The following is a 57,671-nucleotide window of genomic DNA, read 5'->3' as shown; positions in this document are numbered from 1 at the left end:
GCTCTCCTACCATATCTATTGCTAGATATCCGCAGCTTCGGTGACTGGCTTAGCCCCGTTACATCTTCCGCGCAGGACGACTCGATCAGTGAGCTATTACGCTTTCTTTAAATGGTGGCTGCTTCTAAGCCAACATCCTGACTGTTTTAGCCTTCCCACTTCGTTTTCCACTTAGCCAATCTTTGGGACCTTAGCTGGCGGTCTGGGTTGTTTCCCTCTTGACGCCGGACGTTAGCACCCGACGTCTGTCTCCCAAGCTCGCACTCATCGGTATTCGGAGTTTGCAATGGTTTGGTAAGTCGCAATGACCCCCTAGCCATAACAGTGCTCTACCCCCGATGGTGATACTTGAGGCACTACCTAAATAGTTTTCGGAGAGAACCAGCTATTTCCAAGTTTGTTTAGCCTTTCACCCCTACCCACAGCTCATCCCCTAATTTTTCAACATTAGTGGGTTCGGACCTCCAGGGCGTGTTACCGCACCTTCATCCTGGCCATGGGTAGATCACTTGGTTTCGGGTCTACACCCAGCGACTGTCGCCCTGTTCGGACTCGATTTCTCTACGGCTCCCCTATTCGGTTAACCTCGCCACTGAATGTAAGTCGCTGACCCATTATACAAAAGGTACGCCGTCACCCCATAAAGAGGCTCCGACTGTTTGTATGCACACGGTTTCAGGATCTATTTCACTCCCCTCCCGGGGTTCTTTTCGCCTTTCCCTCACGGTACTGGTTCACTATCGGTCGATTACGAGTATTTAGCCTTGGAGGATGGTCCCCCCATGTTCAGACAGGATTTCTCGTGTCCCGCCCTACTTGTCGTACGCTTAGTATCACCGTTTGGATTTCGTGTACGGGGCTATCACCCGCTATGGCCAACATTTCCAGGTTGTTCCACTATCCAATCGACTATCACGTACAGGCTCATCCCATTTCGCTCGCCACTACTTTGGGAATCTCGGTTGATTTCTTTTCCTGCAGCTACTTAGATGTTTCAGTTCGCCGCGTTCGCTTTGCATACCTATGTATTCAGCATGCAATGACCTAAAAGGCCGGGTTTCCCCATTCGGAAATCTGCGGATCAAAGTGTGTTTGCTCACTCCCCGCAGCTTATCGCAAGCTACTACGTCCTTCATCGCCTGTAATCGCCAAGGCATCCACCATGTGCACTTATTCGCTTGTCCCTATAACGTTGGCCCCTGCTGACAACAGGGATCGTCATAGAAATCAAGAGTACAGCTCGTTGCATGTTTGTTGATACTTGATTACTACCCTAAGTGTGCATTTTTACATGCACGCTTAAAAAAACTTTACTTCTTCCAGATTGTTAAAGAACGAAAAAACAGTGATCTCGAAAAGACCAAACCTAAGCATCTATGCTTACGTTTGTGCTTTCAGAACCAGGTAATGGTGGAGGATGACGGGATCGAACCGACGACCCCCTGCTTGCAAAGCAGGTGCTCTCCCAGCTGAGCTAATCCCCCGTTTTCTTGCGATAACTTGGTAGGGCTGGTTGGACTCGAACCAACGACCCCCGCGTTATCAACACGGTGCTCTAACCAGCTGAGCTACAGCCCCGACATACACTGTTGTTCTCTTTACTAACAGCCGATAAGCGTGGACGCTTGATGTGGAGACTAGCTCCGGTGCTACTCTAGAAAGGAGGTGATCCAGCCGCACCTTCCGATACGGCTACCTTGTTACGACTTCACCCCAGTCACGAATCCTACCGTGGTAAGCGCCCTCCTTGCGGTTAAGCTACCTACTTCTGGTAAAACCCGCTCCCATGGTGTGACGGGCGGTGTGTACAAGACCCGGGAACGTATTCACCGCGACATGCTGATCCGCGATTACTAGCGATTCCAACTTCATGTAGTCGAGTTGCAGACTACAATCCGGACTACGATACACTTTCTGGGATTAGCTCCCCCTCGCGGGTTGGCGGCCCTCTGTATGTACCATTGTATGACGTGTGAAGCCCTACCCATAAGGGCCATGAGGACTTGACGTCATCCCCACCTTCCTCCGGTTTGTCACCGGCAGTCTCATTAGAGTGCTCTTGCGTAGCAACTAATGACAAGGGTTGCGCTCGTTGCGGGACTTAACCCAACATCTCACGACACGAGCTGACGACAGCCATGCAGCACCTGTGTGAAGGTTCCCTTTCGGGCACTCCCGGATCTCTCCAGGATTCCTTCCATGTCAAGGGTAGGTAAGGTTTTTCGCGTTGCATCGAATTAATCCACATCATCCACCGCTTGTGCGGGTCCCCGTCAATTCCTTTGAGTTTTAATCTTGCGACCGTACTCCCCAGGCGGTCTACTTCACGCGTTAGCTGCGTTACCAAGTTAATTAAAACCCGACAACTAGTAGACATCGTTTAGGGCGTGGACTACCAGGGTATCTAATCCTGTTTGCTCCCCACGCTTTCGTGCATGAGCGTCAATCTTGACCCAGGGGGCTGCCTTCGCCATCGGTGTTCCTCCACATCTCTACGCATTTCACTGCTACACGTGGAATTCTACCCCCCTCTGCCAGATTCAAGCCTTGCAGTCTCCATCGCAATTCCCAGGTTGAGCCCGGGGCTTTCACGACAGACTTACAAAACCGCCTGCGCACGCTTTACGCCCAGTAATTCCGATTAACGCTTGCACCCTACGTATTACCGCGGCTGCTGGCACGTAGTTAGCCGGTGCTTATTCTTCAGGTACCGTCATTAGCCGAGGATATTAGCCCCAGCCGTTTCTTCCCTGACAAAAGAGCTTTACAACCCGAAGGCCTTCTTCACTCACGCGGCATTGCTGGATCAGGCTTGCGCCCATTGTCCAAAATTCCCCACTGCTGCCTCCCGTAGGAGTCTGGACCGTGTCTCAGTTCCAGTGTGGCTGGTCGTCCTCTCAGACCAGCTACTGATCGTCGCCTTGGTAGGCCTTTACCCTACCAACTAGCTAATCAGATATCGGCCGCTCCAAAAGCATGAGGCCCGAAGGTCCCCCACTTTCATCCGTAGATCGTATGCGGTATTAGCGTAACTTTCGCTACGTTATCCCCCACTTCTGGGTACGTTCCGATATATTACTCACCCGTTCGCCACTCGCCGCCAGGTTGCCCCGCGCTGCCGTTCGACTTGCATGTGTAAAGCATGCCGCCAGCGTTCAATCTGAGCCAGGATCAAACTCTTCAGTTCAATCTCTGTTTGTTGACACTTTCGTGTCACCCTGATTTCTCAGGGGTCGCTCACTCAAGATACTGACCGCCGCTCATTGCTGAGCAACGTTAATACTTTTGTGAACATTTGATAATTTAAGTAATCACTGACCGAAGTCAGCGGCACCTTCATCAAACGCCCACACTTATCGACTGTTAATTGTTAAAGAACGGGGACGCCTAGTCCGTTTTCTGTACTACCTTGCTGCACCGTGCGAAGCGTTGTGTTCGTCAGCAGCAGAGAAGTGAGATTATGCAGTGTTTCGCTTAACTCGTCAACCCCTCGTCTCTTTCGCTGTCGCTGCCTTGCAGGCTGCTTTCGCGTCAGAGGAACGAGACTATATCAAATGCCTGCCACCCTGCGCAAGTGGCGAGTTATTGAACATGCGACGGCTTCAGTTCAGCCTAAGCTTTTCACGCCCATAGAACAAATCTATCGATTCATTCATTTTAATTCACTTCAAACTATGAATGAGAATCGATATCATTTGCCTACAGTAGGGTTAACAAAGCATAGGAAGAACAAGCATGGTCATCGCCGCCAAGAAAACCAGCCAGGTCGTCGCCCACATGGCAATCGCATTCGCGATCGCCTATGCCATCACCGGATCCGTGCTCTTCGGCGGCCTGGCGGTCCTGATCGAGCCGGTGATCAATGTCCTGCTGCTTCCACTGCACGAAAAGGCATGGTCGGCGATCCGCGCCCGGGCGGTCGGCAATCGCGATCGTTACCTGCGCATTGCTGCGGAAAAGCTGAGCCAAACTAGCTTTCACATGGCTATTGCATTCGTAGTGATGTATTTCGCCACAGGCTCGCTGGCCTTCGGCGGCATGGCCGCAATTCTTGAGCCCGTCTGCAACGTGCTACTCCTCCCGATTCACGACCGCTTCTGGGACAAGCTTGAACTGCGCCTCAACGGCAAGCTTGGCCTCGCCTGAAACCTCAGCACTGTACAGATAAGGACGCGGGGGCGGAGGACGACGATATCCCCGAGCGTACCCACCTGCTGTACAAGCCTGGCAGCTCGAGGAGATGTCGCGGGTGGTGCAGCAGTTGCTGGCGGAAGACTGAGCGAACGCTGTCCGGAAACCGATACGAAAAAGCCCGCTGGATCAGGAGCGGGCTTGTTGGGATCAGCGGCTGCGCTGGAGCTTTGTCAGCGACCACTGTTCGACGCGACGAGTGGAGCGCTCTGGCCCGCGTAACCGACGCCTGGATAATAATCGTCATATCCGCCATAGGACTGACCAGTCATTGCGCACCCGCCGAGTCCGGCAGAGAGCACTACTGCTGCGACCGCATGCACGGCCGTCAATGTGTGTCGATTTTTCACGATATCCCCTTGTATGATTTTGCTTGTTTCAGTGTAGGTCGGGGCAAGGTATTTACAACGGGAGTTACTATTAACACGCGCTGCAGAACGCTTATCGATGAAAGAACGAAACTCCAGCGTGCAGACGCAAAAAAGCCCGCAGAGATCACTCTGCGGGCTTTTTCTTATAACTAGCCTGACGATAACCTACTTTCACACTGGTTGCAGCACTATCATCGGCGCAAAGTCGTTTCACGGTCCTGTTCGGGATGGGAAGGGGTGGGACCGACTTGCTATGGTCATCAGGCTTTGACTTGTCTGGACGTCTCTTGCGAGCCATCCACAATCCGGGAAGAAGTAAGTTTCTTTTTATTCTTGGGGTAGCAGTATCAACAAACTGCAGCTGTATTCTTGACTTGATCTATAGCCTACCAAGGTTATAGGGACAAGCCGTACGGGCAATTAGTACTGGTTAGCTTAATGCATTACTGCACTTCCACACCCAGCCTATCAACGTCCTGGTCTCGAACGACCCTTCAAGGAGCTCAAGGCTCCGGGAAATCTCATCTCAAGGCAAGTTTCCCGCTTAGATGCTTTCAGCGGTTATCTCTTCCGAACTTAGCTACCCGGCAATGCCACTGGCGTGACAACCGGTACACCAGAGGTTCGTCCACTCCGGTCCTCTCGTACTAGGAGCAGCCCCCTTCAAATTTCCAACGCCCACGGCAGATAGGGACCAAACTGTCTCACGACGTTTTAAACCCAGCTCACGTACCACTTTAAATGGCGAACAGCCATACCCTTGGGACCGGCTACAGCCCCAGGATGTGATGAGCCGACATCGAGGTGCCAAACTCCCCCGTCGATATGAACTCTTGGGAGGAATCAGCCTGTTATCCCCAGAGTACCTTTTATCCGTTGAGCGATGGCCCTTCCATACAGAACCACCGGATCACTATGTCCTACTTTCGTACCTGCTCGACTTGTCGGTCTCGCAGTTAAGCACGCTTATGCCATTGCACTATTAGCACGATGTCCGACCGTACCTAGCGTACCTTCGAACTCCTCCGTTACACTTTAGGAGGAGACCGCCCCAGTCAAACTGCCTACCATGCACTGTCCCCGATCCGGATAACGGACCAAGGTTAGAACCTCAAACAAACCAGGGTGGTATTTCAAGGATGGCTCCACGAGAACTGGCGTCCCCGCTTCAAAGCCTCCCACCTATCCTACACAGATTGGTTCAAAGTCCAATGCAAAGCTACAGTAAAGGTTCATGGGGTCTTTCCGTCTAGCCGCGGGTAGATTGCATCATCACAAACATTTCAACTTCGCTGAGTCTCGGGAGGAGACAGTGTGGCCATCGTTACGCCATTCGTGCAGGTCGGAACTTACCCGACAAGGAATTTCGCTACCTTAGGACCGTTATAGTTACGGCCGCCGTTTACTGGGACTTCAATCAAGAGCTTGCACCCCATCATTTAATCTTCCAGCACCGGGCAGGCGTCACACCCTATACGTCCACTTTCGTGTTTGCAGAGTGCTGTGTTTTTATTAAACAGTCGCAGCCACCAGTTTATTGCAACCCTTTCACCCTTCCACAGTAAAGTGGTCAAGCTACCGGGGCGTACCTTATCCCGAAGTTACGGTACCAATTTGCCGAGTTCCTTCTCCCGAGTTCTCTCAAGCGCCTTAGAATACTCATCTCGCCCACCTGTGTCGGTTTGCGGTACGGTCTCGTATGACTGAAGCTTAGAGGCTTTTCTTGGAACCACTTCCGATTGCTTCGCAGCACAAGGCCGCTCGTCCCACCCCCTTGAATTACGCGCCCGGATTTGCCTAAGCGCCTTCTATGAGGCAGAAACTAACTATTCCAACAGTTAGACAACCTTCCGCGATCCGTCCCCCCATCGCATCATACGACGGTGCAGGAATATTAACCTGCTTCCCATCAGCTACGCATCTCTGCCTCGCCTTAGGGGCCGACTCACCCTGCTCCGATGAACGTTGAACAGGAAACCTTGGGCTTACGGCGTGCGGGCTTTTCACCCGCATTATCGCTACTCATGTCAGCATTCGCACTTCTGATACCTCCAGCATCCTTCACAAGACACCTTCGCAGGCTTACAGAACGCTCTCCTACCATATCTATTGCTAGATATCCGCAGCTTCGGTGACTGGCTTAGCCCCGTTACATCTTCCGCGCAGGACGACTCGATCAGTGAGCTATTACGCTTTCTTTAAATGGTGGCTGCTTCTAAGCCAACATCCTGACTGTTTTAGCCTTCCCACTTCGTTTTCCACTTAGCCAATCTTTGGGACCTTAGCTGGCGGTCTGGGTTGTTTCCCTCTTGACGCCGGACGTTAGCACCCGACGTCTGTCTCCCAAGCTCGCACTCATCGGTATTCGGAGTTTGCAATGGTTTGGTAAGTCGCAATGACCCCCTAGCCATAACAGTGCTCTACCCCCGATGGTGATACTTGAGGCACTACCTAAATAGTTTTCGGAGAGAACCAGCTATTTCCAAGTTTGTTTAGCCTTTCACCCCTACCCACAGCTCATCCCCTAATTTTTCAACATTAGTGGGTTCGGACCTCCAGGGCGTGTTACCGCACCTTCATCCTGGCCATGGGTAGATCACTTGGTTTCGGGTCTACACCCAGCGACTGTCGCCCTGTTCGGACTCGATTTCTCTACGGCTCCCCTATTCGGTTAACCTCGCCACTGAATGTAAGTCGCTGACCCATTATACAAAAGGTACGCCGTCACCCCATAAAGAGGCTCCGACTGTTTGTATGCACACGGTTTCAGGATCTATTTCACTCCCCTCCCGGGGTTCTTTTCGCCTTTCCCTCACGGTACTGGTTCACTATCGGTCGATTACGAGTATTTAGCCTTGGAGGATGGTCCCCCCATGTTCAGACAGGATTTCTCGTGTCCCGCCCTACTTGTCGTACGCTTAGTACCACCGTTTGGATTTCGTGTACGGGGCTATCACCCGCTATGGCCAACATTTCCAGGTTGTTCCACTATCCAATCGACTATCACGTACAGGCTCATCCCATTTCGCTCGCCACTACTTTGGGAATCTCGGTTGATTTCTTTTCCTGCAGCTACTTAGATGTTTCAGTTCGCCGCGTTCGCTTTGCATACCTATGTATTCAGCATGCAATGACCTAAAAGGCCGGGTTTCCCCATTCGGAAATCTGCGGATCAAAGTGTGTTTGCTCACTCCCCGCAGCTTATCGCAAGCTACTACGTCCTTCATCGCCTGTAATCGCCAAGGCATCCACCATGTGCACTTATTCGCTTGTCCCTATAACGTTGGCCTCTGCATGAGTTACAGAGATCGTCATAGAAATCAAGAGTACAGCTCGTTGCATGTTTGTTGATACTTGATTACTACCCTAAGTGTGCATTTTTACATGCACGCTTAAAAAAACTTTACTTCTTCCAGATTGTTAAAGAACGAGAACTACACTTATCTAAAGCACAGGCTTTACATAAATATAGTCAGAACAGATGAATGGTGGAGGATGACGGGATCGAACCGACGACCCCCTGCTTGCAAAGCAGGTGCTCTCCCAGCTGAGCTAATCCCCCAGACTAATCCCGACGACGATAACTTGGTAGGGCTGGTTGGACTCGAACCAACGACCCCCGCGTTATCAACACGGTGCTCTAACCAGCTGAGCTACAGCCCCGACATACACTGTTGTTCTCTTTACTAACAGCCGATAAGCGTGGACGCTTGATGATGAGTACTAGACTCTGGTGCTACTCTAGAAAGGAGGTGATCCAGCCGCACCTTCCGATACGGCTACCTTGTTACGACTTCACCCCAGTCACGAATCCTACCGTGGTAAGCGCCCTCCTTGCGGTTAAGCTACCTACTTCTGGTAAAACCCGCTCCCATGGTGTGACGGGCGGTGTGTACAAGACCCGGGAACGTATTCACCGCGACATGCTGATCCGCGATTACTAGCGATTCCAACTTCATGTAGTCGAGTTGCAGACTACAATCCGGACTACGATACACTTTCTGGGATTAGCTCCCCCTCGCGGGTTGGCGGCCCTCTGTATGTACCATTGTATGACGTGTGAAGCCCTACCCATAAGGGCCATGAGGACTTGACGTCATCCCCACCTTCCTCCGGTTTGTCACCGGCAGTCTCATTAGAGTGCTCTTGCGTAGCAACTAATGACAAGGGTTGCGCTCGTTGCGGGACTTAACCCAACATCTCACGACACGAGCTGACGACAGCCATGCAGCACCTGTGTGAAGGTTCCCTTTCGGGCACTCCCAGATCTCTCCAGGATTCCTTCCATGTCAAGGGTAGGTAAGGTTTTTCGCGTTGCATCGAATTAATCCACATCATCCACCGCTTGTGCGGGTCCCCGTCAATTCCTTTGAGTTTTAATCTTGCGACCGTACTCCCCAGGCGGTCTACTTCACGCGTTAGCTGCGTTACCAAGTTAATTAAAACCCGACAACTAGTAGACATCGTTTAGGGCGTGGACTACCAGGGTATCTAATCCTGTTTGCTCCCCACGCTTTCGTGCATGAGCGTCAATCTTGACCCAGGGGGCTGCCTTCGCCATCGGTGTTCCTCCACATCTCTACGCATTTCACTGCTACACGTGGAATTCTACCCCCCTCTGCCAGATTCAAGCCTTGCAGTCTCCATCGCAATTCCCAGGTTGAGCCCGGGGCTTTCACGACAGACTTACAAAACCGCCTGCGCACGCTTTACGCCCAGTAATTCCGATTAACGCTTGCACCCTACGTATTACCGCGGCTGCTGGCACGTAGTTAGCCGGTGCTTATTCTTCAGGTACCGTCATTAGCCGAGGATATTAGCCCCAACCGTTTCTTCCCTGACAAAAGAGCTTTACAACCCGAAGGCCTTCTTCACTCACGCGGCATTGCTGGATCAGGCTTGCGCCCATTGTCCAAAATTCCCCACTGCTGCCTCCCGTAGGAGTCTGGACCGTGTCTCAGTTCCAGTGTGGCTGGTCGTCCTCTCAGACCAGCTACTGATCGTCGCCTTGGTGAGCCTTTACCTCACCAACTAGCTAATCAGATATCGGCCGCTCCAAAAGCATGAGGCCCGAAGGTCCCCCACTTTCATCCGTAGATCGTATGCGGTATTAGCGTAACTTTCGCTACGTTATCCCCCACTTCTGGGTACGTTCCGATATATTACTCACCCGTTCGCCACTCGCCGCCAGGTTGCCCCGCGCTGCCGTTCGACTTGCATGTGTAAAGCATGCCGCCAGCGTTCAATCTGAGCCAGGATCAAACTCTTCAGTTCAATCTCTGTTTGTTGACACTTTCGTGTCACCCTGATTTCTCAGGGGTCGCTCACTCAAGATACTGACCGTCGCTCATTGCTGAGCAACGTTAATACTTTTGTGAACATTTGATAATTTAAGTATTCACTGACCGAAGTCAGCGGCACCTTCATCAAACGCCCACACTTATCGACTGTTAATTGTTAAAGAACCGTTGTTCTGTCTCTTGCTATCGCTGCGAAGCGTTGTGTTCGTCAGCAGCAGAGGAATGAGATTATGCGCGATCTGATGAGTGTCGTCAACACCCATTTTTTGAAGTGTGCGTCGGATTCGCCAAAAAAATACGGCGCCTGCGGCGCCGCATTCCTGCAGCTTCCCCGCGGCCTAGTCCCGCAGCGTCATGCTCGTGTAGTGAGGGTCAGCCTGGATCCTGTCGGGCGTGAACGGCAGCACCGGCCATCCCTTGCGTGAGTACACCTTGGTCTGATCGGCATACCAGGGCGACTTGGGATCGGTCGACTGGCCGTAGGTCAGCATCGCCTGGGCCACCGGGCCCCGCTCGTCGAAACCGACGGTCTGGATATAGCTCTGGCCCCAGTACACACCCAGATAGCCGGCCGGGGTCAGCGGCGTGGCCATGGTCAGCGAACTATAGCTGCCTTCCTCATCGCCATTCCCGCCATGCAGAGGAATACGCACACCATTGCGCGGCTCCACCTGGTAGTCGCCGAGCCGGCCGTCGAGCGGCACGCCGAGCGAGTCCAGCTTCGCAGCCGCAGTACGTAAGGCTACCAGCATGGCCGGCATCGCCGCCGGCGCCACGCCGTGCGGGGTATGCACCGGGTCGGCCGGATCGAAAGGCGTGGCCCACTTGTTCGGAATCCGGGAGGCGATGCTCCAGAATTCACGGAACAGGACTGCACCACGGCTGTCGACGTCGGCGCGGCGGTCCCAGGCCTGCAAGGTGTTGCAGGCGCGGTGAGACAGCTCATTGCTGAGGGCGGCGCAGGCAGTCAGCAGTTCAGGCAGCACCAGTTCGGCCGCATGGACGCGGTTCGAGAAGGCCAGCGCCTGCATGTCCGCCAGGCCCAGCCTGCGCTTTTGCGCCAGCATCTCCTCGAGCTGGCGGAAGCCGAGGCGGGTACGCAGGCTCTGTTCGATACCGGCGCTGCCATACAGCGGCGAGTAGCCGAAGGGCGCGGGGCCGGTCAAGCGCTCTTTCGGATTGGTCAGCCAATAGCTGTCGTTGGAATTGCCGACATAATCGGTGCGCATCATCCAGGGCGCGTTCTTCGGCGAGTAGATGCCGCTTGGCGCACCCGCATCCTGGCCCCAGGCGCAGCTGCTGCGCGAACCGTCGAACATCAGGGCGGCTTCCAGCAGCAGGCAGCCGTTGATGAACTTGTCCGTATTCATATGCGGCACCACGCTGGCGTCCGCATACAAGGTATTGCCGTCGCGGTCGGCCGCGATCGTGTTCACCCAGGGCAGGCCCACCACCTTGTCGAGCGAAGCCTTCAGTTCGCGCACGCTGCCGGCCGTGCCGATGCCCAGCCATTGTTCCAGCATGCGGGTATTGTTGCGGTTCGGGTCCGCCAGCACGAAGGCGGCGGCCGAGCTCCAGCTCATGCCGGCTTCGGGACGGACGATGACGGCGCCCTGGTGGCTGAAATAGAAGGCCTTGCTGCGCCGGCTTACCGAACCGTCAGGCTGCAGGGCTTCAACGGTGACGGTCTTGGAGCGCATCTTGCGCCGCTCGCCATCGAACAGGTAGGTGGTGCCGGTCGGGTCACCGGCGTCCAGCGCCAGGCGGAAGGTGGTGAAATGGTAGGCGGTGGTCACAGTGTGGCTCCAGGCCACGTCGCGGTTGAAGCCGATGACGACCGCCGGCACGCCGCCGATGATCACCCCCATCGCGTCGTAGCGGCCCGGGACCGTCAGGTGCGCCTGGTAGAAGCGGTCGGTGGTGGTCCATGGGAAGTGCGGGTTGCCGAACAGGAGACCACGGCCGTTGCTGGACGCGTCCTTGCCGACCGCCAGCGCATTGCTGCCGATGCCCTGGCGCTTGAGCTGTTCGAGCTGGGCCACCAGGCTGCGGGTATCGAGCTTGCGCGGTGATGCCTTGGCCAGACTCACGGTCGCGCCGGGGATGCGGCCCGCAGCGACGAAATCGGCGGCGAAGACCTGGCCGGAAGCATGCAGCGCCTTTTCGGCCACCACCAGGGCCATGTCGTCGAAGCTCATCGGCTTGACCCACTTGGCGCCGGCGCAGGCGGCGGGCAGCTTGCCGGCATAGTCTTTCAGGTAGCGGTTATAGCCATCGACAAAACCTTCGAGCAGCTGGCGCGGCTCAGACGGGCCGGCGGCATAGTCGGCGCGCAGGCGGTCGAGGTCGAGATAGCCCTTGAAGAAGAAATCGCTGTCTTCATTCTTCAAATCCATGAAGCCGCTGCCGCCCCCGTATTCGTCGCCGGTGCGCTGGCGCGGACGCGCCTCGGCGCCGAAGTACAGCGAGCGCTCGCCGCGCACGGTCAGCAGCGAATCGGCAAACATGCAGACGTTATCCTGGGCATAGGCATAGGCCAAGCCGTAGCCGAGGCTGCGGAAGTCCGTGGCCCGCACATGCGGCACACCGTGGGTCGTGCGGGCGACATCGACCTTGATACGGGCGACGGCCTCTTTATTGGAGGCAGTCTTCGACATCGCCGCCGACTGCCCGGCCTCCTGGCCGCGGCCGCAGGCGCCCAGCGCCAGAGCGATCGTCGTTGTGAACAGAAGCCTGAGGGGAAGCTGGAATGCGCTGGTCCGGGCTTGCATGAGAACCTTTCTGCGGCGATGGCAAGAGTTAACAGTTGAATAACGCGTCACTTTAACTCTGAAGCATCGCGCGCACGATATGCGAAAGGCATGAATTGATGAGCATAAGAGGGAGGAAGTTGCTGTTGTTATTTTGAGAATATTTCTCTTTATGCGAGATAACGAACAGAAAGGAAGATGCCGAAAGGTAATACTTCACTCAGCAATTCACCCAAGTCTTTAACCCTGTCATCGCATATCGAACCTAAAAAAATGAAAACTTCCAGCAAACTCGCCGCACTGATCGCCCTCGCCTGCGCAACCATGATGAGCGCCCACGCAGCGCCGCAGGACACCGTCGCCCAACAGCCAACCGACACCAGCAGCAGCTTCGTGAACCCTGACTGGGCCAACAGCGCCTGGTACATGGGCGCGGGCATCGGCCGTACGCGCGCCAAGATCTATGACAACGACCTGGCGCGCCGCATGTCCCAGGCCGGCCTGCCCCTGACTTCCTATACCGCGGACAACCGCGACAAGGGCTACAAGTTCTTCGTCGGCAAACAGTTCAACCGCTACTTCGCAGTCGAAGGCGGCTACTTCAACCTGGGCGAATTCACCTTCGAAGCCGGCACCACCGCCAACCGCGTGCTGCGCGGCGAACGCGAGTTCCGCGGCTGGAACCTGGACCTGGTCGGCCAGCTGCCGCTGACCGAGCGCTTCTCGCTGCTGGGCCGCGCCGGCTGGCAATACGCGAAGTCGCATAACCATTACACCGGCAACGTGCTGAATGCCGTCATCACGCCGAATCCGGAAGGCGGCCGCCGCGCTGCGAAATTCGGCCTGGGCGCCGAGTTCAAGTTCACCGAAGCGCTGGCACTGCGCGCCGAAGTCGAACGCTACCGCGTGAAAGATGCCGTGCAAAACCGCGGCGACGTCGACATGGCGTCCCTGAGCCTGGTCTACAAGTTCGGCCGTCCGGCCAAGGCCGCCTACGTCGCACCGGCACCGGTCGAAGTGGCCCCGGCACCTGCACCGGCGCCAGTCGCCGCCCCGGTCCAGCCGGCACCGGAACCGGTTCCGACCTCGGAAAAAGTCTCGATCGCGGCGGAAGCCCTGTTCGACTTCGACAAGGCGATCGTCAAGCCGGAAGGCAAGGCGGCACTGGATGAGTTCATGTCGAAACTGGAAGGCCTGAACACCGAAGTCATGATCGCCGTCGGCCACACCGACTCGGTCGGCACCAACGCCTACAACGACAAGCTGTCGCTGCGCCGCGCCGAAGCCGTCAAGGCCTACATGGTGTCGAAAGGCCTGGATCCGGCCCGCCTGTACACCGAAGGCAAGGGCGAGACCCAGCCGGTCGCCGACAACGCTACCGCCGAAGGCCGCGCCAAGAACCGCCGCGTGACCATCGAAGTGGTCGGTACCCGTACCGTCAAGCAATAAGCTGAAGTATCGCCCAGGGAAGCATTCGCTTCCCTGTATTCGGCGCCCGCGCATTCGGTACAATGCGCGGGATGACCATCCTGCTTTCCACGCTCAACGCGCGCTACACCCACGCTTCCCTCGGACTCCGTTATCTGCTGGCCAACATGGGCCCGCTGCAGTCGGAGACGCGCATCCACGAATTCGTCATCGGCGCCAAGACCAGCGACCTGGTCGAGCGCATCCTGGCCCACGCACCGCGCATCGTCGGCCTGGGCGTCTATATCTGGAACGTCGAGGAGACCACCCGCCTGGTGGCCATGCTCAAGCGCGTGGCGCCGCAGGTGACCGTGATCCTGGGCGGCCCCGAGGTCTCGCACGAGACCGGCGAGCAGGAGATCGTGCGCCTGGCAGACTACGTGGTGACCGGTTGGGGCGACGTGACGTTCCCCAAGCTGTGCGGCGAGATCCTGAACGGCCCCAAGCCGCTGATGAAGGTGCATGCCGGCGTGCAGCCGCCGATGGCGGAGATCGCCCTTCCCTACTCTTTATATAGTGACGAGGACATCGCCCACCGCACCCTGTACGTGGAAGCCTCGCGCGGCTGCCCGTTCAAGTGCGAGTTCTGCCTGTCCTCGCTCGACAAGACCGCCTGGCCCTTCCCGCTCGACGCCTTCCTGGCCGAGATGGAGTCGCTGTATGCACGCGGCGCGCGCCTGTTCAAGTTCGTCGACCGCACCTTCAACCTGAACGTCAAGACCAGCCTGCGCATCATGCAGTTCTTCCTCGACAAGCTGGAAGCGAACCCGGATGACCCGGTCTACGCCCACTTCGAGCTGGTTCCCGACCACCTGCCGGATGCCCTGAAGGACAGCATCGCCAAATTCCCGCCGGGCGCCCTGCAGTTCGAGATCGGCATCCAGAGCTTCAACCCCGAGGTGCAGGCCCTGGTGAGCCGGCGCCAGGACAATGCCAAGGCCGCCGACAACATCCGCTGGCTGACCGAACACTCGACCACTCACCTTCACGTGGACCTGATCGCCGGCCTGCCGGGCGAGGACGTGGCCAGCTTCGCGCGCGGCTTCGACCAGCTGGTCGGGCTGGGCGCCCAGGAAATCCAGTTCGGCATCCTCAAGCGCCTGCGCGGCACCCCGATCATCCGCCACACCGAGCCCTTCGGCATGGTCTACGATCCCTATCCGCCCTATACCGTGCTGGCGACCAGCCTGATCGACTTCCCGGCCATGCAGCGCCTGGTGCGTTTCGCCCGATACTGGGACCTGGTCGCCAATTCGGGCCGCTTCGCCAATACCACGCGCGCGCTGCTGGCGGACGCCCCCTTCGACAACTTCATGGCTTTTTCAAGCTGGATCTACACCAAGACCGATGCCACCCACCGCATCGCGCTCGAGAAGCTGGCGAAGTTGGTGCAGGAATGGCTGCAGCTGCGCGGCATGGGACGCGCGGAGGCCGCGGCGCTGCTGGCCAGCGACTATGCGGGCAAGGTCGACACCGCCACGGTGCATACGCCGGTGGCCGCAGCGCCGCAGCGCCAGGTGCGTCATCTTGCTGCCTGACACGGTAACCGTGTAGCAGCGATAACGATTCTCTTTTACACTGGCGCAATGCAGATTGAAAACGCGCCAATATTAAGCATCCAGCATCCAGACAAGGCTTCGGGCAGCGGCGCGACCCAATCTATCGTGGCCAGCGGCGTCTGGCAGGTGCATACGCTGGGCCGGCGCGGCGTCCTCAAGGCGATCACCCGCACCCTGGCGGCGCTCAAGCACAAGCAGACGCTCGAATGGGACCTGTCGAACATCGAGCGTCTCGACCACGTCGGCGCCCAGATGTTCTGGAACGCCTGGGGCAAGCAGCGCCCCGAGCGCCTCACGCTCGACCCGCAGCACGAAGAACTGTTCGGCCGCATCGAGAAGGCCAGCGCCATCAAGCTGCCGCGCCACCGGGTCAGCCCGCTGAACTGGCTGATCGTCCTGGGCGGCGGCGTCCTGTCCTTTTTTGAACACCTGCGCGGCTTCGTCGGCCTGATCGGCCAGCTGGTACTGGACTTCGGGCGCTTCATCCGCCGCCCGCAGGCCGGTCCCTGGCGCGAAATCTCGGCCAACATCTACCACTCCGGCTTCCAGGCGCTCGGCATCACGGCCATGGTCGGTTTCCTGATCGGGGTCGTGCTGTCCTTCCTGTCCTCGCAGCAGCTGCGCATGTTCGGCGGCGACATCTACATCGTCAATATCCTGGGCATGTCCGTGATCCGCGAACTCGGCCCGCTGCTGGCGGCGATCCTGGTGGCCGGCCGCTCCGGTTCGTCCATCACCGCGCAGCTGGGCGTGATGCGGGTGACCGAGGAGCTCGACGCCATGCTGGTGATGGGCATCTCGCACGGCCAGCGCCTGATCATGCCCAAGGTGATCGCCCTGGCGATCTCGATGCCGCTGCTGGTGGTCTGGACCGATGCGATGGCCCTGATCGGCGGCATGGTCTCGGCCAAGATCGAGCTGGGCCTGTCGTTCCGCTACTTCATCCAGAAGCTGCCGGACGCGGTACCGGTGGTGAACTACACGATCGGCCTGCTCAAGGGCTGCGTGTTCGGCATGCTGATCGCGCTGGTGTCCTGCCACTTCGGCCTGCGCATCCAGCCGAACACCGAAAGCCTGGGCCGCGGCACCACCACCGCGGTGGTCACCGCGATCACCGTGGTCATCCTGGCGGACGCGGTGTTCGCCATCATCTTCAACGACGTGGGGTTCTGATGGCCGACATAAAAGACCGCCAGCCGCAGCGCCTGAACAAGCGCCCCGAGGAAGACGTCGGGCCACCGGTGGTCGAGATCCGCAACCTGTGGACGCGCTTCGGCCGCACCGTGGTGCACCAGGACCTGAACCTCGACATCTACGCCGGCGAGATCCTCACCATCGTCGGCGGCTCGGGCACCGGCAAGACCGTGCTGCTGCGCCAGATGCTGGGCCTGGAACATCCCTCGCAAGGCTGCGTCAAGGTGTTCGGCGAGGACATCACCCAGGCCGATCCGGAGCAGCTGCAGCACATGCGCAACCACTGGGGCATGCTGTTCCAGCAGGGCGCGCTGTACTCGGCCCTGAGCGTGTTCGACAACATCGCCTTCCCCATGCGCGAACTGCGCGCGCTGCCCGAGGACGTGATCCGCGACGCCGTGCTGCTCAAGATGGACATGGTCGGCCTCGGTCCCGAGCATGCCAACAAGATGCCGTCCGACCTGTCGGGCGGGATGGTCAAGCGCGCGGCGCTGGCGCGCGCCCTGGCGCTCGAACCCCAACTATTGTTCCTGGACGAACCGACCGCGGGGCTCGACCCCGACCTCTCGGATGCCTTCGTGGCGCTGATCCAGACCCTGCACAGTGAGCTGAAGCTCACCGTGGTGATGGTCACCCACGACCTCGACACGCTGTTCGCGCTGTCCTCGCGCATCGCCGTGCTGGCGGAAAAGCACGTGCTGGCGGTCGGGCCGGCCTGCGACGTGCTGCGGGTCGAGCATCCCTTCATCAAACACTTTTTCCTGGGCCCGCGCGGCCAGCGGGCACTCGAAGTGCTCGAAGAGCGCCAGGCCCAGAACGATTCGGAGGACTGAGTATGGAAAACAGGTCGTATGCCCTGATGACGGGCGTGTTCACGATCGCCCTGGTGGTTGCGGCGGTGCTGGCCGGGCTGTGGTTCAACCGCGACCGCACCGAGCTGCTGCCCTATGAGATCGTCACCACGCAGTCGATCCCGGGCCTCAACCCGCAAGCGACCGTGCGCTACCGCGGCCTGGAAGTGGGCCGCGTGGACGAGATCGTGTTCGACCCGCGCGTCACCGGCCAGATCCTGATCCGCCTGTCGGTCGAGAAGGATTCGCCGATCACCACCACCACCTTCGCCTCGCTCGGCTACCAGGGCGTGACCGGCATCGCCTTCATCCAGCTCGACGACGACCGTACCGGCTCGCCGCGCCTGGCGGCCAGCGAAGACCGGCCGGCGCGTATCCCGCTGCGTCCGGGCCTGCTCGACCAGCTGGAAAAGCGCGGCCTGGCCATCCTCGACAAGACCGAGCAGATCACCGAGAGCCTGGACAAGATGCTCGGCCCGGAAAACCAGAAGACCATCATCGGCGCCTTCGACAGCATCGGCAAGGCGGCCGACGCCTATGCCGCCATTCCGCAAAAGCTGGAGCCGACCATCGAGCGCATGCCGGCGCTCACCGCGAAACTCGAACGCAGCCTGAGCTCCTTCGACGCGGCGGCCGGCAACATCAGCGCCACCGCCAATAACTACAGCCAGCTCGCCACCCGCCTGCAGGCCCCGGACGGCCCGCTCGAGCGCCTGAACGGCGCGGTCGGCTCGCTGCAGTCGGCCACCAGCGAACTCGAACTCGAAACCCTGCCGCACGTCGTCCAAATGACCGACGAGGCGCGCGGCGCGCTGCGCGCCGTGAAGCGCACCGCCACCTCGCTGTCCGACCGCCCGCAGAGCATCCTGTTCGGCGCCCCGGGCGCCCAGCCGGGACCGGGCGAACCGGGCTTCGTGCCACCGACCAAATGAGGACCAACGTGACCGCTGATTTGCTTCGTTTTCCGATCCGCTCCCTGCTCGCCCTCGCGGCGTCCGCCGTCCTGCTGGCCGGCTGCGCCAGCAACAAGGCCCAGGAAAGCACGACCTATGATTTCGGTCCGGCCGCACCGAACAGCCAGCAGGCGGCCGCACCGGCAGCCTTGCCCGCGCTGGTCGTCATGGACGCCACCGGCCCGGCCGCCCTCGAGAACGAGCGCATGTACTACCGCCTGAACTACGCCGATGCGCTGCAGGCCCGCACCTATGCCAACAGCCGCTGGGCCAGCAACCCGCTGCAGATGCTCACCCAGCGCGTCAAGGCGCGCCTGGCGCAGTCGGGCATGAAGGTGCTGTCGGCCACCGACGCCTCCACCGGCGTGCCGCTGCTGCGCATCGAGGTGGACGACTTCGTCCACGGCTTCAGCGGCGTGAGCCAGAGCGAAGGCCAGATCACCCTGCGCGCCTCGCTGTTCAGCGACCACCGCCTGCTCGACCAGCGCAGCTTCACCCGGATCACGCCGGCCCCGAGCGCCGATGCTCCGGGCGGCGCGCGCGCCCTGGCCACCAGCACCGATGCCGTCGCGGCCGACATCCTGGCCTGGCTGGCGACGGTCGACACCCGAAAACGATGACCAAGCCAAACGCCGTCGTGGAGCAGCGCGAACGCCCGCGCGACGGACGCGGCTCGCCGATCGCACGGGCGGCGCTGCTGGCCTACCTGCTGCTGATCATCTACGCCAGCTGGTATCCGTTCACGGGCTGGCGCGACAGCGGCCTGCCGCTGTTCACCTTCCTCAACCTGGCCAAGCAGCGCTACTGGACCGGCTTCGACGTCGGCGTCAACGTGTTCGGCTACGTGCCGCTCGGCGTGCTGCTGGTGCTGTCGGTGTATCCGCGCCTGCGCGGCATCTGGGCGGTGCTGCTGGCGGCGCTCGGCGGCATCCTGGTCACGATCACGATGGAAGCGGTGCAGAACTTCCTGCCCAGCCGCGTGCCCTCCAACCTCGACCTCATCACCAATGCCGGCGGCTGCCTGCTGGGCGCCCTGCTGGGGGCCTGGTGGGCGCCCGGCCTGCTCGACCGCAGCCGCCTGTTCCAGCTGCGGCGGCGCTGGTTCGCGCCCTACGCCAGCCAGGGCCTGGTGCTGGTGGCCCTGTGGCCGCTGGCGCAGATCTACCCGCAAAGCTATCTGTTCGGCCACGGCCAGGTGCTGCCCATCGTCTCCGGCTGGCTGTCGCGCTGGTTCGACAGCGATATCGACCTGGTGAGCATGCTGCGTCCCGGTGCACCGATGACGGTGGAGCAGTACTGGCTGTCCGAGACCATCATCACGGCCTGCGGCATGACCGGCGCCGTGCTCACCCTCATGTGCCTGGTGCGCCGCAGCGCGCCGCGCTTCCTGCTGATGGTGATCTTCCTGGCCGCGGCACTGCTGGTCAAGGCGCTGGCCAGCTCGCTGCTGTTCCGGCCGGATAACGCCTTCGTCTGGGTGACGCCCGGCGCGGAAGGCGGCTTCATCATCGGCATGATCATGCTGGCCGGCCTGGTGTTCGCGCCCCAGGTGGCGCAACGCCGGCTAGCGGTCGTGACCCTGGTGTTCAGCCTCATCGTGGTCAACACGGTGCCGGTGAACCCGTATTTCGTCTCCACCCTGCAGGGCTGGGTACAGGGCAAGTTCCTGAACTTCAATGGGGCGGCCCAGTTCCTGTCGCTGATGTGGCCCTTCCTCGCGCTGTGGTTCCTGCTGCTCCCTTCGCACCAGTTGAACCGCCAGGAGCCGCGCCCGGTCCCGCCGGACCTGGCTCCCTAGGCATTTGCCGTATCATTGCGGCTGCAAACTTCTTTGACGAGACCGACATGAGCGACGAACAATCCTTCTACCAGCACCACGTCTTCTTCTGCATGAACGAGCGCGACGGCAAGGATGCGCGCCAGAGCTGCGGCAAGTGCGGCGCCGAGAAGGCCCAGAAGCACGCCAAGAAGCGCATCAAGGAACTCGGCCTGAGCGGCCAGGGCAAGGTGCGCATCAACCAGTCCGGCTGCCTCGACCGCTGCGAGGAAGGCCCGGTACTCGTGGTCTACCCGGAAGGCACCTGGTACACCTACGTGGACACCTCCGACATCGACGACATCATCGACACCCACCTGGTGGGCGGCAAGGTCGTGGAACGCCTGAAAATCTGATCAAGCATTGATAAGTAATGAATAAGTATTCGCACAAGTTTACCCTCGACGGCCACGCCGGCAAGATGCAGTGCATCCTCGACCTGCCGGAAGGCGAACCGCGCGGCATCGCGCTGGTCGCGCACCCGCACCCGCTGTATGGCGGCACCATGGAAAACAAGGTGGCCCAGACCCTGGCGCGCACCTTCGTCACCCTCGGCTACGCCACCGCGCGCTTCAACTTCCGCGGCGTGGGCGAGTCGGAAGGCGTGCATGACGACGGCCGCGGCGAGGTGGACGACATGGACGTCATGTACAAGCACATGACGCAGCAGTACCCGGGCCTGCCGGTGGCGCTGTCCGGTTTCTCCTTCGGCACCTTCGTGCAGGCCCAGTTCCAGCAGCGCCTGATCGCCGAGGGCCGTCCGGCCGAGCGCCTGGCGCTGGTCGGCACCGCGGCCGGCAAGTGGCCGATGCCGCCGGTCCCGCTTGATACCATCCTGATCCACGGCGAACTGGACGATACGATCACGCTGCAGGAAGTGTTCGACTGGGCGCGCCCGCTCGACATCCCCGTGACCGTGATCCCGGGCGCCGACCACTTCTTCCACCGCAAGCTTGGCCACATTAAAAATCTTGTCGTAGAAATGTGGCGGCGTGACATTTGACCCCGTCGCTGTGCAATAATTAGGCTCTTCTCTTGAGGCAATACCTGACGGTATTGCCTTGCGCACTTCCGCATTAGCATTTTTTACAGAGCGACCCCCATGAAAAAACTGTTAGCGGCCGTGGCCGCCAGCCTGCTGATGGCTTCGGCCAGCGCACAGACCGTCCCCGCGCCGACCGTTGCCGCCAAGTCCTGGCTCCTGCTCGACGCGACCAGCGGCCAGGTCATCGCGGCACAAGACCCCCACGCCCGTATCGAACCGGCTTCGCTCACCAAGGTCATGACGGCCTACGTGACCTTCGCCGCGCTGCGCGACAAGCGCCTGACGCTGGACACCATGGTCAACGTCTCGACCCGCGCCTGGAAAGTCGACGCCAGCAGCTCGAAGATGTTCATCGATCCCAAGGTGCCGGTGTCGGTCAACGACCTGCTGCACGGCCTGATGATCCAGTCGGGTAACGACGCGGCGGTGGCGCTGGCGGAAGCCGTGGCCGGCGACGAAGGCACCTTCGTCACGCTGATGAACCGCGAAGCCCAGCGCCTGGGCATGAAGAACACGCGCTGGGCCAACCCGCACGGCCTGCCGGACGCGAACAACTTCTCGACCGCGAGCGACCTGTCGATCATGGCGGCCAGCGTGATCCGCGACTTCCCCCAGTTCTACAAAATCGACTCGGTCAAGCAGTTCACCTACAACAAGATCACCCAGCAGAACCGCAACCGCCTGCTGTGGCTGGACCCGACCGTGGACGGCATGAAGACCGGCCACACCGATTCCTCGGGCTACAGCATGATCGCCTCGGCACGCCGCCCGAACGGCAACGCCGGCCAGCGCCGCCTGATCTCGGTGGTGCTGGGCACCGCCTCGGATGCGGTGCGCACCCAGGAGAGCCAGAAGCTGCTGAACTGGGGCTTCCAGAACTTCGACACCGTCAAGCTGTACTCGAAGGGCCAGGCGGTGGCGACCCCGCCGGTGTGGAAGGGTTCGGAATCGACCGTGAAGATCGGCTTCAACCGCGACGTGCTGGTGACCGTGCCGAAGGGCGTGGCCGCGAAGATGAAGGCGGCCATCGATCGCAAGGATCCGCTGGTCGCGCCGCTGGCGCGCAATGCGCAGGTCGGCACGCTGAAGATCCTGGTCGACGGCAAGCCGCTGATCGCGCTGCCGCTGGTGACGCTGGACGAAGTGCAGGAAGCGAGCATCTTCGGGCGTGCCTGGGATTCGATGCGTCTCTGGATGCAGTGATCTCCTGATCGTTCCTGAAAGCCCGCCCGTGCGCAAGCCGGGCGGGCTTTTTTTTTCTTGCGTTTGTGGTGAAGGAAGCGCGGTGGGTCGCAACGAACTTGGATCCCGGCCTTCGCCGGGATGACGTGCTGAAAGTACCACTTAAGGATGAGCCGTCGTTCCGGCGAAGGCCGGAACCCAAGTTTGCGTGCACGCCAACAGCCTATCCCTGCACCGCTATAATCGTGCAATTAAGACCACAGGACCCACCGCGATGACCCACCCGCTCCCCGCCGACCTGCACTGCCCCCGCATCACCACGCGCGAGGGCGGCCCCGAACTGTCACGCATCGTGGCCGGCATGTGGCGCATGAACGAATGGGGCATGTCGGTCGAACAGCGCGTGGCCTTCGTCGAGCAGTGCATCGAACTCGGCGTCACTTCCTTCGACCATGCCGACATCTACGGCGACTACGGCGTCGAAGGCGTGTTCGGCGAAGCCCTGCGCGCCCAGCCTTCGCTGCGCGAGCGCATCGAGCTGGTGAGCAAGTGCGGCATCAAGCTGATCTCCGAAAAATACCCGCAGCACGGCATCCAGCATTACGACACCACGGCCGGCCACATCATCGCCTCGGCCGAGGAATCGCTGCGCCGGCTGGGGACGAGCCACCTCGACCTGCTGCTGATCCACCGCCCCGACCCGCTGATGGACTTCGACGAGGTCGCCGAAGCCTTCACCCGACTGCAGCAGAGCGGCAAGGTGCGCCACGTGGGCGTGTCGAACTTCACGCGCCACCAGTTCGAATGCCTGAACCGCCGCGTGGCCCTCGCCACCAACCAGGTCGAGTTCTCGCCGATGTTCACAACACCGATGTTCGACCAGACCTTCGACGGCATGCAGGACCTGCGCATCGCGCCGATGATCTGGTCGCCGCTGGGCGGCGGCCGCCTGTTCACATCAAGCGATGCGAATGCCGCCAATGTCCGCGCGGTGGTCCAGGAAATCGCCGACCGCATGCAGAAGCCCTTCGCCAGCGTGCTGTTCGCCTGGATCATGCAGCTTCCGAGCCGTCCGATCCCGCTCACCGGCACCGGACGCTTCGAAGCGATCCGCGAAGCGGTGGCGGGCACCGGCTTCCAGCTCGAACGCGGCGACTGGTTCCGCATCCTGCGCGCCGCGCGGGGACACGAAGTGGCCTGAAGGACAAGCACATGGCCGACACCCCGCTCAAGATCGTCGAGGGCAGCGCCCTCACCGCGCAGCAGAAGAAAGACCTGCTGAACCGGCTGGCGCGCATCGAAGGCCAGCTGCGCGGAGTGCAGAAGCTGGTGGCGCTGGCGGCCGGACCGTCGGACGTCGATGCCGTGGCCCAGCAGATGGCGGCGGCGCGCAAGGCGCTCGACCGCTCCTTCGTACAGTTGCTGGCGGGCGCGATCCAGACGCAAACGGCGACCGCCGCCGATCTCGAGGAAGGCAAGGCACGCGCCGCCCACCTGGCGGCCATGCTCGACAAGTTTGCCTGATCAGTCCTCGTAGACCACGGGCGGTGCGATGCCGCGCCAGCCGGTGCGCCAGGCGATATTCAGCAGCAGGGTCGCGCACACGTACAGCAGGAAGAACAGCACGAAGAAGCGCGTCTGCAGCACCGCCAGCAGCACCGCGCACACTGCCAGCAGCGCCAGCATCACCTTGCCGCGCGGGTGCTTCGAGCTCGGGAAGCGGATGGTCGACACCATCAGCGTCCCCACCACCAGCATCAGCGCCATGATCGCGAAACACTGCGCCATCGTGGTCGCCGGATCGGGCCAGGCCACCACCACCGAGGCCACGCAGGCCGCGCCGGCGGTGATCGGCATGCCGACGAAGTAGCGCGGGTCGGTGCGGCCCACCATGACGTTGAAGCGCGCCAGGCGCAGGGCGCCGCAGGCGACGAACACGAAGCAGGCCAGGCCGCCCATGCGCACCAGGGTCGGGTGGGCGGCACTTTGCTGCGCGAAGCCGTAGCAATACAACAGGAGGCCCGGCGCGCAGCCGAAGTTCATCACGTCGGCGATCGAGTCGAGCTGCACGCCGAAGCTGGACTGGGTCTTGGTGAGACGCGCGACGAAACCATCGAGCGCATCGAATACGCCGGCCAGCACCAGCAGGATTGCCGCCAGCCGGTAATCGGCGGGCGCGCCGACGTGCGCGTTGTCCACCGAGATCACGATGCTGCCGAAGCCGCAGGCGATCGACAGCAAGGTCACGAAGCTGGGCAGGGCGAACTTGGCGCGCGCGAGGTGCTCGCGGCTGGTGCGTTTGGTCGATGACAATTGAAGGCTCGGCAAGAAGGTCGATACCATATTCTACAGGGAGCGAAATAAGCCGGCCGTCGCGCAACAACGAGGCCAGCGTCTGCCTCTTTTTTGCTCTAGAATGTCGCTTCGTTTCACAGTATTGACAGGAGTTGCAACATGAGCTATATGCCCCGCTGGCGTTCCCTCATCGCCGCATTGGTGGCCGCGTCGACCCTGGCCGCATGCGGCGGTGGCGGCAGCGACAGCACGGGCGGCGCCGTCGCGTCCCCGACCGCGGTCACCCCACCGCCGACCACCAGCACTCCGAGCACCGTGCCGGATGCTTCCGCGCCGACGGCCACCAACGACATCGCCATCGATGGCCGCAACTGGATCAACTACCGCCGTGCCCAGGCCGGCGTGCCGGCGGTGACCGAGAACGTGCTGATCAACCGTGCGGCGCTGGGTCACTCCGAGTACCTGCGCATCAACAACCTGATGAGCCACGACCAGGTCGCGGGCAAGCAGGGCTTCACCGGCGCCACGCTGAAGGACCGCCTGAACGCGGCCGGCTATACCATCCCGGCCACCGGCTATGCCTATGGCGAGGTGATCTCGGCCGCGACCAACGGCACCGGTTTCTTCATGGCCGAAGAACTGATCACCGCGATCTACCACCGCTTCGTGATGTTCGAGCCGAAGTTCCGCGAGCTCGGCACCGGCGCCGCCATCAATTCCTCGAGCCGGTACAACTACTTCACCGCCGACTTCGCGACCCGCAACGGCTTCGGCCCCGGCATCGCCGCCAACACCGTCGTGACCTGGCCCTTCAACGGCCAGACCGGCGTGGTGCCGAACTTCTTCAGCGACACCGAGGAACCGGATCCGGTCGCGGGCATCAACAACGTGGGCTACCCGGTCAGCGTGCATGCGAACATCGACGCCCCGGTGACGATGCAGACCTTTACCATCCGTCCGCGCGGCGGCGCCAACCTGCAGGTGCAGGTAGTGAATTCGTCGGCCACCGCGTCGCAGCGCACCGCGATCGCGATCGTCCCGCTGGCGCCGCTGCAGGCCGCCACCACGTATGAGGTGAGTTTCTCCGGTACGGTGAACGGCGCCCCGGTGACCCGGGACTGGTCGTTCACGACGCGGTGAACCCGCTTCCCGCCTCAGCCAGCCCAGATCCGGCGCCGGCGCTCGACTCCGCCGCCGGCCTCGAACGGATGATGGGCGACCGCGCGATGTACCTGCGCGTCCTCACCCGTTTCCGTTCAGACTACGCCGACAACGTGGCACGCCTGCGCGCCGCCATCGCCGCCGGCGACACCACGCTGGCACACCGCATCGCCCATACCCTCAAGGGCGCGGCCGCGATGATCGAAGCGCGCGGCCTGCGCGCGCTGGCGGTGGACGTCGAACAGCTGCTGCGCGCCGGCGCACCGGCCGCTCCCCAACTGCTCGACCGGCTGGAAGCGGAACTGGCGCGGGTGATCGCGCACGCCGACGGCCTGATCGTGGCGCCCGCAGCAAACATTCCTCCGGAAGAAGCGGCCACGCTGGCCGAGAGCGATATCGCGCAGCTGCGCATGCTGCTCGACCTCGGCGACAGCGGTGCACAGGATTTCATGGCGGAGAAGCGCGCCGGACTGCGCACCCACCTGGGTGCGGCGCGCATGGCGGAACTGGAAGCGGCGCTGAGGGCCTTCGATTACGAACGGGCGCTGTCCATGCTGGACGCCCGGTCTAGCGTGTAAATTCCGCTTCCTCGTCGAACGAATCGGCGCAGGTCTTGCCGCAGAAACGGCGCACACTGTCGAGCGGTTTCTCGCAATACCAACACGAACCTTTCGCAGGCAGACTCGCTCGCGACGGCATAACGGTGCTCACTACCGCGGCCAGCACTGGCTCGCTTGCCAGCCCGTTGTCCGGAAAACTTTCCTGTGTCGTTTCCAAGATCCACCCCCTACACGACAAACTGAAGTCCAACCAAGATTACTTCAGCGGAACATCGTGCCCATGAGAAACCTCAAGCGCGGACCGCGGCGCATGCGCGCCACGGCAGTTCAGTGCCATTCCACTTCGCTCAGTGTGCGCCGAATGGACTGGCTCTGCAATCCTCGACGAACCCGTTGGGATGGCCGATGCAAGCTGCGAACAACACCCCTCCAAGGAGCTGCGCTGTATTTCGCCTCCGCCCCCCCAGATGCAAAAATAATATCCTACTGCTAATTTTTATGTACGCATTCTGCGTATGCGTGGCGCGAAAGCGACTGTGCGCTATTTCGCCGGCTCCAGCGTCACCAGCAAACCAGAACGTGTGGTTTCGATACGCGTCGGGATGTACTGGACGCCGGCATAACGCAGGTCACCCGGATTGAAGGTGTAGACCGGGGTGTCACGCACGACGGTGTCGATGAGAGAACTGGCCAGGCGTGCGATCTGGCGCTCGGCCTCGGGATTGGCGCCGATCGCCACCCGGTCGACGCGCGGTTCGGCCATCATCACGGCCGGGCGGCCGGGATCGACGTAGAGGCGGCCCGAGAAGGCCAGGCTGCCGCTCCAGGTATCGCGCGCGAAGGGCGGCGATACCGAGGCGTCCAGCGCCAGCGCGACCCGGCCGGGCTCCGGCTGGAGCGACAGCATCGGGCGCTGCAGGCGGATGTCGAACAGGCCCATCAGGGGATGGCTGAGGGGGAAGCGGCGTTCCAGGCCGGCCTGCAGCTTGTGCAGGGGGATCTCGACCTTGCGCGGGCCGCTCAGGCTGGCGCAGGAGGACAGCAGGACGCAGGCGGCCAACAGCGCGCCTGCATGCACCAGCCGGCGCTGCCGCTTGAAACCGTGAGTGATCGCCATCCTGCCTGCCCTCCTGTCCAGTCTGTAGGGTTTAGCCTAGCATGCCGGCACGCATCCTGCCGTGACGATACGATTGCTACTTGCCGATACAGAAGCGGCTGAAAATCACCCCCAGCAAGTCGTCCGGCGTGAACTGCCCGGTAATGCTCGACAGCTGGTCCTGTGCCAGGCGCAGCTCCTCGGCGAACAGGTCGAGCGACTGGTCGTCCTGCATCGCGTGCTGGCGCGCCAGCTCCAGGTGCTCGCGCGCGGCGCGCAGCGCGATCAGGTGGCGTTCGCGCGCCAGGTACAGCGATTCGCCGGTCTGCTGCCAGCCGGCGATGCGCAGCAGCTCGGTGCGCAGCAGGTCGATGCCGAGTTTTTCGTTGGCCGACAGGTAGAGGTGGGTCGCATCGGGCGACTCGTCCATCGACGGCTTGTGGCCCGACAGGTCGATCTTGTTCCAGATGCGCAGCACCGGCACGCCCTGCGGGAAGGCGGCGGCAATCTTCTCGTCCTCCGCGCTCGGCCCGAGGTTGGCGTCGAGCAGGTGCAGGATCACGTCGGCCTTGCCGACCTCGCCCCAGGTGCGCTCGATGCCGATGCGCTCGACCACGTCGATGCCCTCATCCGTGCGGATGCCGGCGGTGTCGACGATGTTGAGCGGGATGCCTTCGATCTGGATGGTCTCGGTGACCTTGTCGCGCGTGGTGCCGGCGATCGGCGTGACGATCGCGACGTCGGCGCCGGCCAGGGCGTTCAGCAGCGAGGACTTGCCGACGTTCGGCTGGCCCACCAGCACCACGTTCAGGCCTTCGCGCAGCAATGCTCCTTGCGCCGCCTGGCGGAACACGTTCTCGAGCGCCTCGATGATGCCGGCCAGCTGGCCGCGCGCATTCGATTTTTCGAGGAAGTCGATTTCCTCTTCCGGGAAGTCGAGGGTGGCCTCGACCAGCATGCGCAGATTGATGGTCTGGTCGACCAGCTCGTGCACCACCTGGGAGAAGGCGCCGGACAGCGACTGCGATGCGGATTTCGCCGCCGCTTCGGTGGAGGCGTCGATCAGGTCCGCCACCGCCTCGGCCTGGGCCAGATCGAGCTTGTCGTTCAAGAAGGCGCGGCGGGTGAATTCGCCGGGTTCAGCCAGGCGCAGGCCGAACGGCGCACCCGCCTCCAGCACACGCGCGAGCAGCATCTGCAGCACGACCGGGCCACCGTGGCCCTGCAGTTCGAGCACGTCTTCGCCGGTGTAGGAATGCGGACCCTTGAAGTACAGGGCCAGCCCCTCGTCGATCACGTCGCCATTGGCGGCCTTGAACGGGATGTAGGTGGCGTGGCGGGGGCTGAGCTTCACACCGGGGAACAGGGCGTCGATCAGTTCGGGCAGCGCTTTGCCGGAGGCGCGCACGACGCCGATGCCGCCGCGGCCGGGGGCGGTGGCGATGGCGGCGATGGGGGAGGTGTCGAGTTTCATGAGGGGATTGTAAGGGATACGGGTGCAAGGGGGCGGTAGTGGTGTTCTTGCAAAATTGGGTTCCGGCCTTCGCCGGAACGACGGATCAACTTGAGCAGGTCGTAGAAATATCCCTAGCTCGCACCCTTAAGACCGTCGTCCCGGCGAAGGCCGGGACCCAATTCCTATGCGCAGCCAAGAAGTAAAAAAGCCCGCGCAAGCGCGGGCTTCCACTATCCGAAGACCAGCGATTACTTCGCCGTGCCGCCTTCGAACTTCTTGGTGATGACCCACTGCTGCGCGATCGACAGGATGTTGTTGACCACCCAGTACAGCACCAGTCCCGACGGGAAGAAGAAGAAGATCACCGAGAACGCCAGCGGCATGAACAGCATCATCTTCGCCTGCACCGGATCGGTCGGCTGCGGGTTCAGCTTGGTGGTGATGAACATCGACACCGCGTAGATGACCGGCAGGATGAAGTAGGGGTCAGGCGCGGTCAGGTCGTCGATCCACAGGACCCACGGCGCGCCGCGCATCTCGACCGACGATTGCAGCACCCAGTACAGGGCGAAGAACACCGGCATCTGCACCAGGATCGGCAGGCAGCCGCCCAGCGGGTTGATCTTCTCGGTCTTGTACAGCTCCATGGTGGCCTGCTGCATCTTCTGCGGATCGTTCTTGTAGCGCTCGCGGATCGCCTGCATCTTCGGCGTCACCACGCGCATCTTGGCCATGCTGCGGTAGCCGGCCGCCGACAGCGGGAAGAAGGCCAGCTTGATCAGGACAGTCAGGGCGACGATGGTCCAGCCCCAGTTACCCAGCAGCGAGTGCAGGTGGTCCATCACCCAGAAGATAGGCTTGGCGATGATGGTCAGCATGCCGTAGTCCTTGACCAGTTCCAGGCCAGGGGCGATGGTTTCCAGGGTCTTCTCGTCCTGCGGGCCCGAATACAGGCGGGTGTCGTTCGACACGGTGGCGCCCGGCGCCACGGTGCCCAGCGGCTGCACGGTGCCGATCGCATACAGGTTGGTCGCGATCTTCTTGGTGAAGATCTCGCGCTGCGCCTTGTCGGCCGGGATGAAGGCCGACACGAAGAAGTGCTGCGAGATCGCGATCCAGCCGTTGTTGGCCTTCTTCGAATGCTGGACGCTGCCGTCTTCGATGTCGGCGAAGGTCAGCTTCTGGTACTTGTCTTCCGCGGTGTACAGGGTCGGGCCGGTGTAGCTCGACATGAACCACGAATCGTTGGCCGGCTTGTTGCCGTCGTGCTGCAGCTGCAGGTAGAGCGACGGCTGCACCGGTGCGGCGGTCAGGTTGGTCACATCGTGACGGATGCCGATGGTGTAGTCGCCCTTGCGGAAGGTGAAGGTCTTGGTCAGGCGCACACCGCCCTGCTCCGCATCCAGCACCAGCTGCACGGTGCCGTCGGCGGCGCGCGAGAGCGGACGGGCCACGAACGGGGTCGCGTGGTTCGGCATGACGCCGGCCGGGGTCGAGCCGACCAGGCCGGTCTGGCCGAGGTAGGTGTTGTTGCCACCCACGTTGAACAGCACCTTGTTCTTGGTCTTGTCGGTCTCGTCGGCGAAGTGCAGCAGCTCGAGGCGCTTGATGACGCCGCCGAGGGTGTCGATGTCGGCCTTCACCACGTCGGTGGTGATGGTGATGCGCTGGGTCGCCGGAGCCGCAGGTGCGGCGCCGGGCACGGCGGCGGCGCCTGCCTGGGCGGCGGCCGGCACGTCGTTCGGCTTGGCCTGCTGCTGCGCCACCTGGGCGGCGGGCGGGGCCGGCGAGAACAGCGACTGTTTACCGTTGGCCACCATCCAGTTGTTCCAGAGAACAATCAGGGAAATGGCGAACACGATCCACAGGACGGTACGTTTATTGAGTTCCATTGGAGTCTAGTCAGGAGTGTTTACAACCGCGAGCGGCTGGTGGTGGAACGAAATCGACCCCACCCGGGTTCCACGGATGGCAGCGGCACACGCGGCGCGCGGCCAGCAGCGAGCCGCGGGCGGCGCCGTGCACGCGCAGCGCTTCGATCGCGTAATTGGAGCAGGTCGGATAAAAACGGCATTTCTGCCCGAGCAGCGGGGACAGCAGCAGCTGGTAGCCGCGAAGGAACCAGACCAGCAGCGTCTTCATGGCGATGGCGGGGGCGTAGTGGCCCGGCGCGGGCGCTGGGAGGCGAACAGGCGGGTGAGCTCGGCGCGCAGCTCGGCCTTCAGAGCGCGCGTAGTAGCCGGCCCGTCCTTGCTGTTGACCGGCCGTGACAGGCGCACGATGCAATCGAACGGCTGCAGTTCGCTGGTGCGGAACAGCTCGCGCGTGACGCGCTTGATCGTGTTGCGGGTGACGGCGCGTGGTGCGAAACGCTTGGCCGCAACGACGCCCAGCCGCGCATGCGGCAGGGAATTAGGTCGGGTATAGAGCACGAAATGCGCGGATTTTTGCGCCGGCCGCAAACGAAAAACGGATGAAAACTCATCCGTTTTAACGATACGCCGAACGCGCGCGAAGTCGTGCGAACCTTCGCCTGTCATACCGACCGCGTCGATCTGGTCTAAGAAAAACTTAGACAGCCAGGCGCTTGCGGCCCTTGGCGCGGCGTGCGTTCAGGACTTGACGGCCACCACGGGTAGCCATACGTGCGCGGAAGCCGTGCGTGCGCTTGCGACGGACGACGGAAGGTTGGTAAGTACGTTTCATGGTGGTCTCGCTTAAAGCAAAAGAAAGTGCAAAATCGGGTCTGACGTCGTGTCAGGATTCGTCGCCAATGACAGTTCGCAGATGGTTAAGCCAGCGTCACGCCTTAGCAGATACTCATTTTCGCCAGCGCAGCTACACGCCGATTTATCAGCTTGACAGGGTGCACGGACGGGGAACCCTGAATTAGACTCGATTTTCGGTCCAGCTGTCAAGAATGCTGTTGTTTCCTGATGAGCTCCCCTGTCGCCCTCCCCCGTCCCCTGATGTGCTGCAAAAAGCGCGGCGCCGGTTGAAAATAGTGGGCCCAACCTGTGGATAACTTCGGCCGAGACAGGTAAAATAGCGTGTTACGTATCAACTAGCGAAGTATGGAAAACTTTTGGCAGACCTGTTCCGCGCAGCTGGAACTCGAGCTGACTCCACAGCAATACAGTGCGTGGATCAAATCGCTCGTCGTCCTCGATTACGAGGAAGGCAAGCTGCGCATCGCCGCACCGAACCGGTTCAAGCTCGACTGGGTCAAGACCCAGTTCGCCACTCGCATCACCGAGCTCGCCTGCCAGTACTGGGAAGCGCCGGTGGAAGTGCAGTTCGTGCTCGACCCGAAGAACAATCCGGCCAAGAAGCCGGCGGGCCCCGCATCGACCGGCGCGGGCAGTGCCAACGGCAGCGCGACCAACTTCGATGCGCCGCGCCAGCCGGAAGCGCCGAGCCAGGGGAACGTGAACATCGCCAACTCGCCCAAGCGCGAGCAGAGCCGGATCAACACCGACCTCACCTTCGACAGCTTCGTCACCGGTAAGGCCAACCAGCTGGCGCGCGCCGCCGCGATCCAGGTCGCCAACAACCCGGGCATCTCGTACAACCCGCTGTTCTTCTACGGCGGCGTCGGCCTCGGTAAGACCCACCTGATCCATGCGATCGGCAACCAGGTCATGGCCGACAACCCGAACGCGCGCATCCGCTACATCCACGCCGAGCAGTACGTGCGCGACGTCGTCACCGCTTACCAGCGCAAGGGCTTCGACGACTTCAAGCATTACTACCATTCGCTCGACATGCTGCTGATCGACGATATCCAATTCTTCGGCGGCAAGAGCCGCACGCAGGAAGAGTTCTTCTATGCCTTCGAAGCCCTGATCGCCGCCAAGAAGCAGATCATCATCACCTCGGATACCTATCCGAAAGAGATCACCGGCATGGACGACCGCCTGATCTCGCGCTTCGACTCCGGCCTGACGGTGGCGATCGAGCCGCCGGAGCTGGAAATGCGCGTGGCGATTTTGCTGAAGAAAGCGCAGTCCGAAAACGTCACCCTGTCGGACGACGTCGCCTTCTTCGTGGCCAAGCACCTGCGCTCGAACGTGCGCGAACTGGAAGGCGCGCTGCGCAAGATCCTGGCCTACTCGCGCTTCCACGGCAAGGACATCACCATCGACGTGGTGAAGGAAGCCCTGAAAGACCTGCTGTCGGTGCAGAACCGCCAGATCTCGGTGGAGAACATCCAGAAGACGGTCGCGGACTTCTTCAACATCAAGGTGGCGGACATGTACTCCAAGCGCCGCCCGGCGAACATCGCCCGCCCGCGCCAGATCGCCATGTACCTGGCCAAGGAACTGACGCAAAAGAGCCTGCCGGAGATCGGCGAGCTGTTCGGCGGCCGCGACCACACGACCGTGCTGCACGCGGTGCGCAAGATCGCAGCGGACCGCCAGAAGAACGCCGAATGCAACCACGAGCTGCACGTGCTGGAGCAGACGCTGAAGGGCTAAAGGATTATGCCGGCCGGGTTATGCGCCGACGTTTGTGTTCTCTCCCGGCAATTGGCAAAATAGTGTAGTAGCAATAAATACATTAATAATTATTTGAGGATATCTATGCAACTGGTCAAAACCACCCGAGACACGCTTCTCCGGCCACTGCAGATCGTGAGCGGTATTGTCGAGCGTCGGCACACTATGCCGATTCTGGCCAATATCCTCATTCGCAAGGACGGCGAAAGCGTCTCGTTCCTCTCGACCGACACTGAAGTGCAGATCACCACGCTCGCCAACATCGGCTCGGGCGATGACGTGACCGGCACCACGGTGGCGGCCCGCAAGCTGCTCGACATCCTGCGCGCGCTGCCGGAGTCGGGCGACGTCACCATGACCCTGCAGAACAAGCGCCTGGCCGTCCAGAGCGGCAAGTCGCGCTTCGCCCTGCAGACCCTGGCCGCGGAAGAATTCCCGACCGTGTCGGTGGCCGACACCTATAACGCCTCGGTGACCCTGCCGCAGAAGACGCTGAAGCACCTGTTCAACATGGTGCACTTCTCGATGGCCCAGCAGGACATCCGCTACTACCTGAACGGCCTGCTGCTGGTGCTGGACGGCCAGAACATCATCGCCGTGGCGACCGACGGCCACCGCCTGGCCTTCTGCCAGGTGGAGACCGAGCAGTCCTTCGAGCGCCAGGAAGTGATCATCCCGCGCAAGACCATCATCGAACTGCAGCGCCTGTTGGAAGAAAGCGACGAGGAAGTGCGCCTGGACATCGCCGCCTCGCAGGTGAAACTGACCTTCGCCGACATCGAGCTGGTCTCGAAGCTGGTCGAGGGCAAGTTCCCTGATTACACCCGCGTGATCCCGAAAGGTTACAAGAACGAGTTCACGATCGGCCGCGATGAGCTGCTGCGCTCGCTGCAGCGCGCTGCGATCATGACCAGCGATAAGTTCAAGGGCGTACGCTGCATCATCGAGCCGGGCGTCATGAAGATCAGCTCGACCAACGCCGACCAGGAAGAGGCGGTCGAAGAACTCGAGATCGACTACGGCGGTGACACCATCGACATCGGCTTCAATGTCACTTACCTGCTCGACGTGCTGAACAACCTCAAGTGCGACCAGGTGAACATCGCGCTGGGCGACTCGAATTCGTCGGCGCTGATCTCGATTCCCGAGAATGGCGACTTCAAGTATGTCGTCATGCCGATGCGAATTTGATCATCGACTGAATAGTTGAGCAGCCCGTATCGTTAGTACTAAGAGATAGCCTCAACCCGTCGTCCCGGCGCAGGCCGGGACCCAAGTTCGTTGATGTTCACGCAAATTGGATCCCGGCCTCCGCCGGGATGACGGTTCAGGAGCTGCTGGTGAAGGTTGAAGCAGCCTGACTACCAAGCGGCACTGAATCACCGTTTTATAGAGAAAGCAGTCCATGTCCGAGAATACCCAACCAGAAATGACCCCCGTCCCTAAAGCGGACGACTACGGCGCGTCCTCGATCCAGATCCTGGAAGGCCTGGAAGCGGTGCGCAAGCGTCCGGGCATGTACATTGGCGACACCTCGGACGGCACCGGCCTGCACCACCTGGTGTTCGAGGTGCTCGACAACTCGATCGACGAGGCCCTGGCCGGCTACTGCACCGAGATCCACGTCACGATCCACTCCGACAACTCGATCTCGATCACCGACAACGGCCGCGGCATCCCGACCGGCGTCAAGATGGACGACAAGCACGAGCCGAAGCGCTCGGCGACCGAGATCGCCCTGACCGAACTGCACGCCGGCGGCAAGTTCAACCAGAACTCCTACAAGGTGTCCGGCGGCCTGCACGGCGTCGGCGTCTCGTGCGTGAACGCGCTGTCGAAGCTGCTGCGCGTGACCGTGCGTCAAAAAGGCAAGGTGCACCAGCTGGAATTCGTGCGTGGTGCCCCGATCGACCGCCTGATCGAGGTCGTCGATGGCGTCGAAGTCTCGCCGATGAAGGTGATCGGCGATACCGACAAGCGCGGCACCGAGGTGCACTTCTGGGCCGACGAAGAGATTTTCACCCACGTCGAATTCCACTACGAGATCCTGTCGAAGCGCATCCGCGAACTCTCCTTCCTGAACAACGGCGTCAACATCAAGCTGAGCGACCACCGCACCGGCAAGGAAGAAGTGTTCGCCTTCGAAGGCGGCACCCGCGGCTTCGTGGAGTACATCAACAAGGCCAAGACCGTCCTGCACCCGACCGTGTTCCAGGCCACCGGCGACCGCCTGTCGGACCAGGGCACCAACATCTCGGTGGACGTGTCGATGCAGTGGAACGACGCCTACAACGAGCAGGTGCTGTGCTTCACCAACAACATCCCGCAGCGCGACGGCGGCACCCACCTGACCGGCCTGCGTGCGGCGATGACGCGCGTGATCAACAAGTACATCGACGAGAACGACTTCGCCAAGAAGGCGAAGGTCGAGATCTCGGGCGACGACATGCGCGAAGGCCTGACCTGCGTGCTGTCGGTGAAGGTACCGGAGCCGAAGTTCTCGTCGCAGACCAAAGATAAACTGGTGTCGTCGGAAGTGCGCGGCCCGGTGGAAGAAATCGTCGCCAAGACGCTGACCGATTTCCTGATGGAGAAGCCGAACGACGCCAAGATCATCTGCGGCAAGATCGTGGAAGCTGCCCGTGCACGCGAAGCGGCACGCAAGGCGCGCGACCTGACCCGCCGCAAGGGCGTGATGGACGGCCTGGGCCTGTCGTCGAAGCTGGCCGACTGCCAGGAACGCGACCCGGCGCTGGCCGAACTGTACATCGTCGAGGGTGACTCCGCAGGCGGTTCCGCCAAGCAGGGCCGCGACCGCAAGTTCCAGGCCATCCTGCCGCTGCGCGGCAAGGTGCTGAACGTGGAAAAGGCGCGCTTCGAGAAGATGCTGTCGTCGGAGCAGATCACCACCCTGATCGCGACCCTCGGCACCTCGATCGGCCCGGACGAATTCAACGTCGACAAGCTGCGCTACCACCGCATCATCATCATGACCGACGCGGACGTCGACGGCGCCCACATCCGCACCCTGCTGCTGACCCTGTTCTACCGCCAGATGCCGCAGCTGGTGGAGCGCGGCCACATCTACATCGCGCAGCCGCCGCTGTACAAGGTAAAGTCCGGCCGTGATGAGCGCTACCTGAAGGACGACGTCGAGGAAGCGAGCTACATGATGACGGTGGCGCTGAACACCGCCTCCCTGATCCCGCGTGAAGGCGCCGACCCGATCACCGGCGAAGGCCTGAGCGCGCTGGTGCAGCAGTACAACCTGGCCAACGCCATCATGATGCGCCTGACCCGCGTGATCGACCGCGCTGCGTTGACCGCAATCATGAGCGGCGTGACGCTGCAGATGACGACGCTCGACGACGCCGTGGCTTCGGCCAAGGCGATGGAAGCGGCGATCAACGATCCGGCGGTGAAGGTTGTGGTGCGTTCGGACGAGCTGTCGGAGAAGCACGCGCTGCGGATCGAGCGTATGCGTCACGGTAACGTGAACGTCACCTCGATCGACGCCGACTTCGTGCAGAGCAACGACTACGCCGTGCTGGCCAATGCGGCCGCCACCTTCCAGGGCCTGATGGGCGAAGGCGCCATCATGCGCCGTGGCGAAGGCGAGAAGATGAAGGAGTTCGCGGTGCGCGGCTTCCACGAAGCCATGATCTGGCTGCGTGAAGAAGCGGAACGCGGCGTGTCGAAGCAGCGCTACAAGGGTCTGGGTGAGATGAATCCGGAACAGCTGTGGGAGACCACGATGGATCCGACCGTGCGTCGTTTGCTCAAGGTGCAGATCGAGGATGCGATTGCGGCGGACCAGATCTTTACCACGCTGATGGGGGATGAAGTGGAACCGCGTCGTAACTTCATCGAGACCAATGCGCTGCAGGCGGGGAATATCGACGTTTAAGCGTTTTTCACTCCACGTTAAAACGGCCTCTTACGAGGCCGTTTTTATTTTTCCATCAGAAGCGAAAGTCGCTTATTCCTGCTCGGGGATCGGCCTGACAACCAGGAACTGATACGACATCGCGCCAAGGAAAGCGATGCCCGCCCCCGTCAGCAAGGCGGGTACAAAGGACCAGCTCTGCGCGATATAACCGGTGAAGATCGGGGCCAGCGCGCTACCGATGAATCCACCGAAGTTCTGGATCGCACCGAGTGAAGCCACGCGGCTGCGCGGCGCCACTGCGGTAACGAGCGACCACGAACAGGCCGACGCCGCGTTGGCCAGGAAAATCACGACCGAGATGCAGGCGATGGCCGCGGTATTGCTCTCGACCAGCGCAGCTGGAATCGTGAACGCCACCATGCCCAGCATGGCCAGCACCACCGCCGTACGGCGGCCCAACACCGTCGACGCCGCACGGCGGGTAATCCGGTCGGAGGCCCAGCCTGCCACCAGGGCGCCGGCGAAGCCGCACAGGAAGGGGATCGTGGCTGCCACGCCGACGTAGGCCACGTCCATGTGGCGTTCGGTCCGCAGGTAACCCGGCAGCCAGGTGAGGAAGACCCAGTTCAGATAGACCGAGCCAAAGAAGCCGAGCATCATGCCCCAGGTAGCGCGCTGGCGGAACAGTGCACGCCAGGCCGCGAAATCGGTTTTCGGCGCGGGCTCTAGGCTCTGCCCTTCGTCCAGGTAGGCACGCTCGGCCTCCGACAGCTGTTCACGCACCGGATCGCGATACAGCATCACCCAGACAACGGCTGCCACGATGCCGAGCGCGCCGGTGACGAAGAATGCCCAATGCCAGCTGGTCGCGGCAATCAGGGGAGAGAGGCACAGCGGCGCGAGCGCAAAGCCCAGTGGCGATGCCGAGTTGTAGATCCCCGTTGGCGTACCGCGCGACCTTATCGGAAACCAGTTGCTCACCACCCGTGCTGCAGCCGGGAACTGCGGCGCCTCGCCGATACCGAGCACGACCCGTGCGAGCACGAACCAGCCGAAGGTCGACACCAGCCCGCCCGCGGCTTGCGCCAGCGACCAGAGGACCAGGCCCGCGCCAAGCAGCCAGCGCGGACCGATCTTGTCGACCAGGGCGCCGACTGGAAGCTGGCACAGCGCGTAGCTCCAGGAGAAGGCCGACAGCAACAGGCCCATCTGTCCAAGCGAGAGGTCGAGGTCGGCCCGAATAAATTCATTGGCGACGGCCAGGGTAGCACGGTCGAGGTAGTTGATAACGCCGGTAATCACCAGCAGTACAAGGGCCAGGGTTTGGCGGCGACGGATCCGGGGAGGAGTCAGTCCGGTAGCAGAGAGATCGTTCATCTCGAGATGCTACCAAACGAGAATTGATAGCGGGAAAGATATTCTCATCGCTAGACGATGAATTGCGCATCACGTGTGAATCGCGCAACTGTTTCGATCTCGAACGCCACAGCAATATTATTGTTGAGAAGATATTGAACAAAAAGTAGACTGAGCGGAAGGAGTGCCGATCAGTCCATGTCCGACCTATCTTCATCGCCAATCGATTCCAGCGCCTGGAGCGACACCGAGCTAGCCGTTACGATCAAGGCTTATCTGAAAATGCTGCATGCGGAGCTGCACGGTGTCGGCTATAACAAAGCTGCAGTCAACCGCGAACTGCGCGCTGGTCCACTCGCCGGCAGGACGAAAGGCTCGATCGAGTTCCGGATGCAGAATATTTCAGCCGCTTTGTATGAAATGAAAATGCCATATATTGCGGGCTATCTGCCGGCACGGAATATCGGCTCAGCCGTCAAGGAAAAAATAATCGCCTTGCTGAGCGCCCAAGGTGTCGAGTCTCTCGAGGCGTATGTTCCGACACCCCATGCGAACGTACTGTCGGAGCGCGTTTCCGATTTGCGGACACGGCATCTTGGCACCGTACCACGCGGATCGCAATCACCCGAGATTGTCACGATCACGACAAGCACTTATGTTCGCGATCCTGCAGTAAAAGCTTGGGTACTGCAGTCGGCGAATGGCCAATGTGAAGGCTGTGGCGATCCTGCGCCGTTTACTGGAATGGATGGCCTACCGTATCTCGAAGTCCATCACGTCATGCCCTTGTCGAGCCACGGTTCAGATAAGACGACAAATGCTGTAGCGCTTTGCCCGAACTGTCATCGACGTTGTCACTACTCCAAAGACCGCGATGAGTTCAAGCTCGCACTGTACCAGCGCGTAGCGCGTCTGATTGTCGAAGTACCGGAACTAATGGACAACACTATCCTTATCTAACGACGCGACGCAATGTCAGCTCGGCTCCATGGCCAACAAGCCCGCCGAGCGACGGCTGACCACTTTCCCCGCCACCATGAACAAGCCTTCGCCGGTATAGTGCACCGTCTCCGGATGCTTGGGCGTCCTCGCCACCCGCGCCGCGACCACTTCCCAGATGAAGAAGTTGTACTTGTCCACCAGACTGTCATCATGCAGCCGGCAAACGAAGTGAGCATGGCATTCACGGATGGCCGGTGCATCAACACCTTCCACTGATTCCGGCGTTAGAGCGAAGCGCTCGAACTTGTCGATTTCGCTCCCGGACGTGGTGCCAATACCCACCACGGCATCCAGCAAGGCCGTGGTCGGCAGGTTGATGACGCATTCCCGGCTCTTCCGCAGTAGCTCGAAACTGTGGTTGCTCGACGCGATCACGCAGCCCACCAGGGCGGGCGAAAAGTCCATCACCGTATGCCAGCCCATGGTCATGATGTTGCGCTGCCCTTCCCAGCTTGAACTGACGAGCACGATCGGCCCTGGCTCCAGGTAGCGGCGGATCTTTTCAGTTGGAAAATCCAGCTTCTTGTAGACGCGTGCCATGTGCTCCCTCCTCGCGTACGTTTGCCTTAGGCAACCCGGCATTTCAGGGCTGAGTTGCTATAGTAAGACGTACCAGAAACCAGCCGGAGCACGACTTTATGCGACTTCTTCGTCAAGCCGCCACTATCCTGGGAGGAACCTTGCTATCTTCAATCGCTATCGCTGCGCCTGAACAGCAGGCCGCCGCCTTCATGGATATCTATTCCAAGCACTGCCTGAAGTACCTGCACGACTTCGACGGCCTGCGCAACGAGCTGAAGGCATTTCCCCAGCTGCCGGCGGAAGCCGCAGCCATGTTCCTGCAGGGCGCCAAGGGCAATGCCTGGTCCGTGCCGAGCCAGCACGGCCAGTTCATCCTGGTCGTCCATTCAGACAAGAATTTGTGCGCGCTGTACGCCAAGACAGTGCCGGCCACCACGGTCCAGGCCATGTTCGAAAAGACGGTGGGCAAGGCCCCGGAACCCTTCCGCAGCGAGCGCAAGCGCAACACTTCGGACAAGGGCCCGGACGGCGTCAAGAGCACCGTCGCCTATGAATGGACCACCGATAAGTCGCCGCGCAAGCCGCTGTTCGCGCTCACCACCACGACCAGCAAGAACAGCGTGGCGCAGGGCGTTGCCACCGCAGCCATCGGCAAATAACTCGACTGGCCTATGGCAGCTTGATCTTGATGATCGCGTTTCCCGAGGTCGCGTACAAGTTGCCCTTGCCATCGTTCGTGATGCCCCGGATGGCCGCCAGGCTGCCCGGCAGGTTCCCCGTCTGCAGCGCCGAGGCGCGCACGGTGCCGGCAATCGTCGTCACCACGCCGGCCGGCGTGATCTTGCGCACCAGGTTGTTGACCGCGTCAGCCGCATAGACATTGCCCTGCAGGTCGACTGTCAGCGCCACCACTTCCTCGAAGCTGGCCGCGGCACCCGTGCCGTTGGCCGCGCCGCGCGCACCCGCCGTGCCCGCAAGCGGCGTCAGGACGTTCATGGCGGCGATCATGGCATTGTTGGTCCGGCTGATCCTGCGCTGCAGGTCGAACACATAGACGTTGTTGCTGCTGTCGGTCGCCACCCCGCGCGCTTCGGCGGTGCGCGTGCCGAACAGGTCCTGGGCCACCTCCGGACCTTCCAGCATGGCGGTGCTGCCGGACACGATGCGGCGCGTACTCAGGCCGTTGGTCACCAGCAGGTTGTTGCGCGCGTCGACCGCGATGCCTTTCGGGGTCACCGCCGCCATGCTGCCGGCGGTGACATTGCTGCCCACCGGGATGGTCGCCACCGTGGCCACCTGGCCGGTGCTGCTCACGCTGCGGATGCGCATCTCGTCGGTAACGAACAGGGTGCCGCTGGGGTCGATCGCCAGCGCGCCGGGTTCGAGGAAGCGCGCGCGGTCGCCGGGCCCGTCGATGTACTGGCTGGTGCCCGCGGCCCCGGCCAGCGTGGTGACGACGCCGGCCGGGGTGATCTTGCGGATGGCGTCGTTCCCGGTGTCCGCCACGTACAGGTTGCCGGCGGCGTCGACCGCGATGCCGCGCGGTCCATTGAAGCGCGCCGCTTCGCCGGTGGCGTTGCTGCTGCCGGACTCGGACGCGTGGCCGGCGACGATGCTGATGGCGGTTTGCGACGGCGGCGGCTTGTCGTCCTCGCCGTCGTCCGCCGGCGGATGGTCGCCACAGGCGGCCAGCAGCAGCATGGCCGCGGATGCACATGCCAGGCGCAGGCGCCTGCGCGCCGCGGTATTGACTCCCTGCTTCTTCATGAACGCATCTCCGGAAATCCGATCAGCAAATGCTAGCACGCGCCCGTAGCCCCGCCTCCGGGATTCGTCATGAGCCTCGCATGAAATGCGCGGCCGCCACCCTCGTCACATGCGGTCCAGGATCTGCACCGAGGCGCGCTCGCTCATCACCAGCACGAGTTTCAGGCGCGCACGCGTCATGCCAACGAACAGTTTTCTCAGGGTCAGCTCGTCCATCTCTTCGAAATCGATCTCGGTGAAGATCAGCGCCGGCGCCGACTGCCCCTTGAAGCGGTACACCGATTCCGCCAGCAGCCCACCCTCGCGGAACACCGGGTTGCCGAACAGGTCGTAGGCGCCGGTGAAGGAGCGCAGCGTGTGGGCGTCGCTCAGCTTGTCCAGCTTGAGAATGGCCGACTTCTCGCGCCCGCGGAAGGAGCAGATCGCGATGTCCTGGCGCTGGAAGCCGGCGGCCAGGCAGGTCGTGACGGCGCGCCGGGTCTGCCCCAGCATCGCTTCGGTATCGCCTTCCGGATAGGTCAGCTCCTCGATGTCGGCGCCCTTGAAGGGGCTGCCCGCCTCCACCGGCTGGCTCACGGCGCCGATGGAGCTGAGCATCTGCACGATCTGGCGCGGGCTGCGGTAGTTGGTGTTCGAATGCAGCACCACCCAGCCCGGCAGCGGGACACTCTGCTTGCCGTACAGGTTCTGGTCCGGGTCTTCCAGCCAGATGGCGCGCCCGCCTTCCCTCAGCATGCGCAGCACGATGTCGCGCCAGGTGGTCGAGAAGTCCTGGCCCTCGTCGACGATGACGACGTCGTACTGCCAGGTCTCGGGCAGGTCGGCCGAAGCGAGAGAGCCTTCGATCTCGGCCCAGACCGTGGGCGAGCCGTAGTCGGGCGTCTTGCCTTGGGCGCGCAGCCAGGCGTCGCACAGTTCGTGGAAGTTGGCGACCCGCCCGCCGACGGGCACCAGGCGCTCGATGTGGTCGGCCAGCGGGCGGTTGAAGCAGACGTAGAGCGGGCGCAGGCCGGCGTCGATCGCGGCCGTGTATTCGGCCAGCGCCAGCTGGGTCTTGCCGCTGCCGGCGGTGCCCATCACGCGCAGGCGGTAGGGCGTGAACTCGAGGCGCTGCGCCCAGGTGGCGAGGCCGCCCGACAGGCGCGTCACCATCTGCGTGGCACAGCCGATCATCGAGCTCGGGTCGGGGCGCAGGCTCAGGGTGTCGCCGAGGTAGCGCGTGACCCGGTCGAAGTCCTCGGTGCGCGGCGTCAGCGGCAGGATCTCGCGGATCTTCGCGCCCAGCCGGCCCTTGGTGGTGGCGTCGATGATGTGGTTGGGGTCTATGCCGGCCTGCTGCGGGTCCTTGACGATGTAGTCGGGGCAGTACAGCAGGTAGTCGATCGACAGCTCGCCCTGGTAGCGCTTGGCGAAGCCTTCGATGGTGTGCAGGATCTGGTGGCGGATCTTGCGCGGCTTCCCCTGGTAGTTCTTCACCAGGCCGTCGCGGGACTCGTTCAGGAAGCCGGCGATCTGCTCGATCAGCAACAGCCTGCCGTTCGGCGCCAGGATGATGAAGTCGATGTCGCCGTAGGCCGAGAAACCGTGTTCGACGTTGGTCCAGTGGACGCCGTGGTAGATCTCGTAGGGTGTGTCGGACAGGCGCTTCTCGAGCAGCGCCAGGGTTTCGATTTCACGCGCGGCGGAACCGGTGACGGACATCTCGCGCCAGCCGGCAGGATGGATATGGGCCATGGATCGTCGCCTACCTGTTTTTACGGTAGCAACATTGTAAGGCCGATCACACTTGTTTATAACACCGTTGAATCAGGCGTAGCCGCGCAGCTCGGCGGCGAACCCGCGCAGCTGTGCACAGCTGTCGGCAGCCGCCCTTGCGCACCATGCGCTCAAGGCCTCCTGCAGCTGCTCCTCGCTGGCCAGCGAGCGCTGCCACAGCTGCGCCAGCTGCTCGCGCAGGGCCTGCACCCGGCGCAGGTAGTCGCTGGCGGCCAGCACGCCACCCAGCCGGCCCTGTTCCTCGCCGTCCAGGTAGCCCGGGTCGCGCATCAGGAGGCGCAGGACGGTTCTCCGGTCGATCCCGGCGCCGAGCGGGATACCGCGCAGTTCGCGCCGCCACACCGGCTTGAGCCGTGCATTCAGGGCCGCCATCACGCGTGCGCGGTTGGCCAGCACGGCGCGCAGGGTCATGGCATCGACGGTCGCGTGGCGGTAGCGGATGCCGGGTGCGGCCGGCAGCGGCCGCGCCTTCGCCAGCCGCAGCCATTCCAGCATCCGGATGTACATCCAACCGATGTCGAACTCATACCACTTCACCGACATCTTGGCCGAGCAGGCGAAGGTATGGTGGTTGTTGTGCAGCTCTTCGCCGCCGATCAGCAGGCCGAAAGGCAGGATGTTGGTCGCCGCTTCCGGGCAGTCGAAGTTGCGGTAGCCGATGGCATGGCCGGCGCCGTTGATCACGCCCGCCGCCAGCACGGGAATCCACAGCATCTGGATGCCCCAGACCGACAGGCCGATGACGCCGAACAGCAGTACGTCGATGATCAGGAGCAGGCCCACGCCCTGCCAGGTGAAGCGGCTGTACAGGCGGCGTTCGATCCAGTCGTCGGGGCAGCCGGCCGCATAACGCGCGATCGCTTCTTGGTCGTTGCTGGCGCTGCGATAGAGTTCCGCGCCGCGCAGCAGCACGGTGCGCAGGCCCACCTGGCGCGGGCTGTGCGGATCGCCCTCGCGTTCGCAGTGCGCGTGGTGGTGGCGGTGGATGGCGACCCATTCGCGCGTCACCATGCCGGTGGTCAGCCACAGCCAGAAGCGGAAGAAATGGGAGACGAGGGGGTGGAGCGAGAGGGCGCGGTGCGCCTGGTGGCGGTGCAGGTAGACGGTCACGGCGACGATGGTCACGTGCGTCGCCAGCAGCGTGTAGGCCACGATGCCGGATGCCGGCGCCTTGGTCAGGCCATCGGCCAGGAAAAGCAGTAGCTGGTCCATCGCGTGCTCCCGTCGTCAGGTAGGCATACCGGAGTATGAACCCTTCCTGACGGCGGCGCGCACGCCTGCCCGGTATTAACGGCGGCGCGGAGGCGCGCGGCGTGGTGCGGCCGGGCCGCGGGTTTCGATGTGGCGGAACACGATCCGGCCCTTGGTCAGGTCGTAGGGCGACAGCTCGAGCGTCACGCGGTCGCCGGCCAGGATACGGATGTGGTTTTTCTTCATGCGGCCGGCGGTGTACGCGATCATCTTGTGTCCGTTGTCGAGGTCGACGCGGAAACGCAGTTCGGGCAGCACTTCGCAGACAAGGCCGTTCATTTCGATCAGTTCTTCTTTTGCCATGGTGGCTCCTGGAAAGGGTGCGTCCCGGCGCAGCGGGTCGACAGTGGGGAGGGAGTCGCGGCATGTCGCCACGTGTGGGGAGCCCGGCCTGGGACAGCCAGGAGGGGAAGAAGAAAAAAGCCCGCTCATGCGGATCCATTTTCTGGCGTGACCGGTATGTCGCCTTGCACCTGCACGGGCACAGCGAGGCAACCGGAAGCGGCAAGGCAATACCCTACCCGCTGGGTCCAGTATAACAGCATTGGCCCTGCAGTGCCTGCGGGCGGTCAAGGCCGCTTGCTATACTGCACGGTTTGACGGAGACGCGATGAACAAGAATGTCGTGATGGCCCTGGTGCTGGCCGCCGCCGCGCTTCCGGCGGCAGCCCGGGACGCGATCCACTGCACCCTGCTGGTCGATGCCGCGAGCGGCAAGACGCTGCTGCGCGAGGGCCAGTGCGAGCAGCGCTTGACGCCCGCCTCGACCTTCAAGGTGGCGATCAGCCTGATGGGCTTCGACAGCGGCATCCTGCAGGATGCATCGGCGCCGCTGCTGCCCTTCCGCGCGGGTTATGTGGACTGGCTGCCGGAATGGCGCAGCGCCACCGGTCCAAGCGCGTGGATGAAGCATTCGGTGGTCTGGTATTCGCAGCAGCTCACCACGCGCCTGGGCACGGAGCGCTTCCAGTCCTACCTCGACCGCTTCGACTACGGCAACCGCGACGCCTCCGGCGGGCTGACCCAGGCCTGGCTAAGCAATTCGCTGAAAATCTCCCCCGACGAGCAGGCCGTGTTCCTGCGCAAGCTGGTCAACCGCACCCTGCCGGTGACGGGCAAGGCGGTCGACATGACGGCCTCGCTGATGCGCTACCCGCGCCTGCGCAACGGCTGGGATCTCTACGCCAAGACCGGCACCGGCTCGGAACCGGGCGCGCTGCCGCACGGCTGGCTGGTGGGCTGGACCAGCGACGGCAAACGCACGGTGGTGTTCGCGCGGCTGGTGCAGGATGCGCAGCGCGAACCCGGCGGCCGCGCCGGACTGCGGGTGCGCGATGCCTTCGTCAGGGAGCTGCCGGCGCTGCTGGAGCGGCTCTGAGTATTCTGCACCGCACAATTTTTTCCTTGACATACGGTCCACTCCTCTTTTAGAGTGGATCGCATGTCCTTCCACCTGCATCTGTCGACTTCCCTACTGCTACTACGCGCGTAATCCACGCCCGTACGTCCCGGCGCCTATGCCGGCCAAACAAGCAGCCAGGAGTTGTACCGATGTCCAAGATTACCTTCCCTACTTCGTCGTTCTCCGCTACCGGCACCAGCCTGGCAGCAGGTTCGCGCGCGCTTGTCCGCCTGCTGCTAAAGCTACCGACCGGTTGCCGGGCCTAGCGTTCGTGGCCCGTCCGGCAGCCTGCCGCCACACCCCGCCTCGCAAGGCGCACCGTGTACCGCAAACCAGGAGCAAACGATCATGCTGAAGAACCCCGCCGCCAAATACCGTCCTTTCCCCGCCGTCCCGCTGGCCGACCGCCAATGGCCGAATGCCGTCATCGCGAAGCCGCCGGTCTGGATGAGCACCGACCTGCGCGACGGCAACCAGGCATTGATCGAGCCGATGAGCCCCGAGAAGAAGCTGCGCTTCTTCGAGATGCTGGTCAAGATCGGCATCAAGGAGATCGAGGTCGGCTTCCCTTCTGCCTCGCAGACCGATTTCGATTTCGTGCGCATGCTGGTCGACGAGAAGCGCATCCCGGACGACGTAACCATCATCGTGCTGACCCAGGCGCGCGATGAGCTGATCCGCCGCACGGTGGCGTCGGCGGCCGGTGCGAAACGCGCGGTCGTCCACGTGTACAACTCGGTGGCGCCGGTGTTCCGCCGCGTGGTGTTCGGCATGGAACGCGAGGAGATCGTGCAGATCGCGGTGAAGGGCACGCAGCTGATCAAGGAACTGGTGGCCCAGCATCCGCAGACCCAATGGGGCCTCGAGTATTCGCCGGAATCCTTCTCGACCACCGAGCTCGATTTCTCGAAGCAGATCGTGGATGCCGTGAGCGCCGTGTGGCAGCCGACGCCGCAGAACCCGATGATCGTCAACCTGCCCTCCACCGTGGAGGCGAGCACGCCCAATGTCTACGCCGACCAGATCGAGTGGATGTGCCGCCACCTGGAGCGCCGCGAGTCGCTGGTCATCAGCGTGCACCCGCACAATGACCGCGGCACCGCCGTGGCGGCGGCCGAACTGGCCGTGATGGCCGGCGCCGACCGGGTCGAGGGCTGCCTGTTCGGCAATGGCGAGCGCACCGGCAACGTCGACCTGGTGACCCTGGCCATGAACCTCTACACCCAGGGCATCGACCCGGGCCTGGACTTCTCGGACATCGATGCGGTGCGCCAGCTGGTGGAGGAATGCAACCAGCTGCCGGTGCACCCGCGCCATCCGTATGCGGGCGACCTGGTGTTCACCGCCTTCTCCGGCTCGCACCAGGACGCCATCAAGAAGGGCTTCGCCGTGCAGAAGCCGGACGCGCTGTGGGAAGTGCCCTACCTGCCGATCGACCCGGCCGACCTGGGACGCAGCTACGACGCCGTCATCCGTGTCAACAGCCAGTCCGGCAAGGGCGGCATGGCCTACCTGCTGCAGCAGGAATACGGCCTGGAGCTGCCGCGCCGCCTGCAGATCGAGTTCTCGCGCGCGGTGCAGCGCATGGCCGACCAGACCGGCCGCGAAGTCGCCGCCTCCGACATTCACGCCCTGTTCTCGCGCGAATACCTGGAGCAGGACACGCCCTACGAATACGTCGCGCATCGCATGATGGAAGACAGCGCGCACGGCGTGCAGATCGACCTGAACGTGGCGCGCCACCACGCGCCCCAGGCCCTGAAGGGTGAAGGCAACGGCCCGATCGACGCCTTCGTCAACGCGCTCGGCCTCGACATCCGTGTGATGGACTACCACGAACACGCGATCGGCCGCGGCGCCGATGCGCGCGCCGCCTGCTACGTCGAGCTGCGGGTGGGCAGCGGCCAGACCCTGTTCGGCGTCGGCATCGACAGCAATATCGTGACGGCCTCGTTCCGCGCGGTGCTGTCGGCAGTGAACCGCCACCTGGCCGCCGCGGACACGGGCGAGACCGCGATCGCCGCCTGAGGCTCAGGCACGTCCAAACGCCTGCCGGTACTGCGCCGTCGTCATGCCGGTGACTTCCTTGAACATGCGGCGCATGCCGGCATCGCTGCTGAAGCCGAGATCCGCGCTGATGCTGCTGGCCGGCGCCGAGGTGTGGATCAGGCGCTCGCTCACCTGATTCAGCTTGATGCGCCGCACCCAGCTTGCGGCCGGCGTCCCGGTGGCCGCGCCGACCTTGCGCGACAGGGTGCGCTCGGTCGTCCCCAGTTCCTGCGCCAGGCGCGCCAGCGTCACCTCGAACGCGGGCAGGCGCTCGACCGTGTCGTGCAGGCGCTGCATCAGGCGGCCGGGCTGGCCGATCAGGTTCACCGTCTGGAAGGCCTGGTGGGTGCGCTCGGGGCGCGGCAGCACCATCAGCCGGGTCAGGTCGCGGTAGGCGTCGATGCTGAGGCGCTGCTCGATCAGGGCCTGCGCGATCGGCAGATAGCCGTTGACGCCCGAGGCGGTCGCACTGTTCTCGTTGAACACGCAGGTGCGCTCGACCTGCCAGTCCACGCGCGGAAAGCGTTCGCGCGCGGCGTCGGCCAGCCACCAGGTGATGGTCGCGGCCTGCCGGTCCAGGCGGCGCGCGGCGGCCGCCAGGCACACGCCGGTGCAGTAACTCCACACCATGACATCCTTGCCGAGCCGGCCGATGAGGGCGGCCAGGCCCGCGTTGTCGGCCAGCGCCGCTTCCACCTGGTGCGCGGATTCGCTCCAGAAGCCGGGCACCAGCAGCGCGTCCAGCTGCGCCGCATCGAGCCGGGCCTGGGCAGGCAGGCGCAGGCCGTGCGCGCACTCCACGACATCGCCCGATGCGGCCACGTAAAGGGTCTCGAACAGCTGCCGTCCCGCGCGGCGGTTGGCGGCGTGCAGCAAGTCGGCGAAGGCAAGCAGCCCGGCCGGCATGCAGCCCGGGTAGAGCAGCAGACCGACGCGAAGCGGAGAAGTGGCCATGGCGTGAAATGGATGGTTTATGTCGATCCCTGCCATTTAAGCAGATGGCGCGCCGGCGGACAATGCCTCCATTCCCTCGAACCGGAGCATCCCATGAAGATCACCCAGCTGCGCAATGCCACCGCCATCATCGAACTCGGTCCCTACCGCATCCTGGTCGATCCCATGCTGGCGCCGAAAGACGCCTTGCCGGCGCTGAAGTTCGGCGGCGGGCGCGCACGCAATCCGACCGTCGACCTGCCGCAAACAAGCGAGGCCCTGCTCGACGGCGTCACCCATTGCCTCATCACGCACTGCCAGAAGGGTCACTTCGACCACCTCGACCGCGCCGGCAAGCGCTGGCTGCGCGAGCGCGGCATCCCCGTCATCTGCACGCCGCACGACGCGGATTACCTGCGCGGACGCGGCCTGAACGTGCAGCCGCTGGCCAGCAGCGCCCATGCGCCTCAGCCCTTCCTGCGCGGCCAGGTCACGACGGTGCCCTGCCGCCACGGGCGCGGCGCGGTGGCCCTGCTGATGGAACACGGGGTCGGCTACTTCATCGAGATGCCGGGCGAGCCGACCCTCTACCTGTCGGGCGACACCATCCTGACGCCGCGGGTAGCGGACTTCGTCGCGCGCCGCCAGCCGGACGTCTGCCTGGTGCCGGCCGGCGGCGCCCGTTTCGACCTGGGGCACGAGATCATCATGAACGCGGAAGAAGTGATGCGCCTCATGCGGGTGACGACCGGCAGCGTGGTGGCCAACCACCTGGAGGCGCTGAGCCATTGCCCGGTGACGCGCCGCGAGCTGGTGATTGCTGCGCGCGCGGCCGGCGTGGCGGAGCGCCTGTGGGTGCCGGGCGATGGCGAGACGGTCTCCTTTACCCGCATTGTTGAAGGAAGCGGAATAATCTTGCTACATAGCAGCTAATTATCTTTTTCCGATAATAGTCCATCATGCTGTCATCCACTCACCACACAGGAGGCAGCATGAACCAGGACACCCGGCCGGTCGCCATCGTCACCGGCGCCTCGCGCGGCATCGGCGCCGCCCTCGCCCAGCGGCTGGCCGAAGACGGCTACCAGGTGGTCGTCAACTACGCCAGCAACGAGGCCGAAGCCCATCGCGTGATCGCGACCCTGCATGCCTGCGGCCACAGCGCGATCGCGGTCAAGGCCGACGTCGCGAACGCCGAGGAAGTACGCGCCCTGTTCGACACCGCCGAGCGCGAGCTGGGCAAGGTGGACGTCCTGGTGAACAATGCCGGCGTGCTCAAGACCATGCCGCTGGCCGACACCAGCGACGAGCTGTTCGCCCAGACCTTCGGCGTGAACGTGCAGGGTACATTCAACACCCTGCGCGAAGCGGCGCGCCGCCTGAACGACGGCGGGCGCATCGTGAATTTCTCCACCTCCGTGCTGGCGATGAAGCTGCCCGGCTACGCCATCTACAGCGCCAGCAAGGCGGCGGTGGAAGCGATGGGCGCCGTGTTCGCGAAGGAGCTGCGCGGACGCCGCATCCGCGTCAACACGGTGGCGCCGGGGCCGGTGGCCACCGAACTGTTCTTCACGGGGAAGACCCAGGAGCAGATCGAGCACTTCGCGAAGCTGCCGCCGCTCGAGCGCCTGGGCGAGCCGGGCGACATCGCGCGCATCGTGTCCTTCCTGGTGAGCGAGGAATCGGGCTGGATCAATGGCCAGGTGCTGCGCGCCAACGGCGGCACCGCCTGACCGTCTGCGTCAGCCGTAGGGCGTGTAGGCCACGCCGTTGGCCATCACGCCCACCAGCGCAGCCTGGTTTTCATGGCCTTCGCTGAAGCCGACCAGCACGTCGGCGACGGTCGCCTGCTTGTTGTCGAGGATCGAGGTCCAGTATTCGACGCCGGCCTTCTCTCCCGGACGGCGCAGCACGTTCTCGTAGAACTTCTCGACGATCTCGCGGTTGCTGGGGGCTGCGCCATACACCTTGCGGAACTCGTCCGAGGCGACGAACCCACCCGCCACGGCGCTCAGCGAGACGCCGTTGTCCATCTGGGCCAGCCAGTAGCCCAGCCCCGGCAGGTCGGGGGTGCGCGCGAACGCGGCCTGGTAGACGCGGTAGGCCTGGCCGGCGGTGCCGTCCACGTCCAGCGCGATGCCGAGGTCGCCGAACTGCAGGCGCTCGACGTTCAGCAGCGTGTCGGTGCCGTCCGCACCGGACAGGTCGCGTACCGTCGCGACGCCATCCTTTACGCTCACCTGGTAGCCTGCCGCCGCCTTCGCATACACCACCTTGTCGCGACCCTCGCCGCCGTTGATGGTATTGCTGGCGGTGTTCTGCACGATCACGTCGTTGCGCGCCGTGGCGATGATGGTGGCGGCCGGCGGCAGGACGCTGGTGGCCAGGGCGGTGTTGGCATAGACCGTGCCCTGGTAGCTGTTGATGGCGCTGAAGCTCAGGCCCTTGTCGGTCTGGACCGGGAGGTTGAACACGCCGACGAAGTAGGGATCATTGGCCAGGGTGTTCAGCTGGCCGGCGCGCAGCGCCACCTCGAAGTGGCCGAAACCGTCGTTGGCCCAGACGATGGGCGTGTTCGCGGTCGGCTTGTCGTTCATGAACTGGGTGATGACGATGTCGCGGGTGCCGTCGCCGTTCGCATCCATCAGGCGGATGAACTGGCTGGCGCCGATGTCGCTGTCCTGGCCGGGCAAGCCTTCGCGGCTGTCGGCCGCCTTGAAGTGGTCAAGGGTGGCGTCGACGAAGCTGCCGCCGTCGTTGCGCACCACCTCGAGCGACCAGCCGTCGGCATAGGCCGTGCTCGGCGCCGACTCCGAGGACAGCAGCAGCAGGTCCTGGTCGCCGTCGCCGTCAATGTCCATCGCCGCGATGTCGTGCACGATGCGGTTGTCGCCAAAGTAGCCCTGCGGCAGGGGGGTAAAGGTGGCCCCATTGAAGCCTGCCCCCGTGTTCCAGAAGACCAGCGAACGGTGCTCTCGGTTGTAGGGATTGCCGTCGTTGCCCAGTATCAGGTCGAGCCGGCCGTCGCCGTTCAGGTCGGTCAGCAGCGAGGCCGTGAAGCCGAAGCCGCCGTTCTGGCGGTTCAGCAAGCCATCGCCCTCGACCGGCAGGCCGGCGTTGGAGCGGGTGAACTTGCCGATGCCGTCACCGAACAGCACATAGGATTCGGTCGGGCTGGCCGGGCTGCTCATGTTGCCGACGAAGATGTCGAGGTTGCCGTCGCGGTTGATGTCGCCCAGCGCCGCGCTGTGCGTGTAGTCGACAACCTGCGGCAGGTTGGCGCTGGCGTCGATATAGCCGCCGCCGGCCTTGCCCAGCAAGAGCTTGTTCTGCGCGCCCGGGAAGGGTGCGGCGTCATAGCCGTGGTCGGCCACGAACAGGTCCATCAGCCCGTCCTTGTTGAAGTCGGCCTGGATTACTTCGCGCGGGTGGATGGTGGTGAAGGTCGAGGGCAGCATGCCTTCCGGGGCCGGCGTGTAGGTGCCGTCGCCCTTGCCCAGCATGAGCAGAGCCGGCTGGCCGGTCGCGCTGCTGCCGTTGAACGGGTAATAGGCGCCGAAAGTCAGGATGTCCTTGATGCCGTCGCCATTGGCATCGACCACTTCGGGAATCGCCTGCGAAGCTTGGTTCACGGGAAGAGGCGACGCGCTGCGGGCCATGTCGAAGTAGTCGTCGGCGTTCTGGATCATGATGTTCTTTTCAGGATAGCAACGAGCAAAATTCTGGCAGGAAATGTTCATGTATTCAAGAAAACGCCATCTCGACGGCGCAAGATAACAACACGTCCGGCCGCGCCACCCTATAATCGGGCTGTCCACGCTCGCCTACGCCCATGTCCTACCGCCTCGCCATATTCGACTTCGACGGCACGCTGGCCGATTCCTTCCCCTTCTTCATCAGCGTGTTCAACCAGATCGCCGACGAGCACGGCTTCCGGCGCGTCGGCGCGTCCGAGGCCCAGGACCTGCGCCACCACGATACCCGCGCCATCATGCGCCACGTCGGCATGCCGGCCTGGAAGCTGCCGCTGGCCTCGCGCAGCTTCATCGGCCTGATGCGCGAGAACGCGGCGCGCATCCCGCTGTTCGAAGGCGTCAGGGAAGCCTTGCACGGCCTGGACCGCGAAGGCGTGCGGCTGGCGATCGTGTCCTCGAATTCGGAGCAGAACGTGCGCCTGGTGCTGGGCCCGCACCTGAGTGCCCTGTTCGGGCACTACGAATGCGGGATGTCGGTGTTCGGCAAGGCCGGACGCATCCGCAAGGTGGTGAAACGCGCGGCGGTGCCGGCGGCGCATGCGCTGTACGTGGGTGACCAGGCGCTGGACGCCGATGCCGCGCGCCGGGCCGGGGTGGCCTTCGGCGCGGTAAGCTGGGGCTATGCGCCGATCGAGACGCTGCGGCGGGTGGCGCCGGAGCGCGAGTTCGGCACGCCGGCCGAACTGCTGCACATCCTGCGTCCGCCTAGCCCTTCACACAGACCACCTGTTTAAGCGTGTGCACGACCTCGACCAGGTCGCGCTGCGCATGCATGACGGCGTCGATGTCCTTGTAGGCCATCGGGATCTCGTCGATCACACCCTCGTCCTTGCGGCATTCCACGCCTTCGGTGGCACGTTCGGCATCCAGCCTGGTAAAGCGACGCTTGGCCTCGGTGCGGCTCATGACGCGGCCGGCGCCATGGCTGCAGCTGTTAAAACTTTCCGGGTTGCCCTTGCCGCGCACGATAAAACTCTTCGCGCCCATCGAGCCCGGAATGATGCCGAGCTCGCCCTCACGCGCCGACACCGCGCCCTTGCGGGTGACGAACACATCCTTGCCGAAGTGCCTCTCCTTCTGCACATAGTTGTGGTGGCAATTGACCGCCTCCACATGCGTCTCGAAGGGTTTCGGGATCACCTCGCGCATCGCCCGGATCACGTTGTGCATCATCACTTCGCGGTTGATGCGCGCGAACTTCTGCGCCCAGCCGACCGCTTCCACGTAATCGTCGTAGTGCTCGGTGCCTTCCTCGAGGTAGGCCAGGTCCTGGTCGGGCAGGTTGACCATGTGGCGCCGCATGTCCTGGCGCGCCAGCTCGATGAAATGGGTGCCGATGGCATTGCCGACGCCGCGCGAGCCGGAGTGCAGCATCACCCAGACGGAGCCTTCCTCATCCAGGCAGACCTCGACGAAGTGGTTGCCGCTGCCTAGCGTACCCAGGTGCTTGTAGTTGTTGGTGCCGCGCAGCTTCGGGTACTTGCGGCAGATCTCGTCGAACTCGCCCTTCAGCTTGGCCCAGCCGGCATCGACAGGCGGCGGCGGATTGTTCCAGGAACCGACGTCGCGGCCCTTGTGGCCGCGGGTCTTGGGCGACATCCCGTGCGGCACCGCCTGTTCGATGGCGCTGCGCAAGCCGTGCAGGTTGTCGGGCAGGTCGCCGGCGCGCAAGGTGGTCTTGGCGGCCATCATGCCGCAGCCGATGTCCACGCCGACCGCGGCCGGGATCACCGCGCCCAGGGTCGGGATCACGCTGCCGATGGTCGACCCTTTGCCAACATGGACGTCCGGCATCACGGCGACGTGGTGGAACACGAAAGGCAATTGCGCCAGCTTTTCGAGCTGTTCCTTCGCCTCGGCCTCGACCGGGACGCCCTGGGTCCACATCTTGACCGGCTTGCCCCCCGCGGGCGTGAGCAGCTCGAAGTCTTCCTTGGTCTGTTCGTGCTTCATGGTCTGTGCTCCTTCGCTTCTATCTTCGCTTAAAACCCGAATCCACGGTGTCCGTCTCGAATCGCACCATTGCTGTGCCTGATCAAGAACCGCTTTACCGCAGGCACAAGACTGGGAGATGTTTCGAGCGAGAAAGGACGACCATGCGCACCATTGCGGTATCTGCCTTCCTGTTGGCGCTTCCCTGTGCGGCCCAGGAAGCCCGCTTCGTCACCGTGGACAACGACAGCTGGTTCAAGACCGACCGCTACTACACCAACGGCATCCAGTTCAGCGCGCGCACGGCCCAGGACGAGCGCGGCGAGCTGGTGCGGCGCTGGACCAATGGCGCCTGCCGCCTGTTCGGCTGCGGCGATGCGCGCTTCATGCTCTCCCAGCACAGCGTCGGCCAGCTGATGTACACCCCGGCCGACATCACCATCGCCGCAGCGCAGCCCTTCGACCGCCCCTGGGCCGGCCTGCTCTACGCCGAGCGCCAGTGGCTGTTCCTGGCGCCGGATGGCGCCGCGATCACGACCCTGACGGCCCAGGCCGGCGTCACCGGCAGGCTGTCGCTGGCCGAACCGGCCCAGAAACTATTCCACCGCATCATGGACCGCCCAGCGCCGCAAGGCTGGGACCACCAGGTCGGCAACACGCTGGCGCTGCTGGTCTCGGCCGAGCGGCGCTCGGCCTGGCCGCTGCTTTCCGGCCAGCTAGCCGGGGACGTGCAGCTGCGCACGGCCGGCCACTGGCGCCTGGCCGCCGGCAGCATCATGAGCTATGCCGCGGTCGGCCTGAGCATCACGATCGGCAAGAACCTGCCGCTCGTCGCGCCGGCGCCGCCGGGCATCGTCAACCGCGTGACGGGCGTGGAGACGGCCTGCCGCTGGCGCTGGGTCCAGTGCACGCTGATGCTGGGCGTCGAGGCGCGCGGCATGGCCTACAACCTGTTCCTGGAAGGGCGGCCCTGGAAGAACGACCCGGGCGTGAAGCCGCGGCGCTGGGTCGGCGACCTGACGGCCGGACTGCGCCTCGATTTCCCCGGCACGCGCGGCCGCGACCACGGTCCCTGGTTCGCGCAGCTGCGCGCCACCCGCCGCACGGCCGAGTTCCGCGCGCCGGTGCCGGTGCCGCGCCATACCATCGGTTCGCTCACGCTGGGGGTGGATTTCTGAACGGCCCGGCATGGCGCGCGCGGTTGCGCCCGTCCGATGCCCCTTCTATACTCCGTCAGGCGATGCACTCATGCATCTTTTGACAACGGAACCACCATGCGCACGCCATTCACCCTGCTTCGCCCGCTGACTGCGGCCCTGTTTGCACCGCTGCTGCTGGCCGGCTGCGTCAACGACTGGGCCAGTTACCAGATCGAGGGCAAGGAGCATGCGCTGACCTTGCGCGTGGTGCAGGACTATTTCTGGAGCAAGGAGGCGACGCTGCGCCTGACCGCCGCCCGGATGCCGGACTGCCAGCGCCAGATGGAGCTGGGCAAGGTATCCCTGTCGGGCCTGGAGATCGAGCTGTTCGCCAGCGGTCCCACCGTGTACACATTGCGTGTGGGCGAGGATGTCTGGCAGGTCGACACCCAGGGCTGTACCGAACTGGAAGCACCGGACGCGAGCGCCGTCACCGGCCAAGCGCTGGGCAGTTTCCATCTCGACGAGCACGACAAGCTGGTATTCGAGGCGGCCAATGCAAGCGGGAGCTGAGAAGACAAGGTAGGAAAGCGCGGCCGGCACGGGAACCCGTCCACGCGTCCTGCGTGCGTTGGATCCCCCGTACGACGCAGATGGCGACCGGTACATTGCCGGCCGCGCCAGCCTACTCTTCAGGGGCGCAGCCAGCCGCGCCCGATCGGCACCGCCAGCACGCGGCGGTACAGGTTTTCCGTTACCGGCAACAAGGACGCGCAAAACGCGCGCGCTGCCGGCGTCGATACCAGCAGGGCCATCGCTGCCGACATGAGGAGCGCCCCCACCATGTCCTTCGGCCAGTGCACGCCCACGTAGACGCGCGACCAGGCCACTACCAGCGCCAGCGGCAGCAGCAAGCACCCGATCCGGCGCGCCTCCTGCACGCGGCTGAAGGCCAGCACCAGGGCCACCGAGAAGATGCTGGTGGCATGGTCGCTCGGGAAAGAACTGTCCGGATCGTGCAATAGGAAGGTCTGGCCGACCTCGAGGACGAAGGGCTGCGGGCTGTACCAGAACTGGCCGATCAGGCCGTTCAGCGTGAGCGCGCACAGCGCCGCGATGAAGGCGCGCAGCGCAACTTCGCGCACCGGCCCG

45 protein-coding genes, 4 tRNA genes and 5 rRNA genes (2 of these 54 running past the window's edge) are annotated in these 57,671 nt (G+C 62.8%); 27 read left to right on the top strand and 27 right to left on the bottom strand.

The genetic code is table 11. From position 1 onward, the window contains the following. From ACSQ25_RS01280 to ACSQ25_RS01265, 4 genes are all read right to left on the bottom strand, one after another. Positions 1 to 1,184 (bottom strand): 23S ribosomal RNA (locus tag ACSQ25_RS01280) (it extends 1,692 nt beyond the left edge of the window). Positions 1,185 to 1,408: 224 nt separating this feature from the next. Further along, positions 1,409 to 1,484 (bottom strand) — tRNA-Ala (locus tag ACSQ25_RS01275). A gap of 17 nt (positions 1,485 to 1,501) precedes the next feature. Beyond that, a tRNA-Ile gene (locus ACSQ25_RS01270) sits at positions 1,502 to 1,578 on the bottom strand. 80 nt (positions 1,579 to 1,658) lie between these two features. Further along, positions 1,659 to 3,187: ribosomal RNA gene (locus ACSQ25_RS01265) — 16S ribosomal RNA — on the bottom strand. A 548-nt stretch (positions 3,188 to 3,735) separates the two neighbouring features. Between ACSQ25_RS01265 and ACSQ25_RS01260 the strand changes: the two genes are divergently transcribed. Beyond that, positions 3,736 to 4,146: a DUF2061 domain-containing protein gene (locus tag ACSQ25_RS01260; protein ID WP_436103908.1), complete on the top strand. Its 411-nt coding sequence runs from the start codon at positions 3,736 to 3,738 to the stop codon at positions 4,144 to 4,146. 568 nt (positions 4,147 to 4,714) lie between these two features. On the opposite strand, the gene rrf is transcribed toward ACSQ25_RS01260, so the two are convergent. The 6 genes from rrf to ACSQ25_RS01230 form a co-directional block, all read right to left on the bottom strand. After that, positions 4,715 to 4,827, bottom strand: a 5S ribosomal RNA gene (gene rrf / locus ACSQ25_RS01255). 134 nt (positions 4,828 to 4,961) lie between these two features. Continuing rightward, positions 4,962 to 7,837, bottom strand: a 23S ribosomal RNA gene (locus ACSQ25_RS01250). A gap of 211 nt (positions 7,838 to 8,048) precedes the next feature. Continuing rightward, a tRNA-Ala gene (locus tag ACSQ25_RS01245) sits at positions 8,049 to 8,124 on the bottom strand. Between the two features lie 24 nt (positions 8,125 to 8,148). Continuing rightward, a tRNA-Ile gene (locus ACSQ25_RS01240) sits at positions 8,149 to 8,225 on the bottom strand. A gap of 82 nt (positions 8,226 to 8,307) precedes the next feature. Further along, positions 8,308 to 9,836, bottom strand: a 16S ribosomal RNA gene (locus ACSQ25_RS01235). The 16S, 23S and 5S rRNA genes sit together here with 4 tRNA genes alongside, the layout of an rRNA operon. Positions 9,837 to 10,200: 364 nt before the next feature. Continuing rightward, on the bottom strand, positions 10,201 to 12,633 hold the full coding sequence (locus ACSQ25_RS01230) for a penicillin acylase family protein (protein ID WP_436103907.1): 2,433 nt from the start codon (positions 12,631 to 12,633) through the stop codon (positions 10,201 to 10,203). Positions 12,634 to 12,885: 252 nt separating this feature from the next. Here ACSQ25_RS01230 and ACSQ25_RS01225 point away from each other — a divergent pair, with 252 nt between their 5' ends. The 12 genes from ACSQ25_RS01225 (at position 12,886) to ACSQ25_RS01170 (ending at position 24,203) form a co-directional block, all read left to right on the top strand. Further along, positions 12,886 to 14,061 (top strand): OmpA family protein, encoded by a 1,176-nt coding sequence (locus tag ACSQ25_RS01225; RefSeq protein ID WP_436103906.1) that lies wholly within the window; start codon positions 12,886 to 12,888, stop codon positions 14,059 to 14,061. A gap of 71 nt (positions 14,062 to 14,132) precedes the next feature. Further along, positions 14,133 to 15,617: a DUF4080 domain-containing protein gene (locus tag ACSQ25_RS01220; protein ID WP_436103905.1), complete on the top strand. Its 1,485-nt coding sequence runs from the start codon at positions 14,133 to 14,135 to the stop codon at positions 15,615 to 15,617. Between the two features lie 48 nt (positions 15,618 to 15,665). Beyond that, the gene (locus ACSQ25_RS01215) at positions 15,666 to 16,811 is read left to right on the top strand and encodes an MlaE family ABC transporter permease (RefSeq protein ID WP_436103904.1); all 1,146 of its coding nucleotides are present in this window, start codon (positions 15,666 to 15,668) and stop codon (positions 16,809 to 16,811) included. Then, the gene (locus ACSQ25_RS01210) at positions 16,811 to 17,665 is read left to right on the top strand and encodes an ABC transporter ATP-binding protein (RefSeq protein WP_436103903.1); all 855 of its coding nucleotides are present in this window, start codon (positions 16,811 to 16,813) and stop codon (positions 17,663 to 17,665) included. Before ACSQ25_RS01215 ends, ACSQ25_RS01210 begins: the two co-directional genes overlap by 1 nt. 2 nt (positions 17,666 to 17,667) lie before the next feature. Beyond that, the gene (locus tag ACSQ25_RS01205) at positions 17,668 to 18,615 is read left to right on the top strand and encodes an MlaD family protein (protein ID WP_436103902.1); all 948 of its coding nucleotides are present in this window, start codon (positions 17,668 to 17,670) and stop codon (positions 18,613 to 18,615) included. Between the two features lie 8 nt (positions 18,616 to 18,623). Beyond that, positions 18,624 to 19,256, top strand: coding sequence for an ABC-type transport auxiliary lipoprotein family protein (locus ACSQ25_RS01200; protein WP_436103901.1), 633 nt, complete (start codon positions 18,624 to 18,626; stop codon positions 19,254 to 19,256). After that, complete coding sequence (locus tag ACSQ25_RS01195) at positions 19,253 to 20,434, top strand: VanZ family protein (RefSeq protein ID WP_436103900.1); 1,182 nt, start codon at positions 19,253 to 19,255, stop codon at positions 20,432 to 20,434. The genes ACSQ25_RS01200 and ACSQ25_RS01195 overlap by 4 nt, the downstream gene beginning before the upstream one ends. A 47-nt stretch (positions 20,435 to 20,481) precedes the next feature. Next, a complete protein-coding gene (locus tag ACSQ25_RS01190) occupies positions 20,482 to 20,808 on the top strand; it encodes a (2Fe-2S) ferredoxin domain-containing protein (RefSeq protein WP_436103899.1) in 327 nt (108 codons plus the stop codon). Between the two features lie 17 nt (positions 20,809 to 20,825). Beyond that, a complete protein-coding gene (locus ACSQ25_RS01185) occupies positions 20,826 to 21,455 on the top strand; it encodes an alpha/beta hydrolase (protein WP_436103898.1) in 630 nt (209 codons plus the stop codon). 99 nt (positions 21,456 to 21,554) lie between these two features. Beyond that, a complete protein-coding gene (locus ACSQ25_RS01180) occupies positions 21,555 to 22,700 on the top strand; it encodes a D-alanyl-D-alanine carboxypeptidase family protein (protein WP_436103897.1) in 1,146 nt (381 codons plus the stop codon). Between the two features lie 253 nt (positions 22,701 to 22,953). Then, positions 22,954 to 23,880: an aldo/keto reductase gene (locus ACSQ25_RS01175; protein ID WP_436103896.1), complete on the top strand. Its 927-nt coding sequence runs from the start codon at positions 22,954 to 22,956 to the stop codon at positions 23,878 to 23,880. Between the two features lie 11 nt (positions 23,881 to 23,891). Further along, positions 23,892 to 24,203, top strand: a complete 312-nt coding sequence (locus ACSQ25_RS01170) for a metal-sensitive transcriptional regulator (RefSeq protein WP_436103895.1) — start codon at positions 23,892 to 23,894, stop codon at positions 24,201 to 24,203. Here ACSQ25_RS01170 and pssA read toward each other — a convergent pair whose 3' ends face one another. Then, positions 24,204 to 24,992, bottom strand: a complete 789-nt coding sequence (gene pssA / locus ACSQ25_RS01165) for a CDP-diacylglycerol--serine O-phosphatidyltransferase (RefSeq protein ID WP_436103894.1) — start codon at positions 24,990 to 24,992, stop codon at positions 24,204 to 24,206. It abuts the gene before it with no gap. A 141-nt stretch (positions 24,993 to 25,133) separates the two neighbouring features. On the opposite strand from pssA, the gene ACSQ25_RS01160 reads away from it, so the two are divergent. Then, positions 25,134 to 26,114, top strand: coding sequence for a CAP domain-containing protein (locus ACSQ25_RS01160; protein ID WP_436103893.1), 981 nt, complete (start codon positions 25,134 to 25,136; stop codon positions 26,112 to 26,114). Next, positions 26,111 to 26,713, top strand: coding sequence for an Hpt domain-containing protein (locus ACSQ25_RS01155; RefSeq protein WP_436103892.1), 603 nt, complete (start codon positions 26,111 to 26,113; stop codon positions 26,711 to 26,713). Before ACSQ25_RS01160 ends, ACSQ25_RS01155 begins: the two co-directional genes overlap by 4 nt. A 523-nt stretch (positions 26,714 to 27,236) precedes the next feature. Here ACSQ25_RS01155 and ACSQ25_RS01150 read toward each other — a convergent pair. From ACSQ25_RS01150 to rpmH, 6 genes are all read right to left on the bottom strand, one after another. Continuing rightward, positions 27,237 to 27,812: a DUF1439 domain-containing protein gene (locus ACSQ25_RS01150; RefSeq protein ID WP_436103891.1), complete on the bottom strand. Its 576-nt coding sequence runs from the start codon at positions 27,810 to 27,812 to the stop codon at positions 27,237 to 27,239. A gap of 76 nt (positions 27,813 to 27,888) precedes the next feature. After that, the gene (gene mnmE, locus ACSQ25_RS01145) at positions 27,889 to 29,265 is read right to left on the bottom strand and encodes a tRNA uridine-5-carboxymethylaminomethyl(34) synthesis GTPase MnmE (RefSeq protein WP_436103890.1); all 1,377 of its coding nucleotides are present in this window, start codon (positions 29,263 to 29,265) and stop codon (positions 27,889 to 27,891) included. Positions 29,266 to 29,495: 230 nt separating this feature from the next. Further along, the gene (gene yidC / locus ACSQ25_RS01140; protein ID WP_436103889.1) at positions 29,496 to 31,139 is read right to left on the bottom strand and encodes a membrane protein insertase YidC; all 1,644 of its coding nucleotides are present in this window, start codon (positions 31,137 to 31,139) and stop codon (positions 29,496 to 29,498) included. 10 nt (positions 31,140 to 31,149) lie between these two features. Next, positions 31,150 to 31,389, bottom strand: coding sequence for a membrane protein insertion efficiency factor YidD (yidD, locus tag ACSQ25_RS01135; RefSeq protein ID WP_436103888.1), 240 nt, complete (start codon positions 31,387 to 31,389; stop codon positions 31,150 to 31,152). Then, positions 31,386 to 31,787 carry a ribonuclease P protein component gene (gene rnpA / locus ACSQ25_RS01130; protein ID WP_436103887.1) on the bottom strand — a complete coding sequence of 134 codons (402 nt, stop codon included), beginning with the start codon at positions 31,785 to 31,787 and terminating at the stop codon, positions 31,386 to 31,388. Before rnpA ends, yidD begins: the two co-directional genes overlap by 4 nt. 31 nt (positions 31,788 to 31,818) lie before the next feature. Beyond that, positions 31,819 to 31,953: a 50S ribosomal protein L34 gene (rpmH, locus tag ACSQ25_RS01125; protein ID WP_040378179.1), complete on the bottom strand. Its 135-nt coding sequence runs from the start codon at positions 31,951 to 31,953 to the stop codon at positions 31,819 to 31,821. 368 nt (positions 31,954 to 32,321) lie between these two features. Between rpmH and dnaA the strand changes: the two genes are divergently transcribed. From dnaA to gyrB, 3 genes are all read left to right on the top strand, one after another. Then, positions 32,322 to 33,725 (top strand): chromosomal replication initiator protein DnaA, encoded by a 1,404-nt coding sequence (gene dnaA / locus ACSQ25_RS01120; RefSeq protein WP_436103886.1) that lies wholly within the window; start codon positions 32,322 to 32,324, stop codon positions 33,723 to 33,725. A 105-nt stretch (positions 33,726 to 33,830) separates the two neighbouring features. Then, positions 33,831 to 34,937, top strand: coding sequence for a DNA polymerase III subunit beta (gene dnaN, locus ACSQ25_RS01115; RefSeq protein ID WP_436103885.1), 1,107 nt, complete (start codon positions 33,831 to 33,833; stop codon positions 34,935 to 34,937). Positions 34,938 to 35,175: 238 nt separating this feature from the next. After that, positions 35,176 to 37,653 carry a DNA topoisomerase (ATP-hydrolyzing) subunit B gene (gyrB, locus tag ACSQ25_RS01110; protein WP_436103884.1) on the top strand — a complete coding sequence of 826 codons (2,478 nt, stop codon included), beginning with the start codon at positions 35,176 to 35,178 and terminating at the stop codon, positions 37,651 to 37,653. Between the two features lie 72 nt (positions 37,654 to 37,725). Here the strand turns inward: gyrB and ACSQ25_RS01105 are convergent, their stop codons facing one another. Further along, positions 37,726 to 39,012, bottom strand: coding sequence for an MFS transporter (locus tag ACSQ25_RS01105; RefSeq protein ID WP_436103883.1), 1,287 nt, complete (start codon positions 39,010 to 39,012; stop codon positions 37,726 to 37,728). Positions 39,013 to 39,189: 177 nt separating this feature from the next. On the opposite strand from ACSQ25_RS01105, the gene ACSQ25_RS01100 reads away from it, so the two are divergent. Further along, positions 39,190 to 39,951 (top strand): HNH endonuclease, encoded by a 762-nt coding sequence (locus ACSQ25_RS01100; RefSeq protein WP_436103882.1) that lies wholly within the window; start codon positions 39,190 to 39,192, stop codon positions 39,949 to 39,951. A gap of 15 nt (positions 39,952 to 39,966) precedes the next feature. Here ACSQ25_RS01100 and ACSQ25_RS01095 read toward each other — a convergent pair whose 3' ends face one another. Further along, positions 39,967 to 40,533 (bottom strand): flavin reductase family protein, encoded by a 567-nt coding sequence (locus tag ACSQ25_RS01095; RefSeq protein WP_436103881.1) that lies wholly within the window; start codon positions 40,531 to 40,533, stop codon positions 39,967 to 39,969. A 140-nt stretch (positions 40,534 to 40,673) separates the two neighbouring features. Between ACSQ25_RS01095 and ACSQ25_RS01090 the strand changes: the two genes are divergently transcribed. Continuing rightward, entirely contained in the window at positions 40,674 to 41,174 is a 501-nt protein-coding gene (locus ACSQ25_RS01090) for an NMCC_0638 family (lipo)protein (RefSeq protein ID WP_436103880.1), read from the top strand. A gap of 10 nt (positions 41,175 to 41,184) precedes the next feature. Here the strand turns inward: ACSQ25_RS01090 and ACSQ25_RS01085 are convergent, their stop codons facing one another. The 4 genes from ACSQ25_RS01085 to infA all read right to left on the bottom strand — a co-directional run bounded on the left by ACSQ25_RS01085 (position 41,185) and on the right by infA (position 45,612). Next, on the bottom strand, positions 41,185 to 42,282 hold the full coding sequence (locus ACSQ25_RS01085; protein WP_436103879.1) for a hypothetical protein: 1,098 nt from the start codon (positions 42,280 to 42,282) through the stop codon (positions 41,185 to 41,187). Positions 42,283 to 42,387: 105 nt separating this feature from the next. Continuing rightward, complete coding sequence (locus ACSQ25_RS01080; RefSeq protein ID WP_436103878.1) at positions 42,388 to 44,016, bottom strand: ATP-binding domain-containing protein; 1,629 nt, start codon at positions 44,014 to 44,016, stop codon at positions 42,388 to 42,390. Positions 44,017 to 44,088: 72 nt separating this feature from the next. After that, positions 44,089 to 45,270, bottom strand: a complete 1,182-nt coding sequence (locus ACSQ25_RS01075) for a DesA family fatty acid desaturase (RefSeq protein ID WP_436103877.1) — start codon at positions 45,268 to 45,270, stop codon at positions 44,089 to 44,091. A 75-nt stretch (positions 45,271 to 45,345) separates the two neighbouring features. Beyond that, positions 45,346 to 45,612 (bottom strand): translation initiation factor IF-1, encoded by a 267-nt coding sequence (gene infA / locus ACSQ25_RS01070; protein ID WP_436103876.1) that lies wholly within the window; start codon positions 45,610 to 45,612, stop codon positions 45,346 to 45,348. Between the two features lie 307 nt (positions 45,613 to 45,919). Here infA and ACSQ25_RS01065 point away from each other — a divergent pair, with 307 nt between their 5' ends. Both ACSQ25_RS01065 and leuA read left to right on the top strand, forming a co-directional pair. Beyond that, positions 45,920 to 46,687, top strand: coding sequence for a penicillin-binding transpeptidase domain-containing protein (locus tag ACSQ25_RS01065; RefSeq protein ID WP_436103875.1), 768 nt, complete (start codon positions 45,920 to 45,922; stop codon positions 46,685 to 46,687). A gap of 369 nt (positions 46,688 to 47,056) precedes the next feature. Continuing rightward, the gene (gene leuA, locus ACSQ25_RS01060) at positions 47,057 to 48,739 is read left to right on the top strand and encodes a 2-isopropylmalate synthase (protein ID WP_436108006.1); all 1,683 of its coding nucleotides are present in this window, start codon (positions 47,057 to 47,059) and stop codon (positions 48,737 to 48,739) included. Positions 48,740 to 48,742: 3 nt separating this feature from the next. Here leuA and ACSQ25_RS01055 read toward each other — a convergent pair whose 3' ends face one another. Further along, positions 48,743 to 49,714 (bottom strand): GlxA family transcriptional regulator, encoded by a 972-nt coding sequence (locus tag ACSQ25_RS01055; protein WP_436103874.1) that lies wholly within the window; start codon positions 49,712 to 49,714, stop codon positions 48,743 to 48,745. Between the two features lie 93 nt (positions 49,715 to 49,807). Between ACSQ25_RS01055 and ACSQ25_RS01050 the strand changes: the two genes are divergently transcribed. Both ACSQ25_RS01050 and ACSQ25_RS01045 read left to right on the top strand, forming a co-directional pair. After that, positions 49,808 to 50,626, top strand: a complete 819-nt coding sequence (locus ACSQ25_RS01050) for an MBL fold metallo-hydrolase (protein WP_436103873.1) — start codon at positions 49,808 to 49,810, stop codon at positions 50,624 to 50,626. 59 nt (positions 50,627 to 50,685) lie between these two features. Further along, positions 50,686 to 51,426 carry an SDR family oxidoreductase gene (locus ACSQ25_RS01045; protein ID WP_436103872.1) on the top strand — a complete coding sequence of 247 codons (741 nt, stop codon included), beginning with the start codon at positions 50,686 to 50,688 and terminating at the stop codon, positions 51,424 to 51,426. 9 nt (positions 51,427 to 51,435) lie between these two features. On the opposite strand, the gene ACSQ25_RS01040 is transcribed toward ACSQ25_RS01045, so the two are convergent. Beyond that, positions 51,436 to 53,382, bottom strand: a complete 1,947-nt coding sequence (locus tag ACSQ25_RS01040) for an FG-GAP-like repeat-containing protein (RefSeq protein ID WP_436103871.1) — start codon at positions 53,380 to 53,382, stop codon at positions 51,436 to 51,438. A gap of 143 nt (positions 53,383 to 53,525) precedes the next feature. On the opposite strand from ACSQ25_RS01040, the gene ACSQ25_RS01035 reads away from it, so the two are divergent. After that, positions 53,526 to 54,182: an HAD hydrolase-like protein gene (locus ACSQ25_RS01035; protein ID WP_436103870.1), complete on the top strand. Its 657-nt coding sequence runs from the start codon at positions 53,526 to 53,528 to the stop codon at positions 54,180 to 54,182. Here ACSQ25_RS01035 and ACSQ25_RS01030 read toward each other — a convergent pair. Then, entirely contained in the window at positions 54,154 to 55,401 is a 1,248-nt protein-coding gene (locus tag ACSQ25_RS01030; protein ID WP_436103869.1) for an RtcB family protein, read from the bottom strand. The two genes, ACSQ25_RS01035 and ACSQ25_RS01030, sit on opposite strands and share 29 nt — an antisense overlap. Before the next feature lie 143 nt (positions 55,402 to 55,544). On the opposite strand from ACSQ25_RS01030, the gene ACSQ25_RS01025 reads away from it, so the two are divergent. Both ACSQ25_RS01025 and ACSQ25_RS01020 read left to right on the top strand, forming a co-directional pair. Next, on the top strand, positions 55,545 to 56,558 hold the full coding sequence (locus tag ACSQ25_RS01025; RefSeq protein WP_436103868.1) for a lipid A deacylase LpxR family protein: 1,014 nt from the start codon (positions 55,545 to 55,547) through the stop codon (positions 56,556 to 56,558). A 96-nt stretch (positions 56,559 to 56,654) separates the two neighbouring features. Continuing rightward, on the top strand, positions 56,655 to 57,092 hold the full coding sequence (locus ACSQ25_RS01020) for a hypothetical protein (protein ID WP_436103867.1): 438 nt from the start codon (positions 56,655 to 56,657) through the stop codon (positions 57,090 to 57,092). Positions 57,093 to 57,211: 119 nt separating this feature from the next. Here ACSQ25_RS01020 and ACSQ25_RS01015 read toward each other — a convergent pair whose 3' ends face one another. Continuing rightward, positions 57,212 to 57,671 carry the 3' portion of a phosphatase PAP2 family protein gene (locus tag ACSQ25_RS01015; RefSeq protein ID WP_436103866.1) on the bottom strand. It continues 149 nt past the right edge of the window, so 460 of the gene's 609 nt are visible here — the last part of the coding sequence; its start codon lies off the right edge, out of view — the gene reads right to left on this strand; the stop codon is at positions 57,212 to 57,214.

It is taken from the genome of Massilia sp. LjRoot122 (assembly GCF_964252725.1).
GTDB lineage: Bacteria > Pseudomonadota > Gammaproteobacteria > Burkholderiales > Burkholderiaceae_D > Telluria.
The sequence above is the reverse complement of the archived record's forward strand: the minus strand, read 5'-3'. Positions and strand labels throughout refer to the sequence as shown.

Coding starts and splice junctions, on each gene's coding strand:
- ACSQ25_RS01075 (WP_436103877.1), bottom strand. CDS start 45,270: ATGGACCAGCTACTGCTTTTCCTGGCCGATGGCCTGACCAAGGCGCCG.
- ACSQ25_RS01050 (WP_436103873.1), top strand. CDS start 49,808: ATGAAGATCACCCAGCTGCGCAATGCCACCGCCATCATCGAACTCGGT.
- ACSQ25_RS01210 (WP_436103903.1), top strand. CDS start 16,811: ATGGCCGACATAAAAGACCGCCAGCCGCAGCGCCTGAACAAGCGCCCC.
- ACSQ25_RS01230 (WP_436103907.1), bottom strand. CDS start 12,633: ATGCAAGCCCGGACCAGCGCATTCCAGCTTCCCCTCAGGCTTCTGTTC.
- ACSQ25_RS01105 (WP_436103883.1), bottom strand. CDS start 39,012: ATGAACGATCTCTCTGCTACCGGACTGACTCCTCCCCGGATCCGTCGC.
- infA (WP_436103876.1), bottom strand. CDS start 45,612: ATGGCAAAAGAAGAACTGATCGAAATGAACGGCCTTGTCTGCGAAGTG.
- rnpA (WP_436103887.1), bottom strand. CDS start 31,787: ATGACAGGCGAAGGTTCGCACGACTTCGCGCGCGTTCGGCGTATCGTT.
- ACSQ25_RS01175 (WP_436103896.1), top strand. CDS start 22,954: ATGACCCACCCGCTCCCCGCCGACCTGCACTGCCCCCGCATCACCACG.
- ACSQ25_RS01220 (WP_436103905.1), top strand. CDS start 14,133: ATGACCATCCTGCTTTCCACGCTCAACGCGCGCTACACCCACGCTTCC.
- ACSQ25_RS01205 (WP_436103902.1), top strand. CDS start 17,668: ATGGAAAACAGGTCGTATGCCCTGATGACGGGCGTGTTCACGATCGCC.
- ACSQ25_RS01030 (WP_436103869.1), bottom strand. CDS start 55,401: ATGAAGCACGAACAGACCAAGGAAGACTTCGAGCTGCTCACGCCCGCG.
- ACSQ25_RS01055 (WP_436103874.1), bottom strand. CDS start 49,714: ATGGCCACTTCTCCGCTTCGCGTCGGTCTGCTGCTCTACCCGGGCTGC.
- ACSQ25_RS01100 (WP_436103882.1), top strand. CDS start 39,190: ATGTCCGACCTATCTTCATCGCCAATCGATTCCAGCGCCTGGAGCGAC.
- ACSQ25_RS01025 (WP_436103868.1), top strand. CDS start 55,545: ATGCGCACCATTGCGGTATCTGCCTTCCTGTTGGCGCTTCCCTGTGCG.
- yidD (WP_436103888.1), bottom strand. CDS start 31,389: ATGAAGACGCTGCTGGTCTGGTTCCTTCGCGGCTACCAGCTGCTGCTG.
- ACSQ25_RS01260 (WP_436103908.1), top strand. CDS start 3,736: ATGGTCATCGCCGCCAAGAAAACCAGCCAGGTCGTCGCCCACATGGCA.
- ACSQ25_RS01020 (WP_436103867.1), top strand. CDS start 56,655: ATGCGCACGCCATTCACCCTGCTTCGCCCGCTGACTGCGGCCCTGTTT.
- mnmE (WP_436103890.1), bottom strand. CDS start 29,265: ATGAAACTCGACACCTCCCCCATCGCCGCCATCGCCACCGCCCCCGGC.
- ACSQ25_RS01085 (WP_436103879.1), bottom strand. CDS start 42,282: ATGAAGAAGCAGGGAGTCAATACCGCGGCGCGCAGGCGCCTGCGCCTG.
- ACSQ25_RS01095 (WP_436103881.1), bottom strand. CDS start 40,533: ATGGCACGCGTCTACAAGAAGCTGGATTTTCCAACTGAAAAGATCCGC.
- ACSQ25_RS01045 (WP_436103872.1), top strand. CDS start 50,686: ATGAACCAGGACACCCGGCCGGTCGCCATCGTCACCGGCGCCTCGCGC.
- ACSQ25_RS01160 (WP_436103893.1), top strand. CDS start 25,134: ATGAGCTATATGCCCCGCTGGCGTTCCCTCATCGCCGCATTGGTGGCC.
- dnaN (WP_436103885.1), top strand. CDS start 33,831: ATGCAACTGGTCAAAACCACCCGAGACACGCTTCTCCGGCCACTGCAG.
- ACSQ25_RS01185 (WP_436103898.1), top strand. CDS start 20,826: ATGAATAAGTATTCGCACAAGTTTACCCTCGACGGCCACGCCGGCAAG.
- ACSQ25_RS01065 (WP_436103875.1), top strand. CDS start 45,920: ATGAACAAGAATGTCGTGATGGCCCTGGTGCTGGCCGCCGCCGCGCTT.
- ACSQ25_RS01195 (WP_436103900.1), top strand. CDS start 19,253: ATGACCAAGCCAAACGCCGTCGTGGAGCAGCGCGAACGCCCGCGCGAC.
- ACSQ25_RS01035 (WP_436103870.1), top strand. CDS start 53,526: ATGTCCTACCGCCTCGCCATATTCGACTTCGACGGCACGCTGGCCGAT.
- ACSQ25_RS01190 (WP_436103899.1), top strand. CDS start 20,482: ATGAGCGACGAACAATCCTTCTACCAGCACCACGTCTTCTTCTGCATG.
- yidC (WP_436103889.1), bottom strand. CDS start 31,139: ATGGAACTCAATAAACGTACCGTCCTGTGGATCGTGTTCGCCATTTCC.
- ACSQ25_RS01180 (WP_436103897.1), top strand. CDS start 21,555: ATGAAAAAACTGTTAGCGGCCGTGGCCGCCAGCCTGCTGATGGCTTCG.
- ACSQ25_RS01150 (WP_436103891.1), bottom strand. CDS start 27,812: ATGGCGATCACTCACGGTTTCAAGCGGCAGCGCCGGCTGGTGCATGCA.
- ACSQ25_RS01215 (WP_436103904.1), top strand. CDS start 15,666: ATGCAGATTGAAAACGCGCCAATATTAAGCATCCAGCATCCAGACAAG.
- ACSQ25_RS01225 (WP_436103906.1), top strand. CDS start 12,886: ATGAAAACTTCCAGCAAACTCGCCGCACTGATCGCCCTCGCCTGCGCA.
- ACSQ25_RS01040 (WP_436103871.1), bottom strand. CDS start 53,382: ATGATCCAGAACGCCGACGACTACTTCGACATGGCCCGCAGCGCGTCG.
- dnaA (WP_436103886.1), top strand. CDS start 32,322: ATGGAAAACTTTTGGCAGACCTGTTCCGCGCAGCTGGAACTCGAGCTG.
- gyrB (WP_436103884.1), top strand. CDS start 35,176: ATGACCCCCGTCCCTAAAGCGGACGACTACGGCGCGTCCTCGATCCAG.
- ACSQ25_RS01170 (WP_436103895.1), top strand. CDS start 23,892: ATGGCCGACACCCCGCTCAAGATCGTCGAGGGCAGCGCCCTCACCGCG.
- rpmH (WP_040378179.1), bottom strand. CDS start 31,953: ATGAAACGTACTTACCAACCTTCCGTCGTCCGTCGCAAGCGCACGCAC.
- ACSQ25_RS01080 (WP_436103878.1), bottom strand. CDS start 44,016: ATGGCCCATATCCATCCTGCCGGCTGGCGCGAGATGTCCGTCACCGGT.